The 50,791-nt window shown below is 70.1% G+C and carries 35 protein-coding genes and 3 pseudogenes; 24 read left to right on the top strand and 14 right to left on the bottom strand.

Annotated features, from left to right (window positions below; all coding sequences use genetic code 11):
- From QMK34_RS23785 to QMK34_RS23735, 11 genes and pseudogenes are all read left to right on the top strand, one after another.
- Positions 1 to 856, top strand: a pseudogene (locus QMK34_RS23785) (methylaspartate mutase); the annotation flags it as partial.
- Positions 853 to 1,857, top strand: a complete 1,005-nt coding sequence (locus QMK34_RS23780) for an asparagine synthetase A (RefSeq protein WP_326416492.1) — start codon at positions 853 to 855, stop codon at positions 1,855 to 1,857. The pseudogene QMK34_RS23785 and the gene QMK34_RS23780, both read left to right, overlap by 4 nt.
- Positions 1,854 to 3,137, top strand: a complete 1,284-nt coding sequence (locus QMK34_RS23775; protein ID WP_326416490.1) for a glutamate synthase-related protein — start codon at positions 1,854 to 1,856, stop codon at positions 3,135 to 3,137. Before QMK34_RS23780 ends, QMK34_RS23775 begins: the two co-directional genes overlap by 4 nt.
- A gap of 62 nt (positions 3,138 to 3,199) precedes the next feature.
- On the top strand, positions 3,200 to 7,963 hold the full coding sequence (locus tag QMK34_RS23770) for a non-ribosomal peptide synthetase (RefSeq protein ID WP_326416489.1): 4,764 nt from the start codon (positions 3,200 to 3,202) through the stop codon (positions 7,961 to 7,963).
- Entirely contained in the window at positions 7,960 to 12,342 is a 4,383-nt protein-coding gene (locus QMK34_RS23765) for an amino acid adenylation domain-containing protein (protein ID WP_326416487.1), read from the top strand. Before QMK34_RS23770 ends, QMK34_RS23765 begins: the two co-directional genes overlap by 4 nt.
- Positions 12,343 to 12,359: 17 nt before the next feature.
- Positions 12,360 to 12,554, top strand: a complete 195-nt coding sequence (locus QMK34_RS23760; RefSeq protein ID WP_326416485.1) for an MbtH family protein — start codon at positions 12,360 to 12,362, stop codon at positions 12,552 to 12,554.
- A gap of 25 nt (positions 12,555 to 12,579) precedes the next feature.
- Positions 12,580 to 12,879, top strand: a complete 300-nt coding sequence (locus QMK34_RS23755; protein ID WP_326416484.1) for a phosphopantetheine-binding protein — start codon at positions 12,580 to 12,582, stop codon at positions 12,877 to 12,879.
- Positions 12,876 to 13,640, top strand: coding sequence for a thioesterase II family protein (locus QMK34_RS23750; RefSeq protein WP_326416483.1), 765 nt, complete (start codon positions 12,876 to 12,878; stop codon positions 13,638 to 13,640). The genes QMK34_RS23755 and QMK34_RS23750 overlap by 4 nt, the downstream gene beginning before the upstream one ends.
- Entirely contained in the window at positions 13,621 to 14,802 is a 1,182-nt protein-coding gene (locus QMK34_RS23745) for a cytochrome P450 (RefSeq protein ID WP_326416482.1), read from the top strand. The genes QMK34_RS23750 and QMK34_RS23745 overlap by 20 nt, the downstream gene beginning before the upstream one ends.
- 26 nt (positions 14,803 to 14,828) lie before the next feature.
- Positions 14,829 to 16,067 (top strand): MFS transporter, encoded by a 1,239-nt coding sequence (locus QMK34_RS23740; RefSeq protein WP_326416481.1) that lies wholly within the window; start codon positions 14,829 to 14,831, stop codon positions 16,065 to 16,067.
- A 34-nt stretch (positions 16,068 to 16,101) separates the two neighbouring features.
- On the top strand, positions 16,102 to 24,714 hold the full coding sequence (locus tag QMK34_RS23735; protein WP_326416480.1) for a non-ribosomal peptide synthetase: 8,613 nt from the start codon (positions 16,102 to 16,104) through the stop codon (positions 24,712 to 24,714).
- Positions 24,715 to 24,829: 115 nt separating this feature from the next.
- Here QMK34_RS23735 and QMK34_RS23730 read toward each other — a convergent pair whose 3' ends face one another.
- Positions 24,830 to 26,074 carry a helix-turn-helix domain-containing protein gene (locus QMK34_RS23730; protein ID WP_326416479.1) on the bottom strand — a complete coding sequence of 415 codons (1,245 nt, stop codon included), beginning with the start codon at positions 26,072 to 26,074 and terminating at the stop codon, positions 24,830 to 24,832.
- Positions 26,075 to 26,320: 246 nt separating this feature from the next.
- On the opposite strand from QMK34_RS23730, the gene QMK34_RS23725 reads away from it, so the two are divergent.
- Entirely contained in the window at positions 26,321 to 26,503 is a 183-nt protein-coding gene (locus QMK34_RS23725; protein WP_326416477.1) for a hypothetical protein, read from the top strand.
- Between the two features lie 10 nt (positions 26,504 to 26,513).
- Here the strand turns inward: QMK34_RS23725 and QMK34_RS23720 are convergent, their stop codons facing one another.
- Positions 26,514 to 29,363 (bottom strand): AfsR/SARP family transcriptional regulator, encoded by a 2,850-nt coding sequence (locus QMK34_RS23720; protein WP_326416475.1) that lies wholly within the window; start codon positions 29,361 to 29,363, stop codon positions 26,514 to 26,516.
- A gap of 15 nt (positions 29,364 to 29,378) precedes the next feature.
- Positions 29,379 to 29,903, bottom strand: coding sequence for a nuclear transport factor 2 family protein (locus tag QMK34_RS23715; RefSeq protein WP_326416473.1), 525 nt, complete (start codon positions 29,901 to 29,903; stop codon positions 29,379 to 29,381).
- Positions 29,904 to 30,077: 174 nt separating this feature from the next.
- On the opposite strand from QMK34_RS23715, the gene QMK34_RS23710 reads away from it, so the two are divergent.
- The gene (locus tag QMK34_RS23710; RefSeq protein ID WP_326416472.1) at positions 30,078 to 31,322 is read left to right on the top strand and encodes a hypothetical protein; all 1,245 of its coding nucleotides are present in this window, start codon (positions 30,078 to 30,080) and stop codon (positions 31,320 to 31,322) included.
- Here QMK34_RS23710 and QMK34_RS23705 read toward each other — a convergent pair.
- Complete coding sequence (locus QMK34_RS23705) at positions 31,319 to 32,341, bottom strand: LLM class flavin-dependent oxidoreductase (protein WP_326416471.1); 1,023 nt, start codon at positions 32,339 to 32,341, stop codon at positions 31,319 to 31,321. The two genes, QMK34_RS23710 and QMK34_RS23705, sit on opposite strands and share 4 nt — an antisense overlap.
- 117 nt (positions 32,342 to 32,458) lie before the next feature.
- Positions 32,459 to 33,847, bottom strand: coding sequence for a KamA family radical SAM protein (locus QMK34_RS23700; protein ID WP_326416469.1), 1,389 nt, complete (start codon positions 33,845 to 33,847; stop codon positions 32,459 to 32,461).
- A 170-nt stretch (positions 33,848 to 34,017) separates the two neighbouring features.
- On the opposite strand from QMK34_RS23700, the gene QMK34_RS23695 reads away from it, so the two are divergent.
- The 6 genes and pseudogenes from QMK34_RS23695 to QMK34_RS23670 all read left to right on the top strand — a co-directional run.
- The gene (locus QMK34_RS23695) at positions 34,018 to 34,359 is read left to right on the top strand and encodes a YciI family protein (protein ID WP_326416468.1); all 342 of its coding nucleotides are present in this window, start codon (positions 34,018 to 34,020) and stop codon (positions 34,357 to 34,359) included.
- A gap of 59 nt (positions 34,360 to 34,418) precedes the next feature.
- Positions 34,419 to 34,679: pseudogene (locus QMK34_RS23690) on the top strand (amidohydrolase family protein); the annotation flags it as partial.
- Positions 34,680 to 34,791: 112 nt separating this feature from the next.
- Positions 34,792 to 36,402, top strand: a complete 1,611-nt coding sequence (lnt, locus tag QMK34_RS23685; protein ID WP_326416466.1) for an apolipoprotein N-acyltransferase — start codon at positions 34,792 to 34,794, stop codon at positions 36,400 to 36,402.
- 23 nt (positions 36,403 to 36,425) lie between these two features.
- Positions 36,426 to 37,193 (top strand): polyprenol monophosphomannose synthase, encoded by a 768-nt coding sequence (locus tag QMK34_RS23680; RefSeq protein WP_326416465.1) that lies wholly within the window; start codon positions 36,426 to 36,428, stop codon positions 37,191 to 37,193.
- Positions 37,194 to 37,290: 97 nt separating this feature from the next.
- Complete coding sequence (locus tag QMK34_RS23675) at positions 37,291 to 38,178, top strand: hypothetical protein (protein WP_326416464.1); 888 nt, start codon at positions 37,291 to 37,293, stop codon at positions 38,176 to 38,178.
- Positions 38,179 to 38,280: 102 nt separating this feature from the next.
- Positions 38,281 to 38,640, top strand: a pseudogene (locus QMK34_RS23670) (RNA polymerase sigma factor); the annotation flags it as partial.
- A gap of 84 nt (positions 38,641 to 38,724) precedes the next feature.
- Here QMK34_RS23670 and QMK34_RS23665 read toward each other — a convergent pair.
- The 3 genes from QMK34_RS23665 to QMK34_RS23655 form a co-directional block, all read right to left on the bottom strand.
- Positions 38,725 to 39,072 carry an RNA polymerase-binding protein RbpA gene (locus QMK34_RS23665; RefSeq protein ID WP_005151365.1) on the bottom strand — a complete coding sequence of 116 codons (348 nt, stop codon included), beginning with the start codon at positions 39,070 to 39,072 and terminating at the stop codon, positions 38,725 to 38,727.
- A 223-nt stretch (positions 39,073 to 39,295) separates the two neighbouring features.
- The gene (locus QMK34_RS23660) at positions 39,296 to 40,054 is read right to left on the bottom strand and encodes a thymidine kinase (protein WP_326416461.1); all 759 of its coding nucleotides are present in this window, start codon (positions 40,052 to 40,054) and stop codon (positions 39,296 to 39,298) included.
- A gap of 22 nt (positions 40,055 to 40,076) precedes the next feature.
- Positions 40,077 to 41,477: an MFS transporter gene (locus QMK34_RS23655; RefSeq protein ID WP_326416459.1), complete on the bottom strand. Its 1,401-nt coding sequence runs from the start codon at positions 41,475 to 41,477 to the stop codon at positions 40,077 to 40,079.
- Positions 41,478 to 41,747: 270 nt separating this feature from the next.
- On the opposite strand from QMK34_RS23655, the gene QMK34_RS23650 reads away from it, so the two are divergent.
- Positions 41,748 to 42,416, top strand: coding sequence for a transglycosylase family protein (locus tag QMK34_RS23650; RefSeq protein ID WP_326416457.1), 669 nt, complete (start codon positions 41,748 to 41,750; stop codon positions 42,414 to 42,416).
- A 12-nt stretch (positions 42,417 to 42,428) separates the two neighbouring features.
- On the opposite strand, the gene QMK34_RS23645 is transcribed toward QMK34_RS23650, so the two are convergent.
- The gene (locus QMK34_RS23645) at positions 42,429 to 43,238 is read right to left on the bottom strand and encodes a glycerophosphodiester phosphodiesterase (protein ID WP_442785196.1); all 810 of its coding nucleotides are present in this window, start codon (positions 43,236 to 43,238) and stop codon (positions 42,429 to 42,431) included.
- A 42-nt stretch (positions 43,239 to 43,280) separates the two neighbouring features.
- On the opposite strand from QMK34_RS23645, the gene QMK34_RS23640 reads away from it, so the two are divergent.
- On the top strand, positions 43,281 to 43,661 hold the full coding sequence (locus tag QMK34_RS23640; RefSeq protein ID WP_326416454.1) for a hypothetical protein: 381 nt from the start codon (positions 43,281 to 43,283) through the stop codon (positions 43,659 to 43,661).
- Here QMK34_RS23640 and QMK34_RS23635 read toward each other — a convergent pair.
- The 4 genes from QMK34_RS23635 to QMK34_RS23620 form a co-directional block, all read right to left on the bottom strand.
- The gene (locus QMK34_RS23635; protein ID WP_326416453.1) at positions 43,654 to 44,643 is read right to left on the bottom strand and encodes a tyrosine-type recombinase/integrase; all 990 of its coding nucleotides are present in this window, start codon (positions 44,641 to 44,643) and stop codon (positions 43,654 to 43,656) included. The two genes, QMK34_RS23640 and QMK34_RS23635, sit on opposite strands and share 8 nt — an antisense overlap.
- A gap of 621 nt (positions 44,644 to 45,264) precedes the next feature.
- On the bottom strand, positions 45,265 to 46,410 hold the full coding sequence (locus QMK34_RS23630; RefSeq protein WP_326416513.1) for an RNA polymerase sigma factor: 1,146 nt from the start codon (positions 46,408 to 46,410) through the stop codon (positions 45,265 to 45,267).
- Positions 46,411 to 46,436: 26 nt separating this feature from the next.
- A complete protein-coding gene (locus QMK34_RS23625) occupies positions 46,437 to 46,844 on the bottom strand; it encodes a YciI family protein (RefSeq protein ID WP_326416451.1) in 408 nt (135 codons plus the stop codon).
- 139 nt (positions 46,845 to 46,983) lie between these two features.
- Positions 46,984 to 47,541 carry a cysteine hydrolase family protein gene (locus QMK34_RS23620; RefSeq protein WP_326416449.1) on the bottom strand — a complete coding sequence of 186 codons (558 nt, stop codon included), beginning with the start codon at positions 47,539 to 47,541 and terminating at the stop codon, positions 46,984 to 46,986.
- Between the two features lie 130 nt (positions 47,542 to 47,671).
- On the opposite strand from QMK34_RS23620, the gene QMK34_RS23615 reads away from it, so the two are divergent.
- Both QMK34_RS23615 and QMK34_RS23610 read left to right on the top strand, forming a co-directional pair.
- Positions 47,672 to 48,025 (top strand): VOC family protein, encoded by a 354-nt coding sequence (locus tag QMK34_RS23615; RefSeq protein ID WP_326416448.1) that lies wholly within the window; start codon positions 47,672 to 47,674, stop codon positions 48,023 to 48,025.
- Between the two features lie 85 nt (positions 48,026 to 48,110).
- Entirely contained in the window at positions 48,111 to 48,956 is an 846-nt protein-coding gene (locus tag QMK34_RS23610; RefSeq protein ID WP_326416446.1) for a class I SAM-dependent methyltransferase, read from the top strand.
- A gap of 75 nt (positions 48,957 to 49,031) precedes the next feature.
- Here QMK34_RS23610 and QMK34_RS23605 read toward each other — a convergent pair whose 3' ends face one another.
- Positions 49,032 to 49,448 (bottom strand): VOC family protein, encoded by a 417-nt coding sequence (locus QMK34_RS23605; RefSeq protein WP_326416444.1) that lies wholly within the window; start codon positions 49,446 to 49,448, stop codon positions 49,032 to 49,034.
- Between the two features lie 89 nt (positions 49,449 to 49,537).
- Between QMK34_RS23605 and QMK34_RS23600 the strand changes: the two genes are divergently transcribed.
- A complete protein-coding gene (locus QMK34_RS23600) occupies positions 49,538 to 50,482 on the top strand; it encodes a helix-turn-helix transcriptional regulator (RefSeq protein ID WP_326416442.1) in 945 nt (314 codons plus the stop codon).
- Positions 50,483 to 50,791: the final 309 nt, after the last annotated feature.

Genomic DNA, 50,791 nt, shown 5'->3' with positions numbered 1-50,791 from the left:
GCGGCACTGGGTCCAGGCGTGCGCCCAGCTCGCGGCGTTGCGGGACAACGGCGCCGAGCCCCACCTGGAGACGTTCGGCGGCTGCATGCTCGGCCAGCTTTGCCCGCCGAGCCTGCTCGTCGCGATCAGCGTGCTGGAGGGGATGTTCTTCGCCCAGCAGGGCCTCCGCAGCGTGTCGCTGAGCTACGCGCAGCAGACCGACGCCGGTCAGGACGAGGAGGCCGTGCGCGCGTTGCGCCGGCTGGCCACGGAACGGCTTCCCGGCTTGGACTGGCACGTGGTGATCTACGCCTACATGGGCGTCTACCCGAAGTCCCCGGACGGCGCCAACCGGCTGCTGGCCGCCGCCGCGCGGCTCGCGGTGCGGTCCGGCGCGGCCCGGCTGATCGTGAAGACGGTCGCCGAGGCCTACCGGATCCCGACCGTCCAGGAGAACGTCGACGCGCTCGAACTGGCGGCCAGAATCGCGGCCGCCACCACGCGACCACCCGGCGAGTCCGTTGTGGACACCGGCATCTACGCCGAGGCCGCAGCGCTGGTGGACGGCGTGCTGGACCTGGGGGAGCGGCTGTCCGAGTCACTGCCCGACGCGTTCGCACTGGGCAGGCTCGACATCCCTTACTGCCTGCACCCGGACAACGCCGGTCGCGCTCGCAGCTACATCGACGACGACGGACGGCTGCAGTGGGCTGCCACCGGTGCGCTGCCGATCAGCCCGCCCGCGTGGGCGGGCAACCAGCGCCGGGCAGGTTCGGCGGAGCTCATCTCCGCACTGTCGCATGTGGAACGGAAGTTCGACGCGCCCCTGCCCGTCCGGGCCGGGGCCGAGCTCGAAGGGAGTCAGGGAGCGGAATGAACGACACCTACGACGAGAACGAGGGCGCGCTGCCCCCGGCCCTGCCCGTGCACCTCGCGTCGCCGACGACCCAGCGCGCGTTGCGTGTGCAGCACCAGGTGCTCATCGCGACCAGGGCGTTCCTCGGCGCGGAAGGGTTCGTGGAACTGCTGCCCCCGGTGATCGGCCCGGTCACCGACCCCGGCGTCCGCGGCTCGAAACAGCTCGACGTCGACTACTACGGGCACCGCTACAAGCTGATGACCAGCGGAATCTTCTACAAGCAGGCCTCGCTGCTCGCGTTCGACAAGATCTTCTACATCGCGCCGAACGTCCGGGCGGAGCCGGTGGAGACCTGCTCGACCCGGCGGCACCTCGCCGAGTTCCACCAGATCGACATCGAAGTGGCGGGCGCGACCAGGACGCAGGTCCAGGCCGTCGCCGAGCGGCTGCTGACCCACGTCGTCGGGCACGTGCTGGCGACGGTGCCCGACGAGCTGACCGGCCTCGGCCGCGACCTCGCGGTGCTGGCGGAGGTGCTCGACGAGCCGTTCGGCCGGACGACGCATGCGGGCGCGGTCGCCCAGCTGCACGGCCTCGGGCACCCGCAGAGCCCGGATGCGGAGATCGACTGGGAGGGCGAGGAACTGCTGTCGCACAAGGCAGGCCAGCCGTTCTTCATCGACGACTACCCCAAGGGCTCACGCGGGTTCTACGACCGCGAAAGCACCACCGAACCCGGTGTCCTGCGCAACTTCGACCTCATCGCGCCCGGTGGTTTCGGTGAGCTGGTCAGTGGCAGCGAGCGTGAGTCCGAGTATGCCCGGATCGTCACCCGGATGCGTGAGACCGGCGAGAATCCAGCCAAGTACGCCTGGTACCTCGACATGGTCCGCGCCGGGATCCCGGCCAGCGCGGGCTTCGGCATGGGCCTCGAACGGCTTGTCCGGTTCCTCACCGGGCTCGACTCGGTGTGGCAGGTCAACGCCTACCCGAAGGTCCCAGGGCTGGTGTCGCCGTGACGGCGGTGCGTGCTTCCGGCTACCCGGAAGCGGCAGTCCGGGCTCGCGCGGCGCGCGGTGCGGCCGCCGTTTTCCCGCCGGAGGAGAGCTACGGGCAGGAGGTGTTCGGCGGTACCCCCGCGAGCGGCGACTTGCTGGACCAAGCCCGGCTCGTGCCGCCGGTGTTCGTGCCGCTGCGGCTGGAGAAGCTGATCGAGCTCGGTCGGGAGCCGCTGTTCTCCGACGTCGACCTGACCACTGGGATCGGCGGTTTCGCGTCGTCGTTACCGGTGTTCCTGTCCGCGTTCGGGTCCACCCAGTTGGGCGGGACCGAGCTGGCCGTCGCGGCGAGCCGTCAGGCCGGGCGGCTCGGCATCCCGATGGTCATCGGCGAGAACGTGGTGCCGGTCAATGGCTATGGCCGAGGCGCGGCGAGCGCGAACAACGCCCTGCTCACCCGCGTACGGGCGTACCTGGAGGAGGTGCCAGACGGGCTCGGCGGGGTGGTGGTCCAGCAGAGCACCGAGGACGCCGACGCCGAGGTGTGGAACCTCGTCTACAGCGATCCCGCCGCCGAGCCGCTGCTGGCCTCCGGCAGGCTCGGGTTCGAGCTGAAGGTGGGGCAGGGTGCGAAGCCCGGCCTGGGCGGGATGACCCTGCTCGACGCGGCGGCTGCGGCCAGGGTCGACGACCAGTACGCCGTCACGGACGTCTTCGGCTCACCCGAACGCCTGCTGCGCTCGGGTAGCCCCGGCACGTTCACCGACGAGATCCTCCGGCAGCAGATCCGCTTGATGCGCAACAACTTCCCGCGCGCCAGGATCTGGGTGAAGCTGCCGCCGGGGCGTGACGTCGCCCAAGCCGCGCAGGTGGCCTGGACCGCCGGTGCGGACGCGGTCACAGTTGACGGCGCCGAAGGTGGCACCGGCTGGGCGCCGACGGCGTTCCTGGACCACGTCGGCGTCCCGCTGGCGGAGTGCCTCCGGCGGATCGGCGAACCAGGCGGGTGCCTGCTGGCCGGTGGCCGGATGTGGGAGGGCGCCCGCGTGGTCAAGGCCCTCGCCCTCGGTGTCCGCGCGGCCGCTCTGGGCCGGGCTGCGCTGATCGCCGTCGACGAGGACCGGGGACAGGGCCTGGTTCGGCTACTGGACGCCCTCGCGCTGGAGTCACGGCTGCTGATCAGCGCGCTGGGCAAGTACCGCCCGGACGCGCTGGCGGCGGAAGACCTCTGGTTTCCGGCGGACGTTGCTTCCGCAGAACTGCCGCTTCACCTGCCGGTCCGGCCCGTTTCCGCGCCGTAGCGTTTTCTCATCAGCACACAGTCCATGTCCGTCCATTGTGGCCAGTTCGGGGTGAACCAATCATGTCGGTACAGGACGAGAATCCGGCCGTGACGATCGACTCTTTCGACCTCGGCGAGCTGACCGGTCCGGCCGTCGCCGTACCGTTGCGCGTCGGCCGGATCGCCGCCCGTCAGCCGGGCCGGACCGCCCTGCGGTCGGGAAGCCGTCAGCTCACCTACGGGCAGCTGGACGAGCTGACCGCCGACGTGGCCTCCCGGCTGGTCGGCGCGGGTGTGCGGCCCGGCGACGTGGTCGCGGTCCGGAGCGCGGACCGGTTCGACCAGGTGACCGGCTTGCTCGCCGTCTGGCGTGCGGGGGCCGTCTACCTGGCACTGGACCCTGCCGCGCCCGCTGAGCGGAACGAGTTCCTCATCTCCGACGCGGGCGCGAAACTCGTGCTCGACGGAACCGACCTCCCGGCGCGTGGAGCGCTCCCTCAACCCGCGGCGGCTGAGCAGCTGGCTTACCTGGTGCACACCTCGGGCACCACCGGTGTGCCCAAGGCGGTCGCCGTCGCGCACGGTCCCTTGGCCGCGCACGTCGAGGCGATCAGCGCTCGGTTCGGGCTGCGCTCCGACGACGTCGTCCTCCAGTTCGCACGGTCCACTGTGGACGTCGCGATCGAGCAGATCACCACGGCGCTCACCGTCGGGGCCTGCCTGGTCGTGCCCGACGCGAAGCTGCTCTCCGTCGAGGAATTCCTGCGCCTGTTGGAGGATGAGCACGTCACCGTCGCCAATGTGGCGGCCGGGTACTTCCACGACGTCGTCGCCGCGGTGCGCGGCGGTCGTGCGGTACCGCCGACGTTGCGCACCATGATCTCCGGCAGCGACCGGCTGTCCCCGGCGGTGGCCGCTGCTTGGACCGAGCTGACCGGGATCCGGCTGCTCAACGCCTACGGCCCCACCGAAACCGTGATCACCTCGACCGTGCACGAGGTCCGGGCGGGTCGGCCGGTCACGATCGGTGGCCCCGTCGGCGACCGGATCGCGTACGTGCTCGACGACGCGCTCAAGCCGGTCGAGGAGGGGCAGCTTTACCTCGGTGGCAACGCGCTGGCTGCCGGGTATCTCGGCCGTCCCGGGCTCACCGCCGAGCGGTTCGTGGCCGACCCCTTCACCGGCGCCCGGATGTACCGCACCGGCGATCTCGTTCGCCGCACGGCAAACGGCGAGCTGGAGTTCCTGGGCCGTGCGGACGACCAGGTGAAGATCCGCGGGTTCCGGATCGAGCTCGGCGAGGTGGAGAACGCACTGGCCGCGCATCCGGCCGTCTCGGCGTGCGCAGTGGTGGCCCGCGGATCGGCGGAGGACGGCTTCCGCCTCGCCGCCTACGTCGTCGCCATCACAGCAGCGCCCGGCTATCCCGAGGTGCGGGAATTCCTGGAGAAGACGCTGCCGGAGCACATGATCCCGTCGAGCGTGACCGTGCTCGACGCGCTCCCGTTGACCCCGGCGGGCAAGGTGGACCGGGTCGCGCTACCTGAGCCGACGCAGGCCGAGACGACCTACGTGGCGCCGCGCACGCCGTCCGAGGAGCTGCTCGCCGGGATCTGGGCGGACGTGCTCGGGGTGGCGCGGGTCAGCCTCGACGACAACTTCTTCCACCTAGGCGGCGACTCGCTCACCGCGGTGCGGGTGGCGGGCCGGGTGTTCGAGGTGTTCGGCCCGGTCTCGCCGTACAAGATCTTCGACGCCCCGACGCTCGGTGAGTACGCCGCCGCGGTGTACGACCAGGTCACCGGCGACCCCGGACACGGGCGGCCCGGCCCGGTCCGCACCTCTGCCGTGGAGGCGCCGCTGTCCCGGTTCCAGCAGGGACTTTGGCTGGCGGAGTGCTGGCAGCCGGGTACGTCCACGTACAACGTGCCGTGGGTGTTCGAGTTCAGCGGGCTGCTGGACGCCCGTCTGCTCGGGCACGCGCTGCAGATGGTCGTCGACCGGCACGAGGCACTGCGGACCACCTTCGAGGCCACGGAAACGCTGCCGCGACAGGTGATCCACGAGTGGCTCGACGTCCCGTTCACCATCACCGAAGCGACGTCCGACCAGCTCGAAGAACTGATCCGGACGGACGCGCAACGGCCGTTCGACCTGGCAACCGGACCGCTGCTGCGCGCCCGGCTGGTGCGAACGTCGGCGGAGACAGCCAGCCTGGTGCTGGTCTTCCACCACATCATCTGGGACGAAGGCTCCCTCGTCGTACTGGATCGTGAACTGCGCGAGTACTACACCGCGCTGATCGAAGACCGCGCGCCTCGGCTGCCGGAACTCGCCGTGCAGTACTGCGACTACGCGACCTGGCTGCGGGACAACGGCCTCGCCGACACTCAGCTCGACTACTGGGCCGAGCACCTACGCGGCGCGCCAACCCACGCCGCTTTGGTCGCCGATCACCCCCGCCCGGCCGAGCCCGTGCACCGGGGTGGCTACCACCGGTTCGCCCTGGACAGCGGCCTCGCCGAGGGGATCCGGGAGTTCGCGCGGGCCGCGGACGCGACGCCGTTCATGGTGCTGCTCGCCGGGCTCGTCCTGGCCGTGCATCGGCGCGGTGGCGCGGACGACCTGGTCTTCGGCACTCCGGTCAGCGTTCGCGACCGGCCGGAGCTCGACGCGCTGGTCGGGTACTTCATCAACGTGATCCCGCTGCGTTTCCGCATCGACCGGGAGGCGACGCTGCGGGATCTGCTCGACCACATCCGCGGGGTCGCGCTCGGTGGGTACCAGCACCAGGACGTACCGCTGGAGGAGATCACCGGGAGGGTGCTCCAGGAGCGCTCCGGCGACCGGAACCCGTTGTTCCAGCTGGTCTTCGAGATGCACAACGCCGGTGCCCGCCCGCTGCCAGTCGGCGGCGCGGAGCTGTCCCGGTGGCTGCACGTCAACGAGCTGTCGCGGTTCGACCTGTCCTGGTCCGTGGAGGACGACGGCACCGGCTTCAGCGGCCGGATCGAGTACGACACCGACCTGTTCGAGGCCGCCACACTCACCGCGCTTGGTGAGGAATGGCAGACGGCGTTGGTCGAGCTGGTCGCCGACCCGGATGTCCCGGTGCACGAAGAACCGCAGGTCGTGGCGGAAGTCGCTCTCGACATCCCGGTGCACGAGCTGTTCGAACAGCAGGTACGCCGCACCCCGGCCGCCGCCGCGGTGGTGTCTGGGGAGGACGTACTGAGCTACGCCGAACTGAACCTGCGAGCCAACCAGGTGGCGCGGTATCTCCGGGACGAAGGGGTGTTCCCGGGCGCGATCGTCGCGGTGCACGTCGAGCGCGAGGCCGACCTCGTCGCCGGACTGCTCGGCGTGCTCAAGGCGGGAGCCGGGTACACCCTGCTTGACCCGGAGTTCCCCGAGCAGCGCCGCGCCGACGCGATCGCCGCCGCCGGCGCACGGCTCGTACTGACCCGTGAGCTCATCGTGGCCGCCTCTGGCGACGGCTCGGACCTCGGCATCGACGTCCGGCCCGACACGGTGGCCTGCGTGATGTTCACGTCCGGCTCCACCGGGCGGCCGAAGGGCGTCGCGGCTTCCCACCGTGCGCTGGCCGGGACCTACCTGGGCCAGGAGTACGCGATCTTCGGGCCCGGCGAGGTGTGGCTGCAGTGCTCGCCGGTGTCCTGGGACGCGTTCGGCCTCGAGCTGTTCGGCTCGCTGCTGTTCGGCGGGACCTGCGTGCTGCACCCGGGCCAGCGGCCCGACCCCGAGACGATGACGGATCTCGTCGCCCGCCACGGCGTCACCCAGTTGCAGCTCTCGGCCAGCCTGTTCAACTTCCTGGTCGACGAGTTCCCGCAGGTCTTCGCCGACTTGCGGGTCGTGTTCACCGGCGGTGAGCGGGCGTCGGTGGCGCACGTGGCGCGGCTGAGCGGGCGGTATCCGGACGTCCGTATCGTGAACGGCTACGGCCCGGTCGAGAGCATGGGTTTCACCACCTGCCACGTCGTCGCGGACGCCGACCTGACGGCTCCGGCCATCCCGATCGGCGTCCCGATCGCCAACAAGGGCGTCCACGTCCTCGACGAGCGGTACCGGCCGTCGTCGGCGGGGGAGATCTACACGACCGGGGCCGGGCTCGCGCTCGGTTACGTCGGCCAGCCGGGGCTGACCGCGGACCGGTTCCTGCCAGACCCGCTCGGGCCGCCGGGTTCACGGATGTACCGCACCGGTGACGTCGGCGGCCGCAACGCCGACGGCACCCTGGCCATCACCGGCCGCGCCGACGACCAGGTCAAGATCCTCGGCTTCCGGGTCGAACCGGGCGAGGTCGCCGCCGCGCTGAGCAGCTTCCCTGGCGTCGGGGACTGCGCTGTCGTGGTGCGCTCCACGTCCGGTGAGCCGCAACTGGCCGCCTACCTCACGACTTTCGCCGACACTCCGCCCAGCTACACCGAGGTCTGCGACCACCTGGCCGCGTTGCTGCCCGACTACATGATCCCCGCCAGCGTCACCGTGCTGGCGGCGCTTCCGCTGACGCCCAACGGGAAGCTCGACCGCGCCGCGCTCCCAGCTCCGGAAGCGGTCGAACGCGACGGCGTCACGAAGCCCGCCGTCACCGAGGCCGAGCGGCTGGTCGCCGGAGTCTGGGCGGAGGTGCTCGGAGCCGACGCGGTCGGCGTGCACGACAACTTCTTCCGCCTCGGCGGCAACTCGCTGGCCGCTGTCCGGGTCGCACTGCGCCTGTCCGCCGAGACCGGCACCCGGGTAGCGCCCCGCCTGGTGTTCGCCGCCAAGACGGTCAGCGCCTTGGCCCTGCGCCTCCCGAAGACCGACAAGGAGCGATCGTGAACAGCCGTATCGCACCGGTTTCCGGGCTCCAGCGCGGCCTGTGGTTCCTGGACCGCTGGAACCCCGGATCCGTCGCCTACACCGTTCCCTGGGTCTTCACGTTCGACGCACCCGTCGACCCTGATGTCCTCGAACAGAGCCTCGCCCAGGTCATCGACCGCCACGAAGCCCTGCGCACCACGTTCTCCTTCGGGCCGGATGGTCCACAACAGACGGTCCACGAGAACGTCCGAATCCCCCTGCGCCGCACCGACCACACGGCGCTGGACGAGGAGATGCACGCCGGGTTCGACCTGACCATCGGGCCGCTGCTGCGGGCGACGCTGGTGTCCGGGACGACGTTGATCCTGATCGTGCACCACATCGTGTGGGACGGTTGGTCGGCAGGCGTGTTCGAACGCGAGCTGGCCGAGAGCTACACCGCCGCGATCGAGGGCCGCGAGCCGGTGCTGCCCGAGCTGACCACCCAGTACGCCGACTACGCCACGGAACAGGCCGCCGAGGTCTACGACGACCACCTCGAGTACTGGCGCGAACAGCTCAGCGGGGCACCTTCCCGGCTCGCCGTGCCCACCGACCGCGACCGCCCGGCCCAGCAGGACTTCACCGGCGACACCCGGGAGTTCGAGCTGCCCCTCGGCACCGCCGCGCAGGTCCAGGACCTCGCCGGCGCCCAGGACGCGACGCCGTTCATCGTCCAGCTGGCCGCGTTCGCCGCCCTCATGAATCGCTACACCGGCGCTGAGGACCTGGTCGTCGGCACCCCGGTCACCACCCGCGACCGGCCGGAGCTGGCCGACCTGGTCGGCTACTTCGTCAACATCGTGCCGCTGCGGCTGCGTGTCGACCGGGCCGCGACCTTCCGTGAGCTCGTCGAGCACGTGCGGGACACCGCCTTCGACGCCTACGCCTACCTCGACGTCCCGTTCGACGTCGTGGTCGACACCCTGGCGCTGGAGCGATCGGCACAGCACGCGCCGCTGGTCCAGGTCGTGTTCGGCACGCACGCCGAGGACGCCGCACCGCTGCGCTTCGGCCCGGCGACGGCGACCCGGCAGGTCCACCACAACGGCACCAGCAAGTTCGATCTGACCTGGTCCACCTTCGACGACGGTGAGCTGCGGGGCGAGGTCGAGTACAGCACCGGGCTGTTCGAGGTGTCCACGGTGGACCGGATGACCGGTCACTGGCGCACCCTGCTCGCCGCCGTCCTGTCCGATCCGGACCGTCCACTGTGGAAGATCGAGCTCGACGTCGAATCCGCACCCGCGTTGGTGGAAACCCGCCCGCGGTGCTTGCACGAGTCCTTCGAGAACGCTGCCGACCGATTCCCTGACCGCCCGGCGCTGACCTACGAGGGCCAGTCGACGTCGTACGCCGAACTCGACGCACGGGCCAACCGCCTCGCCCACGCGCTGATCGCGGCCGGGGTTCGTCACGGCGACCGAGTCGGCCTGCTCCTGGACCGCACCGACGCGATCGTCGTCTCGATTCTCGCGGTGCTCAAGACCGGCGCCGCCTACGTGCCCGTCGACCCGGCCGCCCCGGACGACCGCGCCGCGTTCGTCTTCGGCGACACCGACGTCCGCCTGGTCGTCACGGATCAAGGCGACGTCGGCCCGTGGCCGTTGTTCGACCTGAGCGCCCAGCGCGAGACCATCGTGGCCCAGCCGTCGAGCAGGCCCGGCGTGCCGGTCCGGCCGGACGACCTCGCCTACCTGATCTTCACCTCCGGGTCCACGGGCAAGCCCAAGGGCGTCGCCGTGGCCCACGAGCACGTCGGCCGCCTGATGGACTCCGGCCAGGACCACTTCGCCTTCGCCGAGACCGACGTCTGGACGTTGTTCCACTCCTACGCCTTCGACTGGACAGTCTGGGAACTGTGGGGCGCACTGCACCACGGTGGACGCCTGGTCGTGGTGCCCTACCTGGTCAGCCGTTCGCCGGAAGGCTTCGCCGACCTGCTCGCCGAACAGGCGGTGACGTGCCTCTGCCTGACGCCGTCCGCGCTGCGCCAGCTCGAACTCACGCTGCGATCGGCTTCGCGAGCGCTGCCGGATCTGCGCTGGGTGATGCTCGGCGGCGAGGCGCTCGACCCTGCCGTGGTTCGCCGCTGGTTCGACCTCGGCCTGTCCGCGAGGCTGTGCAACCTCTACGGCATCACCGAAACCACCGTGCACGTCACCACCCACGACCTGACCGGCGCGGACGGCTTCGAGCGCAGCCTGATCGGCTCGCCGATGCCGCACCTGGCAGCGCACGTGCTGGACGACTGGCTGCGGCCGTGCCCGGTCGGCGTCCCCGGTGAGTTGTACATCGCGGGCGGCGCGCTGGCCGACGGCTACTGGGGACGACCCGGTCTCACCGCCCAGCGGTTCGTACCCACTTCAGGCGGCCGGTTGTACCGGACCGGCGACGTCGCCCGGAGGCTTGCCGGTGGCGGAATGGAATACGTCGGCCGGTGTGACAGCCAGGTCAAGATCCGCGGGTTCCGCATCGAACTCGGCGAGATCGAACACGCGCTGGGCGCTCATTCCTCAGTGGACAGCTGCGTGGTCACCGTGCACGACGACAGGCTGGCGGCGTATGTCACCGGCCCGGTGCCGACCTATCCTGAACTGCGCGCGTTCCTGGCGCAGTCGCTGCCGGAGCACATGATCCCGGCGACCGTGACCGTGCTCGACAAGCTCCCGGTCACGGTCAACGGCAAAATCGACCGGAAGGCACTGCCCGCGCCGTCCGCGGGTTCGGTCAGCTCGCCGAACGCCTACGTCGCACCCAGCACACCGGGGGAGCGGCTGCTCACCGAGGTTTGGGCGGATGTGCTGGGCGTGCCGGACATCGGCGTGCACGACAACTTCTTCCACCTCGGCGGCGACTCCATCCGCGCGGTCCACCTGGCAGGGAAGCTGCGTGACCACGGCTGGGCCTTGACCCTGCCCGACCTGTTCGCCGCGCCGACCCCGGCGACACTCGCTCCGTCGCTGCGGCCGTGTGCCGTCGAACGAGCGCCCGCCGTCCCGTTCGACGGACTGTCCGAAATGGACTGCCAGGCGCTGCCGGACGACGTCGTCGACGCCTATCCGATGGCCGCCATGCAGGTCGGCATGATCTACCACATGGAGCTGTCCGGCGACGCCGGCGGTTACCACAACGTCAACAGCTACCGGGTTTCCGGCCGTCTCGACGAGCACGCCCTGCGCGCGGCGGTGGCCGGGGTCATGGCACGCCATCCTGTGCTGCGCACCAGCCTCGACGTCTTCACCTACCGGCAGCCTCTCCAGCTGGTCCACGCCGAAGCGCCCACGCCGGTCGAGGTCGACGACCTGTGCGGCCTGCCAGGGGCCGCGCAACAGCAAGCGGTGCGGGCGGTGTTCGACACCCACTGCGCCACCCGGTTCGACCTGCGGACCGCCCCGCTGTTCCGGGTCACCGCCCAGCGGCTGGCCGAGGACACGTTCCAGCTGACCATCGCCGAACACCACTCGATCCTGGACGGCTGGAGCTTCACCTCACTGCTCACCGAAATCCTCGAACGGCACGCCGAGCTGCTCGCCGACCGGTTCGCCCCGCTGGCCCTGCCGCCTGCTTCGACCTACCGGGACTTCGTGGCCGCCGAGCAAGCCGCGGCGGACTCCGAGACCAGCCAGCGGTTCTGGCGTGAACGGCTCACCGGGGCCAGCGGCGCCCTGTGGTCCGACGGCGCGGGCTCGGCGGAAGCCACCGCGGAGATTCCCCGCACCGTCGAGCAACTCCTGCCGGACGCTCCGGCGCAGCTCCAGGCCATCGCTGAAGCCGCCGGGGTGCCGATCAAGGCGGCGGCACTGGCCGCCCACGTCCTGGCGCTGCACCGGATCACCGGCCGCGACCGGCTCACCACCGGACTCTCGGTCAACGGCAGGCTGGAGGAACGCAACGGCACCGAGGCGTACGGACTGTTCCTCAACACCGTCCCGCTGGTGCTCGACCTGACCACCTCGACGGGCCTGGACCTCGTGCGCGAGCTGCACGAAGCCGAGGTCGCGCTGCTCCCGCACCGCCGGGTGCCGTTCGCGCAGCTGGCCCGGTACATGACCGGCACCCGGCTGGAAGCGTGCTTCGCTTTCCTGCGGTTCCACGCGCTCGGGCGGCTCGACGGCTCGGCCACCAGCATCGTCGACGACCGCATCGGCTGTGAGCCGGACATGCGGTACGAGCCGACCAACTTCGCACTCGGCGTCGCGCTGGTCCAGGACCCGTCCTCGGACCGGATCCTCCTGGCCGTCGACCACCTGCGCTCACTGGTCCCGGACGACGTCGCCGACGCCTACGTCAGCGCCTACACCGAAGCGCTGGCCGCCCTCGCCGCGGCACGCACCCCCCTGATTTCCGTTCAGTAGCCGAGAAAGGACCTCCCATGGACGCGTTCAAGGACTTCACCGTGGTCATCAACGACGAAGAGCAGTACTCGATCTGGCCCGCCGAGCTCGACGTGCCCGCCGGCTGGACCCCGACCGGCGCGAGCGGTACCCGCGACGAGTGCGTGCGGCACATCGACGAGGTCTGGACCGACATCCGCCCGAAGAGCCTGCGCGTCGCGCTCGGTGTCTGACGTTTTCAACGAAGGAAGGGTTGAGATGGCCGAGAAGCAGACGCTCGTCGACGAGCTCGGGCAGACGGTCGCCCAGGTCTGGGCCGACGTGCTCGACCTCGACCAGGTGTGGCCGGGTGACGGGTTCTTCGAGCTCGGCGGGCATTCGCTCACCGCGCTCCGGGTGGTGTACCGGTTGCGGGACAAGCTGTCCGTCGACCTGTCGTTGCGTGACCTGATGGAGGCGCGCACGCTGGCGGAGTTCACCGAGACCGTCCGGACCGCACAGAGCGGCGCGCCTGCCCGTCCGGTGGTCGCGCTGGTGGGCCGCCGGGGGACTCGGTGACCACCGCGACCCGCCGTCGTCCGCTGGTGGCCGGTGACTGGGTCTACCGGCCGTATCCGCTGGCCGAGGGCACGCCGCAGGTCGTGTGCTTCCCACACGCCGGGGGCGACGTCACCGCGTTCGCCGAGCTGGCCGTGGCGCTGGCTCCGGCGCTCGAGGTGTGGGCGGTGCGGCTGCCTGCTCGCGGCGGCCGGTATACCGAGCCGATGCCCGAGACGTTCGACGCCTTGGTGTCCGAGGTGGCCGGCGGGCTCACACCTCACCTGCGGCCGGGATCGCTGTTCTACGGCCAGAGCTTCGGGGCCCTGCTGGCCTACGAGGTCGCCAGAGAACTGCGGCCTGACGTCGTGGTCCCGGCGTGCGCGTCCGCTCCGGCGGCGTGGCCGGGCACTGTCCCCGCGACCGACCACGGCGCGGAAGACCTGCTCCGCCGGTGCGGGCTGGATGCGGCGCTGCCCGCGGACGACACGATCCGCGAGCTGGCCGTGGCCACCATCCGCACCGACATGAACGTCTGCCGCAGCTACCGTCACCGCGCGGATTCGCTGCCGGACTTCGCCGTCCACGCAGTCGCCGGTGCGGGCGACACGATGCTCCCACCAGCAGAAATGGCCGGGTGGGCCCGCGCCACGACCGGCCCGTTCACGACGTCGGTCGAGCCTGGCGGTCACCTGCTCGCCACCCCGCTGTCCGCCGGACCCGCCGGACTGCTCCGCGCACTGCACGCCCGAGGAGGCGACCGTGTCCACCACCACCGTTGACCTGACCGACCCCGACCTGTGGGCCCGCCCCGACGTCGGTGAGATCGTCGGCGAGCTCCGGGCACAGGCACCGGTGCAGCGGACCGAAACCGCGCTCGACGGTCCGGTGTGGTCAGTGCTCACCTACGAGCTGGGCTCCCAGGTCCTGATGGACTCGGCGACCTACAGCTCGACCGGCGGTTCGCTGCTGGGCTCCGGGCTGGGCCAGACTCCGGCGGGTGCCGGGAAGATGATGGCGCTGTCCGACGGCCCGCGGCACCGCGAACTGCGGGCTCCGGTGCTGCCGTACTTCTCGCCGAAGGGCGTCCGCGGCTCGGCGGACCGGATCAGCGAGCTGGCCGCGTCCGTCGTCGCCGACGCCGTCGAGCGCGGTGAGGTCGACCTGGTCGACGTGCTGGCCACCGTGCCGCTCGTGGTCATGTGCGACCTGCTCGGCATTCCCGGCGACGACCGCGACCTGGTGGTTTCGGTCTGCGACGAGGCGTTCCTCGCGCAGACGCCGGAAGCGCGCCGGGCTGGGCACCAGAAGCTCATCCCTTACCTGTTCGAGAAAGCCATGCAACGTCGCATGGAGCCCTCGGACGACCTGATCAGCACGCTGGCCACGCACCGGATCAAAGGCAGGCTGCTGCCGATCGAGGACGTGGTGCTCAACCTCGACAACATCGTCGTCGGCGGGGTCCAGACCGTGCGGCACACCGCCGCGATGAGCGTCTGGACGCTGCTGAACCGACCCGAAGCCTGGCGGCAGCTGGCCGACGGCGAGGTCGACCTCGGCGCTGCCACCGACGAGCTGCTGCGGTTCACCTCGGTCGGCCTGCACGTGCTGCGGACCGCGACCCGGCAGGTCGAGCTCGGCGGGCAGGTGATCGAGGCGGGCGACAAGGTCGCGGTGTGGACCTGGTCGGCCGACCACGACCCGGCGATGTTCGACCGGCCGGGCGAACTCCTGCTCGACCGCTCCCCGAACCGCCACCTCGCGCTCGGCGTCGGCGCGCACTACTGCGTCGGCGCGCCGCTGGCCAAGGCCGAACTCGGCGCGATCTACACCGCGCTGACCGACCAGGTCGCCGGGCTCGAACCGGTCGGTGACCCGGTGTTCAACCGCTCGATCATCAACTTCGGCTTCGACCGGCTCCCGGTCCGGCTGCGGGCCCGCTGAGCTCCCACGGAAGGTCGGTTTCTGTCATGTCGGAAGCACCAGTCAAGGCCCCGCCGGAGGTACCGGTCCGGGCGGCCACGATGTGGGGCCGGGTCGGGCTCCTGCTCACCGGGCAGGGCGTCTCCCTGCTGGGGGACCAGGTCTTCTTCATCGCCGCGGTCTGGGCCGCCGCGCAGCTCGCCGGCACCGCCGCGGTCACCTGGGTGACGCTGGCCGAGTCCGTGCCGCGAGCGCTCGCGATGATCTTCGGTGGGGTGATCTGCGACGCGTTCGGCCCCCGTGCCGTGCTGCTGCGCACCACCTCGGTCCGGATCGTCGTGCTGGCGGTCGCGGTGGCGATCGCGCTGTCCACGCAGTCAGTGCTGCTACTCGTCGTGGTCGCCGCGCTGGAGGGCGCGATGCTCGGCCTCGGGTCGCCGTCGTTCGGCACGCTGATGCCGCGGATGGTGCCGAGGGACAAGCTGAGCACCGCGAACTCCGTGCGCACCATGGTGGCGAGGTTCGCGCCGATCCTCGGGTCGCCGTTCGGCGCCTGGCTGGTCGCGACCGGGCACCTGAGCGTCGCGCTGATGGTCGTCTGCGGCGGCTGTGTGGTCTCACTGCTCTGTCTCACCCCGGCGACGAAGTCGATCGTCGCGCCGCGGACGGTCTCCAGCGTTCCACTGTGGAAGCGCTCGGGCGACGGCATCAAGCTGCTGCGCGCCGACCGGCGGCTGCGGTTGCTGTTCCTCTCGGGGCTGTTCCTGGACTTCGCCTTCGCCTGGCCGATGAACCCTGGTTTGCCGGAGGTCGTGATCGAGCGGGGCTGGAACGTCTCCGCGGTCGGTCTGCTGATCGCCTGCTGGGCCGCGGGCGCACTGGTCTCCGCCGGACTCGGGGCGGTGCTCGGCGAGCGGGTGCCGATCTCGGTGCGGCTCGTCGGCAGCGGGATCGGAATCGGTTTCCTGCTGATCGGCATGATCCTCGCGCCGTCTCTGCTCGTGATGGCTGTGCTGGCGGTCGCCTTGGGCATCTGCTCCGGGCAGAACGGCCCGGCCGCGGTCACGCTCTACCAGCAGGCCGCGCCGATGGACCGCCTCGGCGTCGCGATGTCCATGGTGTCGCTCTCTGGCATCGGCTGCGCGCCGATCGCCTACGCCGTGTCCGGCACCATCGCCAGTCTCACCACCCCCACCGTCGCCTGGATCTGCAGCGCCCTGCTCGCCTTCGGCGGGCCCGTGGCCGCTGCCCAGGCCCTGCGTATCCCACCCACCGAGCGGGCCTGAACCCCCCTCCGGTACCCAGTGAAGGGACCTTCCCGTGCGTCCGTTGTCGTTCGGCCAGCAGCGCCTGTGGTTTCTGGACCAGCTGGAAGGCCCCAGCGCCACTTACAACGTCCCGTTCCCGCTGCGGCTGCGCGGACAACTCGACCGCCGCGCGCTCCGGCTCGCGCTCGCCGACGTCCTCGGCAGGCACGAGGTCCTGCGCACGGTGATCCCGGTCGAGGGCGGCGTGCCAGGTCAGCAGGTGTTCCCGCTGGCCGACGCGGTGGACCGGCTGCCGTTCGACGTCGTACCGTCCACTGAGGACGCCCTGGCCGCGACGCTGGCGGAGGCCACCGGGAGGTCGTTCGACCTGGCCACCGAACTACCCGTGCGGGTCACGCTGATCGAGCTGGGCGCGGACGATCACGTCCTGCTGGTGCTGCTGCACCACATCGCCTGCGACGGCTGGTCACTCGGACCGCTGGGCCGCGACCTCGGCGAGGCCTACACCGCGCGCCACGGCGGGGTGGCTCCGGATTGGGAGCCACTTCCCGTGCAGTACTTGGACTTCAGCGAGTGGCAACGCGAGGTGCTCGGCACCGAGGACGATCCGGGCAGCCTGCTTTCCGCCCAGCTGGCTTATTGGACCGAGCGGCTGGCCGGGGTGCCGGAGCGGATGGTCCTGCCCGCGCACCGCACCGGCGAGACTTCCGCGGAGGCCGGGCTCGTCGCGGTGGAACTCCCCGCCGACCTGCACGCCCGGCTGCTCGACGTCACGCGGGCCGCGCGGTGCACGCCGTTCATGGGACTGCAGACGGCGTTGAGCGCACTGCTGCACCGGTGGGGCGCCGGGGACGACGTCGTCCTCGGTACGCCGGTCGCCGGACGCGGTGAGGAGGCACTGGCCGACCTCATCGGGTTCTTCGTGAACACCCTGGTGCTGCGCACCGACGTGGGTGGCGACCCGAGTTTCGCCGGGCTACTGAGCCGGGTGCGGGACACGAACCTCAACGCCTACGCCCACCAGGACGTCCCGTTCGACCGCCTCGTCGACAAGCTCGGCTCCGACCGTTCGGCGACCGCGCACCCGCTGTTCCAGGTCATGGTCGTCCTGCAGCACGAAGACGGCAGCGAGGTCAGCCTGCCTGGCCTGGACGTGCGGCCGATGCCGATGGACGTCGCGACCGCGAAGCTCGACCTGAGCGTCGTGTTCGCCGAGCGCTACACCGCCGAGGGGCGCCCGGACGGCGTCTCGTGCCAGCTGGAGTACGCCACCGCCCTGTTCGACCGGTCCACTGTGGAATCCATGGCCGAGATGCTGGTCCGGCTGCTCGACGCCGCGCTGGACGGCCCGGACTGTCCACTGAGCACACTCGACGTCGAACACGTCGACGCGCTCCCGGCCGCCGCGCGGCAGGGCACCGCCGTGGAGGCCAGGCCGTCCCGCGGCCCGCGGACCGTGCGCGAAGAGATCCTCTGTGGACTGTTCGCCGACGTACTCGGGCTCGACACCGTCGGCCTCGACGACGGGTTCTTCGCCCTCGGCGGCCACTCGCTGCTGGCCACCCAGCTGATCAGCCGCATCCGTGCCACGCTGCACGTCGAACTGGGCGTCCGCGCGCTGTTCCGCGCCCCCACCGTCGCGGGCATCCTGGCCACCCTCGACTCCCAGACGCCCGGCACCATCCGCCCGCCGCTCGTGCCGTCGTCACGTCCGGATCGGCTGCCCCTGTCGTTCGCGCAGCAACGGCTCTGGTTCCTGTCCGGGATCGAGGGCCAGGACCGCGCGTACAACATCCCGCTCACCCTGCGGCTGACCGGCCCAGTGGACGTCGAAGCGCTCGCCGCCGCTTGCCGTGACCTGGTGCTCCGGCACGAAACCCTCCGTACCGTGTTCCCGGTGGCCGACGGCACGCCCTGGCAGCAGATCCTGCCCGCCGACGAGATCGGTGTCGTGCTCACTGTCGTCCGATGCGACGTCGGCGAGCTGTCCGCACGAGCCGAGGCCGCGGGCAGCGGCGCGTTCGACCTGGCCGGTGAGATCCCGCTGCGCGCGCAACTGTTCGTGGCGGGCGAGACCGAGTCGGTGCTGGTCCTGTGCCTGCACCACATCGCCGCCGACGGCTGGTCGACCGGACCGCTGCTGGCCGACCTCGCCACCGCGTACAGCGCCAGGCTTGCCGGGGAGACACCGGAGTGGGCTCCGCTGCCGATCCAGTACGCGGACTACACGCTCTGGCAGACCGAGTTGCTCGGCGGCCTCGCCGATCTCCAGCTCCAGTACTGGACCGACACGCTGGCCGGGTTGCCCGACGAACTCACGCTCCCGGCGGACCGTCCCCGTCCGGCGCAACCCTCCCACCGCAAGGAAACGGTCTCGGCGCAGATCGACCCGGACACCCACACCGCGCTGCTCGCGGTGGCCAGGGAGAACCAGGCGACGCTGTTCATGGTCATCCAGGCCGCCTTCGCCGCGCTGCTGACAAGGCTGGGCGCGGGGGACGACATCCCGATCGGCACGCCGATCGCGGGCCGCACCGACGAGGCCCTCGACGGGCTGGTCGGGTTCTTCGTCAACACCCTGGTCCTGCGCACCGACACCTCGGGCGCGCCGACGTTCCGCGACCTCGTCGTCCGCGTCCGGGACACCGACCTCGGCGCCTACGCGCACCAGGACCTGCCGTTCGAGCGGCTGGTCGAGGCGCTCAACCCGGCTCGGGTCCTGGCCCGGCACCCGCTGTTCCAGGTGCTGCTCTCGTTCCTCGGAGCGGGTTTTGAAGACGACTTGACGTTGCCCGGCTTGACCGTGCACGCCGAGGACACGGTATCGGGCACCGCCAAGTTCGACCTGAACCTGACCGTCGAGGAGCTGCGCCAAGGCGGACTCGGCTGCTGCCTCGAGTTCGCCACCGACCTGTTCGACCACCGCACGGCCCAGCTCATCGCCGACCGCCTGGTCCGTCTGCTCGTCGCGGTGGCGACGGCCCCGGATTCCCCTGTGGACTTTGTCGAGCTGCTGTCCCCTGTGGAGCGACGTCAGCTCACCGACTGGAACGCCACCTCCGTCGAATCTTCCGCTGGGACCTTGCCGGAACTGTTCTCCCAGCAGGTGGCGCGGACTCCGGACGCGACGGCGTTGGTGTTCGAGGGCGAGTCGCTGACCTACGCCGAGGTCGACGCCCGGGTCGAGACGCTGGCACGTGCGCTGTCCGGCCGGGGAGTACGTCCCGGTGACGTGGTGGCAGTCGCGTTGCCGCGCTCGATCGAGCTGGTCGTCGCGCTGCACGCGGTGCATCGCGCCGGTGCCGCGTACCTGCCGGTGGACCCGGACTACCCCGCGGACCGGGTGGCGTTCATGCTCGCCGACGCCCGCCCCACGCTGGTCCTGACCCCCGAGACCGAGCTTGCCGGGGACGGCCCGCTGCCGATGGTCACGGCGGATCATCCCGCGTACGTGATCTACACCTCCGGCTCGACCGGACGGCCGAAGGGCGTGCTGATGTCCCACGCGGGCGTCGTCAACCACCTCCGGTGGATGCAGGCCGAGTACCCGCTGAGCGCCGATGACCGCGTCCTGCAGAAGACACCGTCGAGCTTCGACGTCTCGGTGCTGGAGTTCTTCCGCCCGCTGTTGTTCGGCGCCACCCTGGTGATCGCCCGTCCCGACGGGCACCGCGACCCGGCGTACCTGGTCGACGTGATCCGGCGTGAGCGCGTCACCGTGCTGTACGTCGTGCCCGGCATCCTCGAAGCGATCCTCGGCCTGCCCGACCCTGGCTGCGCGTCCCTGCGCCAGGTGTTCTGCGGCGGGGAGGCGCTGACCGCCGCCCTCACGGCCCGCTGCGCGGCGACGTGGCCCGCCGAGCTGATCAACCTCTACGGCCCGACCGAGGTCGCGGTCGACGCCACCGCCCACCTCGCCACCGGGCACGACGGGTCCGGGCCGGTCCCGATCGGACGTCCGGTGTGGAACACCCGCGCGTACGTGCTGGACGGACGTCTGAGCCCGGTGCCGCCGGGGGTGCCGGGGGAGCTCTACCTCGCCGGCCACCAGCTCGCGGACGGCTACCTGCACCGCGCCGGGCTGACCGCCGAGCGGTTCGTGACCGACCCGTTCGGCGAGCCCGGAGCGCGGATGTACCGCACCGGCGACCTGGCGCGCTGGACGCCCGGCGGCCTGCTCGACTATCTGGGCCGCACCGACGACCAGGTCAAGATCCGCGGCCTGCGCGTCGAGCTGGGCGAGATCGCCGCCGTCGCCGGTGAGCACCCCCAGGTCCGTGAAGCGGTCGTCCTCCTGCGTGAGGACCGTCCCGGTGACCAGCGGCTGGTGGCCTACGTCGTCGGAGACGCCGACCCGGCCGAGCTGCGTGCCCATCTGGCCGCCTTCGTGCCGCGGCACCTCGTGCCGTCGGCGTTCGTCACGCTGGCCGAGCTGCCGAGGACGCCGAACGGCAAGCTGGACCGGGAGGCGCTCCCGGTGCCGGACCACACCGCGTCGGTCTCGTCGCGCGGCCCACGGGACGCCCGCGAGGAGATCCTCTGTGGACTGTTCGCGGACGTGCTCGGCACCGACCTGGTCGGCATCGACGACGGGTTCTTCGACCTCGGCGGGCACTCGCTTTTGGCGACCAGGCTGATCAGCCGGGCCCGCTCCGCGCTCGGCGTCGAGTTGAGCATCCGGGACCTGTTCGAGCAGCCGACAGTGGCGGGCCTCGCGGCCCAGCTCGACCACGGCCGGGCCGTGCGGCCCGCGCTTCGACCCCGCCCGCTGCCCGACCGGGTGCCGCTTTCCCATTCCCAGCAACGACTGTGGTTCATCAACCAGCTCGACGGCCGCAACGCCGGTTACGCCGTCACCTGTGCCCTGCGATTGCGCGGCGGCCTCGACCGGGACGCGCTGTCGCGGGCACTCACGGACGTCAGCGACCGGCACGAAGTACTGCGCACGATCTTCCCGGAGCTTGAAGGGCAGCCGTGTCAGCAGGTTCTCGGCCGCGCCACGGTCCCGCTCGAGGTGCACACGATCGGCGAACACGAGCTGGCCGCGGCCTTGGACACGGCGTCGGCCACCACGTTCGATCTCACCACCGACGTCCCGTTCCGGCCCGAGCTGCTCGCCCTCGCCGAGGACGACCACGTGCTGGTACTGGTGATGCACCACATCGTCAGCGACGGCTGGTCGATGGGCCCCTTGGTCCGCGACCTCTCCGCCGCTTACACCGCGCGCACCGGCGGTGAGGCGCCGACCTGGACGCCGTTGCCGGTGCAGTACCGCGACTACACGCTCTGGCAGCGCGAAGTACTGGGCGACCCGGACGACGCGGAGTCGGTCCTCGGTGCTGAGCTGGCCTATTGGCGCGGGGCACTGGCGGGGCTTCCGGAGGAACTGGCCTTGCCGTTCGACCGGCCGCGGCCCACGGTGGCCGAGCACGGTGGCGACTCGGTGCCGGTGGAGATCGGCGCGGAGCTGCACAGCGGGTTGCTGGATCTGGCGCGGGGCAGCCAGGTGACGCTGTTCATGGTGCTGCAGGCCGCGTTCGCGGCCCTGCTCACCCGGCTGGGCGCGGGGGACGACATCCCGATCGGCACGCCGATCGCGGGCCGCACCGACGAGGCCCTCGACGACCTCATCGGCTTCTTCGTCAACACCCTCGTCCTGCGGGTCGACACCGCGGGCGAGCCGAGTTTCCGCGAGCTGCTCGGTCGGGTCCGCGAAACCGACCTCGGTGCCTTCGCCAACCAGGACGTGCCGTTCGAGCGGCTGGTGCACGAGCTGAACCCGGCCCGGTCGCTGACGCGGCACCCGCTGTTCCAGGTGCTCCTGGTCCTGCAGAACAACGACGACGCGGAACTCGAACTGCCCGGCCTGCACGTCACCGACGAACCGGTCGGTGTCCGGACGGCGGGGTTCGACCTCGCGCTGTCGCTGCACGAACTCGCACCCGGTGCGGCGACCGGCCTTGGCGGCGGACTCACCTATCGCACCGACGTCTTCGACCGGGGAACCGTCCGTGGCCTCGTGGCTCGGCTGGTCCGGCTGCTCACCGCCGCGGTGGCCGAGCCGGACCGCCCGATCAGCAGGCTCGAGGTGCTCGCACCGTCGGAACGCGAACAGCTGCTCGCCGCCCTCGCGCCAGTGGACTTCGGCGAACGGCGGCTGGTGCCTGACCAGATCGACGCCCACGCCACCGGGGTCGCTGTCCGGTGTGGAGACAGCGAACTCGACTACGCCGCACTGAACCGCCAGGCCAACCAGCTGGCTTGGCACCTGCTCGACGCGGGAGTCCGACGCGGCACGTTGGTCGGCGTCTGCCTGCCGCGTGGCCTGGACCAGATCGTCGCCCAGCTCGCGGTCCTGCGGGCCGGGGGTGCGTACGTGCCGCTCGACCCCGGTTATCCGGCGGACCGGCTGGCGTTCATGCTCGCCGACGCCGCCGCCCCGGTCGTGCTTACGCGGCGTGACCTGGCCGAGCGGGTCACCGGCACGGACACCGCGGTGCTCTGCCTCGACGCCGAAGCCGCTGCCATCGCGGCCCGGCCCGTCGAAGCCCCGCCGGTCGAGCTGACACCGCGAGACGCGGCGTACGTCATCTACACCTCCGGTTCCACGGGCACCCCGAAGGGCGTGGTGCTCGACCACACCGGGCTCGCCCATCTCTGTGCCTGGTACCACCGGGAATTCGGGGTCACCCCCGCGGACCGGGCCAGCCAGATCGCCGCGCTGGGCTTCGACGCCGCGGTGTTCGAGACCTGGCCGCTGCTCACCGCGGGCGCGTCGGTGCACCTCCCGCCGCAGCGTGCCCTGGACGACACCGGGGCGCTCGCGGAGTGGCTCGGCGAGTCCGGGATCACGCTGGCGTTCCTGCCGACACCGCGGCTCGAACTGCTGCTCGACGAGCCCGCGCTCGTGTCCACCCGGCTGCGGGTGGTGGTCGCCGGTGGCGACCGGCTGCGTCGCCGTCCGGCCCCCGGGATGGGTTTCCGGCTGGTCAACGGCTACGGCCCGACCGAGTGCAGTGTGATGGCCACCGGTGGGGACGTCGCGCCGGACGGCGAAGACCTGCCGGACATCGGCGGGCCCGTGCCCAACACCCGCGTGTACGTCCTGGACCGCGCGCTGAACCCGGTTCCCGCCGGGGTGCCGGGCGAGCTCTACCTGGCCGGATCCGGGCTGGCCCGGGGTTACCTCGGCAGGCCGGGGCTGACCGCGCGCACCTTCGTCGCGGATCCGTTCGGCGGGCCGGGGGAGCGGATGTACCGCACCGGCGACGTCGTCCGCCTGCGCCCCGACGGCAGACTGGACTTCCTCGGCCGCGCGGACCACCAGGTGAAGGTGCGGGGCGTGCGGATCGAACTCGGCGAGATCGACGCCGTGCTCGGCGGCTGCCCTGGGGTGCGGCAGGTGATCACCGTGCTGCGTGAAGACCGGCCCGGCCACCCGGAACTGGTGAGTTACCTGGCGGCCGAGCGTGACGCCACGCCGCGGGTCCACGCGGAGGCGTTCCTGCCAGGGAACATGGTGCCTTCGGCGTTCGTCGTGCTCGACGAGCTGCCGCTGACCCCGAACGGCAAGCTCGATCGGGCCGCCCTGCCTGCCCCTGTCAGGGCCGTGGCGGCGGCGGGCCGGGCGCCCCGCAACGCCGGGGAACGGATCCTTTGTGGACTGTTCTCGGACGTGCTGGACGTGGCGGAGGTGTCCATCGACGACGGGTTCTTCGACCTCGGCGGGCATTCGCTGCTGGCGGCCCGGCTGATCAGCCTGATCCGCCGGGAGCTGGGCGCCGAGCTCGGCATCCGGGTGCTCTTCGAAACCCCGACCGTCGCCGGGCTGGCCGAACGGCTGAGCACCGGCACCGCGACCGGCACGGATCGCGACGACCTCGCCGTCCTGCTGCCGCTGCGGGAAGGCGGCGACCGGGCGCCGGTGTTCTGCGTCCACCCGGCGGCCGGGGTCAGCTGGGTCTACGCGGGGCTGCTCGCCCACGTCGATCCCGCTCGCGGTGTGTACGGCCTGCAGTCGCGCGGCCTGACCGAACCCGACCACCGCCCGGCCACAGTGGACGAGCTGGCGAAGGACTACCTCGAACAGATCCGCCAGGTGCGCCTGAGCGGCCCCTATCACCTGCTCGGCTGGTCCTTCGGCGCCCAGGTCGCGCACGCGATGGCGGTCCAGCTGCAGGAACAGGGTGAGGAGGTCGGGCTGCTGGCCATGCTGGACGGCTACCCGCCCACGACGCCGCCGGACGAGGAGCCCGACGAGCGGGAGACACTGGCCGCGCTGCTGCTCTCGCTCGGGCACGACCTCTCCGCTCGGCCGGACTCGGCGCCGTTGGGCCGGGCGGAGTTCACTTCGATGCTGAACGCGGCCGGTGGCCCGCTCGCCTCCTTGGCGCCGAAGGCGGTGGCGGCGATGCCGGATGTGTTCGCGCACAACAGTTCACTGGCTCGGCAGCATCAGCCGGGTGGCTACCGGGGAGACGCGTTGTTCTTCCAGGCGACCGAAGGCCGTCACGCCGATTCCCCGCTGCCCGCCGCCTGGGAGCCGTACGTCTCCGGGCAGCTGGCGGTCCACCAAGTGGACGCCCGTCACGGTGAACTGACCCAGCCCGCCCCACTGCGACAGATCGGAACCCAGCTCGCCGAATGGCTCACCAGAATGGCCTAAGACTGCGGAACAAGTGACTGAAGGGCGCTTTCCCCCTCGCGACTCGTCGACGAGTTGTGGTGTCTCACGCGCGAGAGACCACAACTCGTCGACGAGTCGTGGTCTCGAGAGCGGCTCAGGCCGCTAGCTGGCGGTCCAGGTGCAACGCTTTGACGAGGTCCAGCGCCCGGAACCGGGTGCCACCGGCGTCCGCCGGTCGGACCAGCCCGTGCAGTAGCAGACGGCGGACCAGCCGGGCGCACACAGCCGCCGGGACTCCCGTCAGCCGGATGACGTCGGTCATCGACCAGTCGGTGTCCAGCCCCGTGAGGCGCACCAGTACCGAGGTCCCGGTCGCGTCCAGGCCGCGGACCGCCTGGTCCAGCATCACTCGCAGCCCGGGCAGCCGGTCCTCGGTCAGCCCGAACGGGTCCGTCCGCACGGAGTCCAGGACCGCCGCCGGTTCGTAGACCAGGAACCAGCACGCAGCGGCTTCGAGCGCGGCCGGGATCCCGTCCAGCAGGCGGCAGAGCTCGGCCACCGTGGCCGCGGTGCCGCCGTCCAGCGCGAAACCGGGCTGGACCTGCCGGATCTCGCGCAGCAGGAACCGTACCGAGGGCACCGCCGCCAGTGCGGGGAGGTCGTCGATACCGGGCTCGGGCACCGCGAGCGGGGCGAGGGGGAAGACCCGTTCGCCTGCCAGCTCGAACGGGGTGTGCGCGGTGGCGAGGACCCGCAGGCGACGGCATTCGCGCAGGAGCGTGACCACCCGGTCGAGCCGCAGCGCCGCCGGTTCGTGCCCGTCCAGCACCAGCAGCGTCGGCCGGTCGCCGATCAGCACCGCGAGCTCGTCGGTGTCACCCGTCCCGGTGCGAAGCAGCGCCGCCAGTGGGTCCGCGAGTCGGTCCTGCTCGTCCGCCGCGGACGACCACAGCACGAACACCCCGTGCGATTCGTGGATCTCCGCCGCGATCTCCTGCGCCAACCGGCTCTTGCCGACCCCGCTGAGCCCGGTCACGGTCACCAGCCGGTGGCTGCCCGAGCCCAGCAGTTCGTGTACCAGCGAAACCTCGTCCTCCCGGCCCAGCAGCGCGTCCAGCGGCGCCGGCGGCGGCGCTGGCTCGCGGTCGTAGATGAGCCGCAGGTGGTCGGCCGTGGCGCGGCTGCCAGCCACGGACTCGAAATCGGCGCGTTCGCGGCCCCGCAGCCCGAGGCCGTCGGCGATCAGCCGCACGGTGTCGCGGCGCGGCCGGTGGGCCCGCCCGGACTCGAGATCCCGGATCGCCCGGATGCTCACCGTCGACAGATCCGCCAATTGTCGCTGGGTCGCACCGCGTTTGACGCGATGCGCCTTGAGTAGTTCGCCGAATTTCCGCTGCACGAATTGTCCATTCATGTCGCCGCCGATGTGACAGACCGGATCGGGGAGTCCGGATACGGTCCCGACCTGCGGACGAGCATCATGAGTGGCGCTATCACCAGGGCATCACGGGGCAACCATCGCGGTGATAACCCGGGGGATAGCGGTCGGATCATCTGGCGATAGCGGCGCGATGCCGCGCATTCCTAACGTTGGCGGAGCAAGCACGGAGAAGCCCACGGGGCACTGACAGAATTGAGAAAACCGGTGCGAATCCTTTCCACGATCAGCGCGGTCGCCGCAGTCGTTCTCCTCCCGGTCCTCGGCGCCACCACCGCCCAGGCCGCTCCGGCCGACACGCCGTGGTCCGCACCCGCCGACACCCCCTGGGCCGCCCCGCTCGACACCCCGTGGACGATCACCACCGCCACCGCCGACACTCCCTGGTGACGAGGTCAGCTCACCTCGGCAGCTCCTGCAGGGTCGCGAGGTCGGCCCGCATCCGGGTACCCGAGGTGGCTCCGCTGATCTGCTCCTGCACCTCCAGCGCTTCCAGGAGCAGCTGTTCGGCGCGCTCCCGCCTCCCCAGTTTGCCCTGCACCAGGCCGAGCCGGTGCAGGATGCGCGCCTCACCGACGAGGTCCCGGGCCGCCCGCGCCATTTCCAGCACTTCGGCCAGCACCTGCGCCGCTTCCTCGTGCCGGTACTGGCGCATCATCAGCTCGCTGAGCCGGTACCGCAGCTGGACCTCGACCCGCGGGGTGCCGGTCCGGAGGCAGATGCGCAACGCCTCCGTCAGCCGGGCACCGGCGGCTTCCTCATCCCCGCCGTCCAGCTCGATCTGCGCGATCCGGCCGAGGACGTACGCCTCACCGACCGGGTCGCCCGCCTCCCGGAACTCGGCCAGTGCCTGGTGGAACCGCGCCGACGCCGCCTGCTCGTCACCGCCGGCCTGATCGAGCAGGGCCAGGTTCCGACGGGCCATCGCCTTGCCGTGCGCGTCGCCAAGAGCGTCGAATGTGGTCAGCGCGGCGGTCAGCGGCGCGGTCGCGGCTTCCGGCTGTGCGCGGCTCAGGTGCATCGAGCCGAGCGAGCACAGCAAAGCGGCCTCGCCTCGCCGATTGCCCACCGCGCGCACTGCTTCCAGCGCTTGGCGATGGGTTCGTTCCCACTCGTCGAAGTAACAGCGGGTCTCGAAGAGTGCGACCAGGGTGACCGCCAGGTCCCAGGACCATTCGGCCAAAGTGGCCTCGGCGGTCAACGTGACGATCGAGCACAGGTTGTCGTGCTCGGCCTCGAGCCACACCAGCGGGTCCGCCAGGATCCGGTCGAGGTACGTGGCCGGTGGGAGCCAGCGGGGTGCCTGGCCGTGCAGCACGGTGAACTCGCCGCCGTAGATCCGGTTGTGCGCTTCGCGGGCGATCCCCAGCCAGCCCCCGGCCACCCGCCCGAGCGCCGCGTGCCGCCCGGCCACCTGCTCGTGCTCGTCGAGCTGCTCGCGGGCGAAGAGCCGGATGAGGTCGTGGAACTTGTAGCGCGGACTGCCGTCCTCCTCGACCGCGGAGACCTCCAGCATCTGGGCGTCCACCAGCCGTTCGAGCAGATCGGCCGCGTGGAACAGGTCGACCTCCAGCAGCGCCGCGGCGACCCAGGCGGGAAAACTCAGGCAGTCGAACGCGCTGAGCAGCCGAAGCAGACGCCGGACGTCGGGCTCCAAGCCGTCGTAGGTCAGTGCGAGGCTGGCCCGCACCATCATCTCGCCATGCGTGAGTTCGTCGAGCCGCCGCCGTTCGTTGGACAGCCGGTCCAGCATCCAGGCCAGCGACCAGCTCGGCCGCGCGGCGAGGCGGGCAGCCACGATCCGCAGCGCCAAGGGCAGTCCGCCGACCAGCCGGACCAACGCCTGCGCAGCGGCGGGCTCGGCGGCGACCCGGTCGTCGCCGATCATCGTGGCGAGCATCCCGATCGCCTGGGTGGTGTCGAGCACCTCGACGTCGAGCACGCCGGCGCCCGCCAGCCCGGTGAGCCGGGTCCGGCTGGTCACCAGCACGACGCTGCTGGAACTGCCGGGCAGCAGGGCCCGCACCTGTCTCTCGGAGCCCGCGTCGTCGAGCACCACCAGCATCCGCTTGCCCGCCAGCAGGTGCCGGTAGGTCTCGGCGCGTTCGTCGACGGAGTCCGGGATCGCCGCACCGGGCAGGCCGAGGGCACGCAGGAAGCGGCCGAGCACGTCCAGCGGGGTCGCCGGGTGGGCGCGGGTGCCCCCGAGGTCGCAGTACAGCTGACCGTCCGGATAGCGGCTTTCGGCCAGCCGGTGCGCGATGTGCAGGGCGAGTGCGGTCTTGCCGACGCCGGGCTTGCCAGCCAGCACCACCACCGGTGTCGCGCGTTTGCCCACACCGCCGAGCAGCAGCCGTTCGGCGTGGCCGATCAGGACGTCGCGGCCGGTGAAGTCGGCGATGTCGGTCGGCAGCTGGAACGGGACGACGGCGGGTGGTTCCGCGACGGGCGCGGGAGCCGGGCTCTGCTGCAGCCCGGAGTCACCGGCGAGAATCGCGGTCTCCAGCTGCCGCAGCTCGTCGCCCGGTTCGAGGCCGAGCTGCTCGACCAGCAGCTCGCGCCCGGCGCGGTAGGTCTCCAGCGCTTCGGCCTGCCGCCCGGAGCGGTACAGCGCCAGCATCAGCTGGCCACGCAGCCGCTCCCGCAGGGGATGGGCGGTGACCAGACCCGCGAGCTCGCCGATCAGCTGGTGGTGTCTACCGAGCCGGAGCCGGAGCTCGACGTAGGCCTCGACCGCGTTCAGGCGCTGTTCGTCGAGGTGGCTGGCCTTGGCCTCGAGCGTGCGGCTCGTGGTGCCGCTCAACGCCGGGCCGCGCCACAGCGCGATCGCCCGACCGAGCAGCTGCGCCGCCTCTTCGAGCGCGTTCTTGCTGGTCAGCTCGGCCGACTCGGCGACAAGCGTGGCGAAGGCGTCGGCGTCCAGCTGACTGTCGGCCACGAGCAGCACGTACCCGGGCCCCCTGGTCATGAGGTCGCCGGTGCCGCCGATGGTCGCCAGTGTGCCGCGCAGCCGTGAGACGCAGATCTGGACCTGCGTGCGCGCTGTCGCCGGGGGATCGCTGTACCAGATCGCCTCGATCAGCCGGTCCAGGCTGACCACCCGGTTGACGTCGAGCAGTAGCGCTCCGAGCACCGTCTGCTGCCGTCCCGGCGGAATACGGAGTTCACGACCGGCCGCGTCGCTGATCTCCAGCGGACCGAGGATCCGGTAAACGGGCTTGTCGCCGGACTGCCCGCTCGTCGAACTCACATTGTTCCTTAACGCTTACGCTCGGTGACTGTTGACATCGGCGTTACGTTTCACATCCCCGCCGACAACGAAGTCTGTCTTCTGGGCAGTCAGAAGCCCATAGTCCGAAAGTGTGAAAATATCGGCGAAGTCGGCATTTATACTTGCGCCGTTCGGCCTATTCGCGGCAAAACGCCCGACCGCGGTGACCTGCGGTTCCGCCCCGGACACGACGTCCACCCGGTGGACACCGACCTGGTAGTTCAACCACGTCGACCGGAACCGTTCGATGGCCGCGCGACCTTGGATCGGGGCGTGATCCGGGTAGTGCAAAACCGCTTCGGTCGCGAACAAGGAACCATAACCGTCGAAATCCCCGATCTCGAGATAGTGATAACTCAACCGCACGTGGTCGATTCCGGTCGCGACTACGAGCGCACTCGGTTCGCTATTCATCCCATTTTCTTCAGGCGCCATTCCCGGCGTCCCTTCACTGAGTTCGTCCCCTTTCCGGACAGCCCGCCACACCCGGCGATCGGGCCCGGTGCCGGCGGATTCCATTCAGTGTCACCGACCCCGCTTCCGGTCGGCTATCGGCGCGCTATCGCCCTCGGAAGTCAAGACCCGCGCGGCCGGGGCCGATCGCTCACCGCACCAAGGGCGACCTTCACCAGGCCAGGCCGAGGCAAAGCCCTTCGGTCACCTGGCTCTCCGGGCGCCCTCTAGAGTCGGGACATGGCGATCATTCCGGACACTTCGGGGTTCCGACCGGAGGGCGACGCGGTCTGGGCCGACCAGGCCAGCGGTGACCTGATGTCCGCGCACTTCTTCGACCTTGTCCCGACCCTGCCCGCGGGCCTGGGCGACCTCCCGCGATTGCGGTATGAGCTGGCCATGGAGACCGCCGAGGTCGGCGGGCTGGTCGAGGCGTTCGTGGTCACCCTCGACGGCGTGCCCGCGTTGCTGCAGGTCGTGAAGGTGCCCCTGCCGGACCGGCCCGGCCAGGTGGTCATCGCTTCGATCACGGTGCCCAAGGCCACTTCCAGCGCGGTGCTGAAGCTGATCGCGTTCGAGGGCCCGATGACGGGTGCCCGGGAGTCGCTGGTCGTCGCGGACACGATCCAGGAGACCGGGAGTATCGACGCGTTCTACGGCCCGCATCCCTACGCGCCACAGAGCCGGCCGAAGCTGCCTTGGATCCGTGCCGACGACCCGGCGCTCGACCCGCGCTTCCCGGATCACCCGCTCAGCCGTGCCCGGCGCTGGTTGCGGCACACGCTGGCCACCGCCCGGCTGGACCCGGAGTTCGCCGCGCTGCCGCCGTTCGGGACGCCGGTGTCGGTGTCGATCGGGTTGCCGATCGGGCCGTTCCTGCCACTGTGGACGGTGGACGAGAAAATGACGTTCTGGCGGTTGCGGGACGCCGACACGGCCCGTGCCCAGCTGGGGCGCGGCGGTGCTGACCGGCGCTCGATCAACCACACCGAGTCGTGCGAGGCGGCCTGGCTGCACCCCGCCCACGGTGTGCTCAGCCTGTCCACGAACCTGCCGCCCGTGCAGGTCGCGCCGGTCAGCGACGAGACGGCCTACACCAGCCTCACCTCAGCACAGATCATGGCGGCGTTCGACTGGATCGGCGAGCTGTCCGTGGCTTCGGCCGACCGGGCCGAGATGCTCATGGTGCGCACCGCCGCCACCGCAGACGGCGCGGACAAGTACGTGCTGATGTCGCTGCAGGTGGACAACGGCGACCGGGCGAACCCGTCGTGCGTCGTGGAGACCTCGCCGGTACCTGTCAGCGCGGAGCTCTGGGACACGGTGCCACCGCTGCCCACCCCTGACAGGGCAGGCTTCGCCCGGACCCGGAACGCCGACCAGGCGCGCGTCGACGCCAGGCTGACCCTGTCGGCAGTGCAGACCTGGGACGTACACCCATTCCGGCTGATGCTGTCGTACAAGCCGAATCCGGATCTGCGTTAGCGCCAGTCCAGCTCCGGGGCCACGTGGGTGAGGATGTTCTCCAGCACGTGGGCGTTGTAGTCGACGCCGAGCTGGTTGGGGATGGTCAGCAGCAGGGTGTCCGCGGCCTGGATGGCCTCGTCCTCCTTGAGCTGCCTCACCAGTTCGTCCGGTTCGGCGGCGTAGGACCGGCCGAAGATCGCCTGCGTGTTCTCGTCGATCATGCCGACCTGGTCCCGCGAGTTGCGGTCGCGGCCGAAGTAGGCGCGGTCCAGGTCGTTGGTCAGGGCGAAGATGCTCCGGCTGATCGACACCCGCGGCTCCCGGGTGTGCCCTGCCTCCTTCCACGCCTCGCGGTAGGCCTCGATTTGCTTGCGCTGCTGGACGTGCAGCGGCTCACCTGTCTCGTCGAACTTGAGCGTGGAGCTTTGCAGGTTCATCCCCAGCTTCGCGGCCCACGCTCCGGTCGCGTTCGACGCGGACCCCCACCAGACGCGCTCGCGCAGCCCCTCCGAGTACGGCTCGACACGCAAGAGACCCGGCGGGTTGGCGAACATCGGTTTCGGGTTCGGCTTCGCGAAGCCGTTGCCCTCGATCACCTGCAGGAAGTCCTCGGTGTGGCGGCGGGCCATGTCCGCGTCGGTTTCGCCGTCCGCGGGGGCGAACCCGAAGTACCGCCAGCCTTCGATCACCTGCTCGGGGGATCCCCGGCTGATGCCGAGCTGGAGCCTGCCGCCGGAGATGAGATCGGCGGCGCCGGCGTCTTCGGCCATGTACAGCGGGTTCTCATAGCGCATGTCGATCACGCCGGTGCCGATCTCGATCTTCGAGGTACGTGCGCCGATCGCCGCGAGCAACGGGAACGGGCTGCCCGCCTGCCGCGCGAAGTGGTGCACGCGGAAGTACGCACCGTCCACGCCCAGCTCCTCGGCGGCGACAGCCAGGTCGATGGACTGGTGCAGGAAGTCCGCGGCGGACCGGGTCTCGGAGTGCGCACCCGGCGACCAGTGGCCGAACGAGAGGAAGCCAATCTTTTTCACAGAAGCTGTAAGCGTCCGACTGAGGCATTTGATTCCGCCCGGTCCTGCGGCGGGTCCCTCTCAGGTTGTCGTCTGCGGAGCACGTGGGCTGGCGCTCCGCAGACGGCAACCGACGGGTCAGCGCCCCTGCTCGGCCCACCACTGCTGGCCGGCTTCGGGCAGGGTGGAGATCGGGTCGTAATAGGGGTAGTGGCGCTGCAAGGCCTCGGGGTCCTCGCGTTCGATGCCGGTGCGGTAGTTCTTCGTCCAGTACGAGATGCCCTTGACGCGGTCGTATTCGGCGAGCTGGTGGACCCACCGCTTCCCGACGTAGGGGACGTCGCAGACGATGCGCGGGGTGGCATACCCCGGCAGGTAGCCCATGATCGCGTGCTGTAGTTCCTGGGCTTCGTGCACGGAAACGCGCCAGTGCTCGGCGTTGGGGATCATGTCGCACATGTAGAAGTAGTACGGCAGGATGTTTGCCTCGCCCTGCAGCGCGAAGCAGAGGTCGAGCAGCTGGGCCGGGGTCGCGTTGACACCCTTCATCAGCACGCCCTGGTTCCGCACGTCCCGCACGCCGACGTCGAGCGCGGTCCTGGCCGCCTCCGCGACCAGCGGGGTGACGGACTGGGCGTGGTTGACGTGGGTGTGGATCGCCAGGTTCACCCCGCGACGCTGCGCGGTGACCGCGACGCGCTCCAGGCCTTCGACGATCTTCGGCTGCAGCCAGTGCTGGGGGAGCCCGGCGAGCGCCTTGGTGGCCAGGCGGATGTCACGGACGGTCTCGATGTCCATCAGGCGCATCAGGAACGACTCGAGCTGCGGCCAGGGCACGTTGGCCACGTCGCCGCCGGACACCACGACGTCCCGGACGCCCGGGGACTTCTTGAGGTAGTCGACCATCGCGTCCTGGCGGTCGACCGGCTTGAGGGCGAGCTTGTGCTTCTGGACCTGCTCGGTGGAGTTGCCGACGAGGTCCATGCGGGTGCAGTGGCCGCAGTACTGGGGGCAGGTGGAGATCATCTCGGCCAGCACCTTGGTCGGGTACCGGTGGGTGAGGCCCTCGACGACCCACATCTCCGCCTCGTGCAGCGAGTCCCGCTCCGAGTGCGGGTGGTTCGGCCAGGTGGCGTCACGGTCGCTGCGCACCGGCATCATGTAGCGCCGGATGGGGTCGGCGTAGAAGGCCTCGGTGTGCTTGTCCGGGTCCGTGCCCGCGGTGGGCGCCATCGTGTTGAGCATCTGCGGCGGCAGCAGCATCGACATCGTCGCCATGTCGCGCTGGTCGGCCAGCAGGTCCTCGTAGAACCGGTCCTCGAGCAGATCGCCCATCAGGGTGCGCAACTGCTTGACGTTGCGGACGCAGTGCACCCGCTGCCATTGGGCGTCGCGCCACTGGGCTTCGGTCACGTCGTGCCAGCCTGGGAACCGGCGCCAGTCGGGTTCGACCAGCTCGGTGCGGGCGTAGTCATAGGGCTGCTCGGCGGCGATAGCCGGCGAGGGAGACTCCTGGATCGCAGTCACATCTACTCCTCGTTGTCGGGAACACGTCAAAATATCCTGTCATAACGTTCTCACGGCGTAAATATTCTTGCATGCTCGAAGCTACTTTCGTCGGGACGAGGTAACTGCCGGGCCCGGCGCCGCCCGTCGGTCGTGTACAGAGAGGGACAGTCCGTCCGACTGGAGGAACCATGAAGTACGCGCTCCTGATCTGCACCGACCAGTCCGTCCGCATGACCGCGGACGAGGCCGCCGCCGAGGGCCGCGCGGTGGGTGCCTGGGACCGGGAGATGACCGACCGGGGAGTGCTCGTGCAGGCCCAGCGGCTGGCCATGGCGAGCGACGCCAGGTCCGTGCACGTGCACGACGACGAGGTCCTGCTCGCCGACGGCCCGTTCGCGGAGACGAAGGAGCAGATCGCCGGGTTCGTCGTGATCGAGTGCGCGAACCTCGACGAGGCGATCGCGGTGGCCGCCTCCAGCCCGCTCGCCAAGACCGGGACCATCGCGGTGCGGGCGTTCTGGCCGGACTGACCCGGCCACGGGACAGGCCCGCCGTCGGACGGCCCACGCCGCGCGGCACACTCAGGTGCGTGACGGACGAACACACCACGCTGCTGACCGGCGGCCGCATCTACACATCCGCCTCCCCGGACGCCACCGCGCTCGCGATCACCGGCGGCACGGTCGTCTGGGCGGGCCAGGACGCGCCCGCCCGCGCGCTGCACCCCGGCGCCGAGGTGATCGACCTCGACGGCGCGTTCGTCGCCCCCGCCTTCGTCGACGCGCACGTCCACGCCACCGCGACCGGCCTGCACCTCACCGGCCTCGACCTCACCACCCTGCGCGGCGCCGGCGTCCCGCCCCTGCCGAGACTCGACGCACCCGCACCCCGCTGCCTGCGCACCGTGCGCGCGGGCGAGGTCATCCACGACGACTTCACACCCGCCACTTAGAGTTGCCCGTGTGGCCGTGACCGTTGCAGACCCCGAACCCGCCGCCTCGCCGGAAACCCCGCGCAGACGCCGGTTCTCCCGGGCATGGCTGATCCGGTTCGTGGCGGCCGCCGCGTCCGGCTACCTGCTCTACCTCAGCTACGCGCCCCGCCCGCTGTGGTGGCTGGCGCCGGTGGCGTTCGCCGGACTCGGCCTGGTCCTGCACGGACGGCGCTTCCGGGGCGCGTTCGGCTACGGCTTCGTGTTCGGCGCGGCGTTCTTCCTGCCGCTGATCGTCTGGCTGCTCGACTTCCTCGGCCCCGACTTCGGCCCGGGCCCCTGGCTCGGCGTCACCCTCGTGATGGCGCTCTACCTCGGCCTCGCCGGGGGACTGGTCAGCGTCGTCGAGAAGCTCCCCGGCGCTCCACTGTGGATGGCCCTCGCCTTCATCGCGACCGAAACCCCCCGCGCCTGGATCCCGCTCGGCGGCTTTCCCTGGGGACGCGTCGGGTTCAGCCAGCCCGAAGGCGCGTTCCTGCCGCTGGCGTCGGTCGGCGGCGCGCCCCTGGTCGGCCTCGCCGTCGTGCTGACCGGCTTCGGCCTCACCAGGCTCGTCCTGCGGCTCACCGCCAAGGACTTCACCGTCCGCGCACTGGCCACCCCGGTCGCGTTCACCCTCGTGCCCGTCGTCGCCGGGCTCGCGCTGTGGCCCACCATCGGCACCGGCGCGCAGGACGGCTCGCTCACCGTCGCCACCGTCCAGGGCAACGCACCCGACATCGGGCTCGCCCTCGAAGGGCGACGCGACGTGCTGCGCGACAACCACCTCGCCGAGAGCGCCAAACTGCTCGCCGACATCCAGGCCGGGCGCGTGCCCAAGCCCGACCTGCTCATCTGGCCGGAGACCGCGGCCGCCTATCGCGGCGACGACCCCGGCATCGACCAGCTGGTGCACTCCTTCGGCGTCCCGGCCATCATCGGCGCCATCGTCGGCCAGCCCGGCAACACCGTCCAGAACTCCGCGGTGGTCTGGAGCCCGGCCACCGGACCGGGGCAGCGCTACGCCAAGCAGCAGCTGGTCCCGTTCGGCGAGTACGTCCCCGCCCGGGACCTCGCCCGGCTGGTCACCCCGTTCGTCGACAACACCACCGACATGATCCCCGGCGACGGCGCCAACTCCGCGCTCAGCGTCGCGGGCACCAAGGTCGGCGTGTTCATCTGCTACGAAACCGCCTACGACTACCCCGCGCGCGAATCCGTGGACAAGGGCGCCGAACTGCTCGTCGTGCCCACCAACAACGCCTGGTACGGCCCGGGGGAGATGAGCTACCAGCAGCTCGCGATGTCGCGGCTGCGCGCGGTGGAGCACAGCCGCGCCGTCGTGGTCTCCGCCACCAGCGGTGTCAGCGCCATCGTCGCCCCCGATGGAACGATCACCAGGTCAACAGACCTTTTCACCGCGGCGTCGCTGGTCGAACGCGTGCCGCTGAGGCAGCAGACTACGCTGTCGGATCGACTCGGTATGTGGACGGAGTACGGCCTGCTCGCGCTGGCACTGGCAGGGGTGCTGGCGGGGACCGTGCTCCGTTTTCGTACGCGGCGCACCTGCGCCGGCAAGGCAGCGAACGAAGCGGCGGGCTGACCCGCCTGACTCGGAGGACACGGATGGTGCAGGCGCCGCGGGGGGCCCAGGGAATCGAACCGGTGCTGGTGGTGATCCCGACCTACAACGAGCGGGAGAACCTCGGCCCGCTCCTGGAGCGCTTGCACAAGGCACTCCCCGAAGTGAGCGTGCTCGTCGTCGACGACGGCAGCCCGGACGGCACCGGTGAGCTCGCCGACGAGCTCGCCAAGGCCAACGAGCGCATCAACGTGATGCACCGCACCGAGAAGGCCGGGCTGGGCGCGGCCTACGTCGCCGGGTTCCGCTGGGCGCTGGCCAGGGAGTACGCCACCATCGTCGAGATGGACGCCGACGGCTCCCACGCCCCGGAGGACCTGCCCCGCGTCCTCGACGCCCTGGAGGACGCGGACCTGTCCATCGGCTCGCGCTACGTCCCCGGCGGCAGCGTGGTGAACTGGCCCAAGCGCCGCGAGATCCTTTCCCGCGGCGGCGGCTTCTACTCCCGCGTCGCGCTGGGCATCAAGGTCCGCGACATCACCGCGGGCTTCCGCGCCTACCGGCGCGAAGTCCTCGAGAAGCTCGACCTCGACGTCATCGCCTCACACGGCTACTGCTTCCAGATCGACCTGACCCGGCACACCGTCGACGCCGGGTTCGAGATCGTCGAGGTGCCCATCACCTTCACCGAGCGCGTCATCGGCGAATCGAAGATGAGCGGCTCGATCGTGCGCGAAGCGTTCCTGCGCGTCGGCGTCTGGGGCCTCAAGCGCCGCTGGGCCCGCCTCCGCAAGCTCGTCAAGCGCGGCTGAGCGACTCCTCACCTCGAACTGCCCCTGAAGGCCACCATCACGGCGTAATACGCCGTGATGGTGGCCTTCAGGGGCTTGAGAAGGGAACCTTGACGACGTGAAGCCCTGGATGGTCGCCCGGGTCCTGTTCAACCCGCCGGACGAGTCCGGCGTGCGGAGCCCCGCACTCACCCGGCTCGGTTTCTGGCGCTCGGCACTGGGACTGGCCACGGTCGCCGTCGTCGGCCTCAGCTACGGCAAAAGTCCCTACGACAGCGCCAAGGACAACAGCCTCGACGTAGTCGTCAACGCGGGCATGAGCGTCGTGGTGATGCTCGTCTGCATCCTCGGCATCTACCTCGTCACCCGACGCGGACAGCGCCGCACGCTGGTCCGAGGGACCGGCCGCATGCTGCGCAACCTGGTCCTCGTGCTGTTCACCGTGGTCACGCCGGTGGCGCTCATCAACCTGACCGCCACCGCCGGGAACCCGGCCGCGACCGTGTGGATCGCGCTCATCCTGACCGTCTGCGGCCCCCTGCCCTGCCTGGCGCTGGCCTACCCTGCTCAGCGGGACCGGCTGACCCCCACGGCGCTCCGGCGATACCGGATCGCCCTCGCCCTGAGCGTCGTGATGACCGTCGTGCTCATCACCCTGATCCTCGCCGATGTCCACACCGACGTCGGCACCGCGAGACTGCTCACCGCCTTGTCCGGTGTCCTGCAGGCCACCTGGTGGCTGCTCTACCTGCCCTGCGCGATCTACTGGACGGCGCGCACCGTCATGTGGGTCGGCGAAGTCCACCCGATGCTGGCCCCCATCGGAGCCACCCTGCTCGTCGCGGTCGTCCTCACCAGCAAGCTCACCGCCTACAAGCCCGACCAGGTCCCCTTCGACGTCTGGCTGCCGATGTCCCTCACGGGGCTCGTGACGACCTTCGTCGTGGCGGCGTTCGAGATCCGCCATCTCCGCCGCAGCGGAGTCCGCCTCAGGAACGGCGTATAGCACCCGCCGCCCTGCCTGAACTGCCTCTGAAGGCCACCATGACGGCGTCTAACGCCGTCATGGTGGCCTTCAGAGGCACCGAAGCGGTCCGGCGGTGGCCGTCGGCCGGGCCCCTACCAGATCCAGGCCGCCATCAACGCCGTCCACAGCGACGCCCGACCGCAGCCGACACGCAGTGGGATCAGCTCGTGCAGCTCTACGACCAGCTCCTGGCCCGCACCCCGACCCCCATCGTGGCACTCAACCGCGCGGTCGCCGTCGCCGAGGTCCAAGGACCGGCCGTGGCACTCGCCCTCGGCGGCTACCACCTGTTCCACGCGATCCGCGCCGACCTGCTCCGCCGCCTCGGCCGGGACGCCGACGCCGCGAAGGCCTACGGCCAGGCGCTCGCTCGCGGGCACCGAGAACCCCGCCGAGCGCGACCTGCTCTCTCGCCGCCGCCAGCGGCTCACCGGCGCCTGAAGACAGCGAAAGGCCCCCGTGGAGGGAGGTCACGGGGGCCTTTCGATCTATGGTGGGAGCCAGCTACGGCGCCGCTACCCAGGTTCAGGCGGACCGGGTGGTCCGACGTCCCTTGAGTTCGGCGAGACGTTCGTTGAGCAGATCCTCAAGCTCGGGGATGGAACGCCGCTCAAGCAGCATGTCCCAGTGGGTCCTCGGGGGCTTGACCTTCTTCTGCTCGGGCTGCCCGCCGTCAACGATCTCGGATTCGCTGCCGTGCAGCCTGCACTCCCACACCGAGGGGATCTCGGCGTCGTCGGAGAAAGGCACCTCGAACTCGTGGTTCTTCGGGCAGGCGTAGCGCACGGTGCGCCGTGGGGCGAGGTCGTGATTGCGGTCGGTCTCGTAGCTGACCGCTCCCAGCCGGCTTCCACGGAGAACACGGTCGGCCATGATGGGTCCTTTCAGTCAGCTCCGGGTGGAGCCAGGGCGATGCTCACCCTATGCAACGACCGAGGATCCCGCAGGATTCCCGGTACACCATGTCGTTGCTCACGATGAGCTGCGTCACCCAACGGCGACAGCTTCCACCAGTAGGAGGTGTTTCGCCGTCCGGCATGACGCGGATACAGCCATCTTCGTGCGGATATCCCCCGATCGGGCTACTGACATCAGCTCAGGTAAGGCGTAACTGACCGTGATGAGCGGTCACCGGGCCCAAATCACCCAAACGGAAGTGGCGTCGGCACAATACCTGGTAACGCACCGTAGTAAAGTCAGCATCTATCCGTGGTGCCGGTGAATTTTCAACCTTAGCGGGCTCCGTATCCGCCACCACCACGGTGTCACCAGCCCGCAACACCTCACCATCGCGCACCCTCGCGTTGAACCGGCCGGACAACCCACACCAGCACAGCACCTCGACCTGCACCGGCTGCACCTCGTCCGCCAGCTCGAACAACCGAGCCGCACCCGGGAACAACCGGCTCCGGAAGTCCGTCGCGATCCCGAAGCAGTACACGTCGATCTGCACCTCGTCAGCCAACTCGGCCAGCTGATCCACCTGCGCGGGGGAGAGGAACTGCGCCTCGTCGACGATCACATAGTCCACGTGCTGCCCGGCCGCCCACTGCTGCCGCACCAGCACCCGCACATCCGTGTCCGCCCCGACCTCCACCGCCCGCCTCGTGATCCCGATCCGGCTGCTGATCTGCGGCTCACCGGACCGGTCATGCCGCACCAGCACCAGCCCGCGCCGACCCTGCCGCGCGTGGTTGTGATCGATCTGCAACGCCAGCGTCGACTTCCCGCAGTCCATCGGGCCATAACAGAACTTCAACCGGCCCACGACCGGCGTACTGCGCCGCGAACCCGCCATCGGCACCGCGGACAACGCGTCGGTGGGATCCGGCCCACTCCCGTTCAGCACAGTCACGACGATCGAGCCTATCGGCAGCTCACAGAACGGCCGGGGGACGGTTGCCCGCAGCCTCGATCGCCCGCCGCACCGGCACCAGCCAGACGAACACCAGGCCGAGCACGAAGAACACCACCAGCGCCACGATCGCCAACCGGAACGACCCCGTCGCCTGCCCGACCCCGGCGAACACCAGCGGCCCCAGCCACGACGTCCCCTTCTCACCCACCACGTACAACGAGTAGTACTGCGCGTCCTTCCCCGCCGGGATCATCTGACTGAACAACGACCGCGACAGCGCATTCGTGCCCCCGAGCACCAGCCCGATCCCGATCGCCACCGCGTAGAACTGCAACGGCCGCCCCGCCTGTACGAAGTACGCCGAACCGATCACCAGGATCCACAACGCCAGACTCCCCAGGATCGTCCGCTTCGCCCCGAACCGCCGCGCCACCAGCCCGTGCAGCGTGCCCCCGGCGTACGCCACGAACTGGATCACCAGCACAGTGACGATCAACACCTCGTCACTGAACTTCAACTCGTCCTTGCCGTACTGCGCCGACACCGACACCACCGTCGTGATCCCGTCGGTGAACACCAGATAGCTGCCAAGGAACGCCAGCGTCAGCGGATACGCCTTCGCCGCCGCCACCGTCTTCCGCAGCTCCGCGAACCCCGCCGTCAACACCGACAGACCCCGCTCCACCGCCACCGGCACCTGAGTCCGGGGGAGTGCCCGCACCACCGGGATCGTGAACAGCAGCCACCAGATCCCCGAAGTCAGGAAGCAAATCCGCACCGCCGTGCCCTGGCTCACCCCCAGCGCGTCCCGCCCGAGGTAGAACGTCAGCTGCAACGCCAGCGCCAGCCCGCCACCCAGATACCCGAACGCCCAGCCCCGAGCCGACACCGCGTCCCGCTCGTCCGGCCCGGCGATGTCCACCAGGAACGAGTAGTAGATCACCAGCGACGCGCCGTACCCGATGTTCGCGACGATGAACAACGCCGCCCCGAGCTGCCAGTTCCCGCCCGCCATGAAGAACATCAACGCCGTCGCCACCGCGCCCAGCACGGCGAACCCGCCCAGGATGCGCCGCTTGTGCCTGCTCCGGTCCGCCACCGCACCCGCGATCGGCAGCACCAGCACCTGCACCACCGTCGCCACCGAAAGCAAATAGCCCCACACCGAACCCGCCGGAAAATGCAGCCCGAACAACGACACGTCGCAGTTCTGCAGTTTGTTCTCGACCCCGGCCGGATCGGCACACGGCGTGTCCCCATTACGGGTGATATCCGACTTCGCCTGCACGGCCGCCACCGAGCTCATATAGAGCGCACCGAACACCGTCGTCACCGACGAATAGAACGGCGAGTTGGCCCAGTCGTAGAGGTACCAACCACGCCGCTCCCGCTTCGTGTCGCGGATCTCGGCCACCGTCATGCACAGCTCCTCCGTCGGAGAACATCCAGGTCAGCGCGCACAGTAGTGGCGCACGGCCAGCCCGCGCCGCGACATCGCCGGACCGTTTTCAATTCGTGGCGCACCACCGCGGACAACCTCCCGCACCACGAATTACCGGCGTGTCATTCACCGGATCCACCGATGTTTCATGTGAGGCTGGTGGTCATGGTGTGACTCTTGTGGTTAACGAGGCGCGTACTTACTGTGCATCCCATGAAGCCGTCCCGCCTCCGCACCGCCTGCAGAATCGTGACGAGAGTGCTCCTGCTCGCCGTCACGCTCACCGGCCTGCAGCTCATCACCACCGGTTCGGCTTCCGCGGATCCCGCCGGCACCACCTGGGCCAAACTCCGCATGTGCGAATCCAGCGGCCGCTACGCCACCAACACCGGCAACGGCTACTTCGGCGCCTACCAGTTCGACCTGCCCACCTGGCGCAGCGTCGGCGGCCAGGGCAGGCCAGACCAGGCCGCTCCCGCCGAACAAGACCACCGCGCGCTCTACCTCTACCGCATGCGCGGCTGGCAGCCCTGGCAGTGCGCCGGCATGCTCGGCCTCAGCAACGACGCCGACGCCCGCAGCAAACGCGCCCCCACCTACACCGAATCCGCCTACATGGGCGGCGGCGGCCTGCCCGCCCCGCCGAAGCCCAGCCCCAAGCCGCCGCCACCCGCGCCGCCCGGCACCAAACCCGCCTGGCCCGGCGTCGTCTACGCCTACGGTGACTGCGCGCCCGCCCTCAAGACCTTCCAGCTCCGCATGAACGCCTTCGGCTACGGCTTCACCGGCACCGGCTGCTACTACGAGAAGACCCGCGACGCCGTCCTCGCCCTGCAACGCGCGAACGCCATCAACGACTCAGGCAGGCTCGGCCCGCAGACCTGGACCGCCGCCTGGGAAGGCAAGCCGCCCCGCTAGGCCAGACACGGCCTAAACCGCCGCTTCCCAGGCACCCCGCTCGATCAGCACCGCACGCAGCAGGTCGGGCCGGTCGGTCACGATGCCGTGCACACCCAGATCCAGCAGCTCCCGCATCTCGGTGGGATCGTCGATCGTCCAGGTGTGCACCTCGACCCCGGCCCGGCCCGCGGCCCTGACGAACGCCCGGTCCACCACCGTCAACCGGCCCTGCCGGACCGGGACCTGCGCCATCGAACCCCGCGCGAGCGAACCCAGCGGCAACAGCGGCAGCCAGGCCTGCGCCCGCAACGCCGCCACCGACAGCGGACCCATCGCCGTCACCAGCCCCGGACCGGCCAGCCGCCGGATCTTCGCCAGCCGCGAATCGGAGAACGAAGCCGCCGCGACCCGCTCGCCCGCGTCCATCCGCCGCACGACACGCACGAACGGCTCGATCGCCGAATCCGCCTTCACATCGATGTTGAACCGCGTCCCCGGCAACTCCTCGAGCACGTCCTCCAGCCGGGACAGCGGTTCACGCCCACCGACCTTGAGGTGCCGGATCTGCGCCCACGTCTGCGCGGCGATCGCACCGCCGCCGTCGGTCGTGCGGTCCAGCCGCTCATCGTGGTGCACCACGACCACCCCGTCGGACGTGGCGTGCACGTCGGTCTCCACGTACCGGTAGCCCTCCTCGGCCGCGCGCCGGAAAGCGGCGAGGGAGTTCTCCATGCCCGCCAGGTCGTCGAGGTGCCAGCCCCGGTGGGCGAGCGCACGGGGAAGGGAACCGGCCAGATACGGCGAGTGAGTCGACACCTCACCAGTGTGCACTTCCGGCATGGCCCCGACGTAAGCGAGCGGTGTCCGGCTAGGGTCGCCCCCGTGAGCGATGTGGCCCAGCACGCCAAGCCGACCGAAGACCTCACCGGTCTGCGCCGTCCAGCCCCGCCGAAGCACTGCGGATGGTGCGGGCGACGCCTCCCGGAAGCAGGCAACGTCGGCCGCCGCAGACGGTACTGCGGGCAGTCCTGCCGCCAGCGCGCCTACGAACGCCGCACCGCCCTGCAGCGCAGCGGCCTGCCCGAAGACGCCGTCGTGCTCAGCGACACCGAGATCGCCTCCCTGCAGGACAGGCTGTTCCAGCTGCGCTGCGCCGCCGAAGACGTCGTCACCGCCGCGGACGACGGCGCCGGGCCCGCCGAACTTCGTCGCCTCGCCGACGAGATCGCCCAGGCCGCGAAGGACCTCGAGCAGCTCAGGTAGGCGGCCCGGCACCAGGCTCGCCCGCGATGACGTCCAGCGCCCGGTACGTCCGATTGCTCGCAGCCGCCGCGCGTTGCTCCCTGCCGGTTGCCTCGATGTAGTTCTGGCTGGTCGCGAGGCTGGCGTGGCCGAGCAGGGTCATGATCTCCGACGCCGTCGCGCCGTCCTCGGCCAGCCGGGTCGCGAAAGTGTGGCGCAGGGCGTGCAGATTCGCCCCGACGGGAACACGGTCGTGCAGCCCGGCCCACCGGTAGCACGACTTCACCAGGTACTCGAGCCCGCCGCGGCCGATCGGTTCGCCGGCGCGGTCGCGAAGCAGGGGAGTGGAGGGCCCGAATCGCTGGTGGGCGAACCGGCGGCGGCAGGACGCCAGGTAGGTCTCGATGATCTTCTCCATGATCGGCTGCACCGGGATCGATCGGTCCCGGCTGCCCTTGCCGTGGACATGCAACCGCATCTCGCCGGGCCTGCCGACGAGTGACCGCGCTGTCAGCGTCCGCATCTCGGCCGCCCGCAGCCCGGCGACCAGCCCAAGCGCGATCACGAGTACGTCTCGCTCCGGCCAGGGATCCCGCGCGCGCCGGGCGCCGTTCGCTGCCGCCGCGAGCAGTTCCTCGGGCGTTTCTTCCCCGCGCAGCGGCTTGGGTGTCAGCGGTGGCGCCTTGGGCCGGGCCACCGCGCCCATCGGATTCCCCGCGAGCAGGCCGTCGGACACGCAGAAGGTGAGGAACTGGTTCCAGGTCGACCAGGCCCGCAACACGGAGCTCTTGGCATGGTCGTCGGCGAACGCGCCGAAGGCGGCCCGCAGCGTGCGCGCGGTGAGATCCTGCACGCTGAGCTCGGGCAGCGGACGGCCGATTTCCCGGACCAGGAGAGTGGTGATGCCCGCCAGATCCCGACGGTAGGCGTCGGTGGTGTGAGGGGAGTCCTTACGGGGACGACGTGCGGCGAAGAAGGCCAGCTGGGCCTCGGAAACCCTCATGTGGATCTTGTACCCTACGGCACCGACAGTCTTGCGCGTAGGTCACTCTGTGAACACCCGGTTGTAACGTCCGGTAATTAGATGTAGAGTCATGCATAATTGCCATTATGCATGAAATGTCTGGATCGCCCGGTTAGCCTACCTCGGGGGATCCGCTTTCTCCACGGGTCTCCTCGAGGCCTTCAAGACGCTTTCGATGTCCCGTTTGGCCATCTCGAACGCTGCTCACGTTGCCTCGGCGGCCCGAGTGGCAGGTTCCGACTATGGGTGCCTGATCCGAGACGCCTGATGACTGGCGGCTGATCGGCATTGTTCTCCGCGGCTTTCCTGATCCGCTGACTCGCCCTCAATTCGTCACTGTGACGTTTTAGGATCGAGCAAAGGGGGCGTCCGACCCTTGCTGGGGAACACTGTCTCCGTCAAAGCCGAGCTCGGGACACCTTGGCGTCCAGAGGAACCGACCGGGCGCGCTGGACGCCAGCCGAGCGCGACGCGACGACATCGACGGCTGCGTACGTCGCGAACCCTGGTCCCAAGGCCTCATCGGGCCACTCTCGGCCTGTTCTCCCAGGTCATTTCAAGTGCCGATAATGTACATTATGTCAAGTTGTCGTCTGAGGCTCACTCTCGCAGCGCGTGATTGATCCGCGCCGCCTGCCGGGTCAGGTGGTCACGTTCGGCGAAGTTGGGTGCGGAGCTCGCGGCCTCGGCGTACAACCTCGCCGCCGTCAGCAGATCGCCCGCCTTCTCGTGGAGGTGAGCCGACACGGCGGTGTGGCGAGGCAGATCGGTGTCCACAGTGGACAGGGCGGCGAGGCCCGCGACGGCGCCATCGGCCTCGCCGACCGCGACGGCCCGGTTGAGCTGCACGACCGGGCTGCCGGTGAGCCGGAGCAGCTCGTCGTACCAGCCGACGATCTGGACCCAGTCGGTCTCCCCGGCGCGCGGCGCGTCGGCGTGCAGAGCGGCGATGGCGGCCTGGGCCTGGAACTCCCCCAGCCGGTCGCGAGCCAGCGCTGTCTGCAGGACATCGACGCCCTCGGCGATGAGCGCGGTGTTCCAGCGGGATCGGTCCTGCTCGGCCAGTGAAACCAGGCTGCCGTCGCGCCTGGTCCGCGCCTGGCGTCGGGCGTGGTGCAGCAGCATCAACGCCAGCAGCCCCGCGGTCTCCTCGTCCTCGGTCATCGACGCCAGCTGGCGGGTGAGCCGGATCGCCTCGGCTGCCAGGTCGACGTCGCCGGTGTAGCCCTCGTTGAAGACCAGGTAGAGCACCCGCAGCACGGTCGCCAGGTCGCCGGGCTCCTCGAACCGCACGGCACCGACCGTCCGTTTGGCTCGGCTGATCCGCTGCGCCATGGTCGCCTCCGGCACGAGGTAGGCCTGGGCGATCTGCCGGGTGGTTAAGCCACCGACGGCCCGCAGCGTGAGGGCCACCGCGGACGCCGGGGTCAGGGACGGATGGGCGCACAGGAAGAAGAGGTGCAAGGTGTCGTCCGCGGTCTCGGCCGGCCCTGGCGGCGGCTCGACCTCGACCCGCTGCTCCCGGTCGCGACGCGCCGCTTCGGAGCGGTGGGCGTCGAGGAACTTGCGCCAGGCGACCGTGACCAGCCAGCCCTTGGGGTCGGCGGGTTGCCCGCCCGGCCAGGTCAGCGCGGCCTGGATGAGTGCTTCCTGCACGGCGTCCTCGGCCGTCGCGAAGTCGACCCCGCGATGCACGAGGACGCCGATCACCGCGGGAGTCAGCTGCCTCAGCAGCAGTTCGTCCATCACCTGGGCTGCCCTGGCCGGTCCGGTCACTCGGTGACCGTCGGTTGTGCGCTCAGGAACGGCCGCACCTCGAGCCACTCGTGGATCGGCTTGCCGCCTGCTCCGGGGGCGGCCGACAGTTCGCCGGCGAGCGCGAGCGCGCGTTCGTAGGTGTCGACGTCGATCACCATCCAGCCGGCGATGAGGTCCTTGGTCTCGGCGAAGGGCCCGTCGGTGACCGGCGGGCGGCCCTCCCCGTCGGACCGGACGAACGTGCCCTCGGACGAGAGCGCCTGGCTGTCGACGAACTCACCGGTGCCCTCGAGGCGGGTGGCGAAGTCGGCCATGTACTGCACATGGTCCTTGATCTCCCCCGGGGTCCACTGGTCCATCGGGACCTCGTTGACGGCCTCGGGGGCGCCGCGGTAGTGCTTGAGAAGCAGGTACTTCGCCATGCCTGGTCTCCTTGGTGTGGTGCGGCCATGATGGCCGCGTCTGCCCCTGGGACGGAGCAGCCAGGCCGGTCTCGACATCGTCGGCCATATTTTCTTTGAGCATCTCCGGACACAGCTCCCCCGGCGGTGCTGACCAGCATTAGGCGCTGACGAAGGTCACGTCCTTGGTCTCGGTGACTCCGGCGGTGCGGCCGGGTGCGGTGTGGTATTGCCAGTAGAGGTTCGTGTGCGTGATGACCTTGTCCGGCGGTGGTGCGCCCCAGGAGCTCAGGTCCTCGGTGGTGTGCGCGTCGCCGACGAGGGTCACGTCGTAGCCCCGCGCGAAGGCGCCGTGGATCGTGGCGCGGATGCAGGCGTCCGTCTGTGCTCCGGCCACGACCAGGTGCCCGACTCCCCTGTCCGCCAGCAGCTCGGCCAGCTCGGTGTCCTCGAAGGAGTCGCCGAACGTCTTGTGCACCAGCGGTTCCGTCTCCTGGCGGGTCAGCTCGGGGATGTACTCCCAGGCGGTACTCCCCTCTTCGACCTGGTCGCCTGAGTGCTGGATCCAGACGATCCCGGCTCCCTCCTCGCGGGCCTTGTCGACGAGCGTGGCGATGTTGGCGACGACGGTGTCCCGCTCGTGTGTCCCGGCCATCACGCCGTTCTGGACGTCGATCACCAGCAACGCGGTGTGGGGTCGGTTCGGCAGGGTGGTCATGACGTTCTCCTCAGCTGGTCGGACGGCATGGGCACCACGTTAGGCCGTGGCACCGACAATCCGGGCGCGGTGGACACGATGCGGGGTCCGGGCGATCATCGTGCACATCCGTTGCAGGCAGGAGGGCCCCATGCGCGCCAAACACATTGTGACCAATCTTCGAGTGGCCGACATTGAAGCAGCGAAGGGCTTCTACTCCGGCTATCTCGGGCTGAGCACTGAGGAATTCAACATGGGATGGGTGGCCCGTTACACCTCTCCCGAAACCGGGGTGAACGTCCAGCTCGTCACGCGTGACGCGAGCGCGCCTGAAGACTCGGCCATTTCCGTCCTCACGGATGATGTCGAAGGTGCTTATGAGGAAGCTCAGAAAGTCGGCTACGAGATCGTGCACCCCCTGACCACCGAGCCATGGGGTGTGCGCCGGTTCTTCGTCCGAGCACCGGACGGCACCGTAATCAACATCGCCAAACATCGAGACTGAAGCAGTCACGCCTCTTGGGTACGATCTCTCCGGGGAAGACAAAGGACTCTCCCGCTGGGGAGAACGAACCGGGGGTATTCGCGAGATGACCGAGAGCGCCGCTGTGCGGGTAGATCCGTCCAACGCCGGGCAGTTGGATGCCTGGGATGGTGCTCAGGGCGAGGTGTGGGCCGCTCGAGCGGAGCGTATCGACGACGGGGTCGCTGCCTATCGTGAACACTTCCTTGCCGCGGCGGCGATCGACTCGGCCGCGAACGTGCTCGATATCGGCTGCGGGAGCGGGCAGACGACCCGTGACGCCGCGCGGCACGCTGCCGCCGGTTCGGCGCTGGGCGTCGACCTCTCCTCCCCCATGCTCGACCTGGCGCGGGTGCTGGCGGCGAAGGAGCAGGTGCCGAACGCGACGTTCCGGCAGGCCGACGTTCAGATCGAGCCGTTCGCGGACGGGTCGTTCGACGTCGCCATCAGCAGGCATGGGGCGATGTTCTTCGGCGACGAGCGGGCCGCGTTCACGAATATCGCGCGGGCGCTGCGTCCCGGCGGCGGGCTTGCGCTGCTGACCTGGCAGTCTTTCCAGCGCAACGAATGGCTCCGCGCGTTCCGGGCGGCGTTCGCTGGCGGTCGTGAGCTGCCCCCGCCGGCGAAGCCGTTTGCGCTGAGCGACCCGGACCAGGTGCGGGACTTGCTCACCTCGGCCGGATTCACGCGGGTGCGGGTGCTGGATCGGACCGAGCCGATGTATTTCGGCCGGGACGTCGATGACGCGTTCGACTTCGTGTGCGATCAGCACGGCGGGTTGATGAAGGGTTTGGACGCTGATGGCCGGGCCAGGGCGCTCGACGCGTTGCGAGTCACCTTGTCCGAGCATGAGACGGACAAGGGTGTGCTGTACGAGTCGGCGGCGTGGGTCATTGAGGCTCGGCGCGGCTGACGCGGTTTGGGGATCAAGGGCACGGGCGAAGGTGCCGTTGATCCCCAGCCGGGTGCACGGGTCGCCGCGGCTGGGTTAGGCCTCGGCGGCGGGGTTCAGGACGCTGAGGTAGTGCGCGTTGTACATGATGCCGAGGATGTTGCCGAACGGGTCGACGACGGACGCGGTGACGAAGCCAGGCCCGCGTTCGGTGGGGGCGTCGTGTTCCTTGGCCCCCAGGGAAAGCAGCTTCTCGTAACCGGCCTTGACGTCGTCGACGTGCCAGTAGAGGACGGCGCCGGCGGGTTTGGCGGCCGTGTCGTGCGGGGCCCATTTGCTGTCGATCAGGCCGAGTTCGTGCTGGTAGTCGCCGATGCGGAACTCGGCGTAGGCCGGTGGGCCGATCTCGGGGCGGACGAAGTACGGGTCGACGCCGAGTAGTTCGGTGTACCAGGTTATGGCCGCGGCCAGGTCGTCTGCGTAGAAGCTGACGGTGGTGAGTCCTCGCAACATTTCGGGATCCTCTCGTGGTGGCTGGACAAGGACCAGTCTTCCCTGGAAAGTGCTCATCAACTGAGCACTTTGTTTGCGAGGCTGAGGACATGCGCGCTGATCGGCTGGTGGCCACCTTGTTGCTGATGCAGTCCCGCGGGCGAGTGACCGCGGCCGAGGTGGCCGAGGAGCTCGAGGTGTCCGTGGCGACGGCCCGTCGTGACCTCGAAGCGCTGTCCACGGCCGGTGTCCCGGTGTATCCGCAGCCGGGGCGTGGTGGCGGGTGGTCGTTGCTGGGTGGCGCCAGGACGGATCTCAGTGGGCTGACCGCGACCGAGGCGCAGGCGTTGTTCCTGCTGGTCGGGCCTGCGGCTTCGGTCTCACCGGAAGTGAAGGCGGCGCTGCGCAAGCTGGTGCGGGCCCTGCCTGGCACGTTTCGTGCCGATGCGGAGGCCGCGGCCAGTGCGGTCGTCGTGGATTCGGCGCGCTGGGGTGCGCGGGACAGCGAACGGTCCGAGGTGGTGGTGCTCCTGCAGACGGCTGTCGTCCGGCGCCGGAAGGTCCGGCTGACTTATGCGAACAGGGCGCATGAGCGGTCGGAGCGGCTGGTCGATCCGCTGGGCCTGGTCGACAAGGACGACGTCTGGTACCTGGTGGCCGGTACGGACGGCGGGCAGCGGACGTTCCGGGTCGATCGGATGATCGAGGCGGTCGTGACGGATCTGGTGGCCGAGCGGCCTGCCGAGTTCGAGTTGTCGGAGGCGTGGGGTCGGGTCGTGGAGGACGTGGAGCAACGACGTGGGCTGCTGTCGGCGACGATTCTGATCGAGGCCAGGTTCGTCCGCGTCCTCCGTTCGCAGTACGGGCGGCACTGCGAGGTCGTGGGGACGCTGGAGGATGGGCGGGCGAGGGTGCGCCTCGCCGCACCGGCGGCGTTCATGATCGCGCAGCATCTCGCGGGCTGGGGTGCGCTGGTCGAGGTCGTGGAGCCGGAAGCGGTGCGGGCCGAACTCGCGAGGATCGGTGCGGAGCTCGCGCAGCGCTATCCGACCTGAGCGTTTGCCGGGAACCCGACGGCGTCCATGCCTCGCGGCTGGGCGTTGTTCGGTTGCGCGGCACGGCTCCGATCGGCGCGTCGCCGCAGTGACCACCTGAGCTTACTGTGACAACGGCACGTCAGCGCATGGTGATGACCAGCTTTCCCGTGGTGCGGCCGGTCTCCCTGGATGTGGGCCTTAGCTTGTTGTTTAACCAGGTGGTGTCTGGTGGGGGCCCCGGTTGGTCATGGGTGAGGCCCTTGGTTGATCATTCCTTCTTGCTACAGACGGAAGATCGACCAAGGGCCTCAGTTGATCAGTGTGCAC

Source organism: Amycolatopsis sp. H20-H5 (assembly GCF_035828755.1).
Lineage (GTDB): Bacteria > Actinomycetota > Actinomycetes > Mycobacteriales > Pseudonocardiaceae > Amycolatopsis.
This window is presented reverse-complemented; position numbering and strand designations above follow the sequence as displayed.

Coding starts and splice junctions, on each gene's coding strand:
- QMK34_RS23615 (WP_326416448.1), top strand. CDS start 47,672: ATGCGCGCCAAACACATTGTGACCAATCTTCGAGTGGCCGACATTGAA.
- QMK34_RS23665 (WP_005151365.1), bottom strand. CDS start 39,072: ATGGCCGACCGTGTTCTCCGTGGAAGCCGGCTGGGAGCGGTCAGCTAC.
- QMK34_RS23630 (WP_326416513.1), bottom strand. CDS start 46,410: ATGGACGAACTGCTGCTGAGGCAGCTGACTCCCGCGGTGATCGGCGTC.
- QMK34_RS23740 (WP_326416481.1), top strand. CDS start 14,829: ATGTCGGAAGCACCAGTCAAGGCCCCGCCGGAGGTACCGGTCCGGGCG.
- QMK34_RS23600 (WP_326416442.1), top strand. CDS start 49,538: ATGCGCGCTGATCGGCTGGTGGCCACCTTGTTGCTGATGCAGTCCCGC.
- QMK34_RS23680 (WP_326416465.1), top strand. CDS start 36,426: ATGGTGCAGGCGCCGCGGGGGGCCCAGGGAATCGAACCGGTGCTGGTG.
- QMK34_RS23770 (WP_326416489.1), top strand. CDS start 3,200: ATGTCGGTACAGGACGAGAATCCGGCCGTGACGATCGACTCTTTCGAC.
- QMK34_RS23695 (WP_326416468.1), top strand. CDS start 34,018: ATGAAGTACGCGCTCCTGATCTGCACCGACCAGTCCGTCCGCATGACC.
- QMK34_RS23625 (WP_326416451.1), bottom strand. CDS start 46,844: ATGGCGAAGTACCTGCTTCTCAAGCACTACCGCGGCGCCCCCGAGGCC.
- QMK34_RS23760 (WP_326416485.1), top strand. CDS start 12,360: ATGGACGCGTTCAAGGACTTCACCGTGGTCATCAACGACGAAGAGCAG.
- QMK34_RS23755 (WP_326416484.1), top strand. CDS start 12,580: ATGGCCGAGAAGCAGACGCTCGTCGACGAGCTCGGGCAGACGGTCGCC.
- QMK34_RS23610 (WP_326416446.1), top strand. CDS start 48,111: ATGACCGAGAGCGCCGCTGTGCGGGTAGATCCGTCCAACGCCGGGCAG.
- QMK34_RS23605 (WP_326416444.1), bottom strand. CDS start 49,448: ATGTTGCGAGGACTCACCACCGTCAGCTTCTACGCAGACGACCTGGCC.
- QMK34_RS23645 (WP_442785196.1), bottom strand. CDS start 43,238: ATGCCGGAAGTGCACACTGGTGAGGTGTCGACTCACTCGCCGTATCTG.
- QMK34_RS23710 (WP_326416472.1), top strand. CDS start 30,078: ATGGCGATCATTCCGGACACTTCGGGGTTCCGACCGGAGGGCGACGCG.
- QMK34_RS23620 (WP_326416449.1), bottom strand. CDS start 47,541: ATGACCACCCTGCCGAACCGACCCCACACCGCGTTGCTGGTGATCGAC.
- QMK34_RS23780 (WP_326416492.1), top strand. CDS start 853: ATGAACGACACCTACGACGAGAACGAGGGCGCGCTGCCCCCGGCCCTG.
- QMK34_RS23715 (WP_326416473.1), bottom strand. CDS start 29,903: ATGGAATCCGCCGGCACCGGGCCCGATCGCCGGGTGTGGCGGGCTGTC.
- QMK34_RS23635 (WP_326416453.1), bottom strand. CDS start 44,643: ATGAGGGTTTCCGAGGCCCAGCTGGCCTTCTTCGCCGCACGTCGTCCC.
- QMK34_RS23655 (WP_326416459.1), bottom strand. CDS start 41,477: ATGACGGTGGCCGAGATCCGCGACACGAAGCGGGAGCGGCGTGGTTGG.